The 57,671-nt window shown below is 42.8% G+C and carries 37 protein-coding genes (1 of these 37 cut by a window edge); 24 read left to right on the top strand and 13 right to left on the bottom strand.

The features are described 5' to 3' along the window. On the top strand, positions 1-28 hold the 3' end of the coding sequence (locus tag QM738_RS11050) for an N-acetyltransferase family protein (RefSeq protein WP_462276774.1). It extends 503 nt beyond the left edge of the window; only the last 28 of its 531 coding nucleotides appear in the window; its start codon lies off the left edge, out of view; it ends in the stop codon at positions 26-28. Between the two features lie 55 nt (positions 29-83). Here QM738_RS11050 and QM738_RS11055 read toward each other — a convergent pair whose 3' ends face one another. The 3 genes from QM738_RS11055 to QM738_RS11065 form a co-directional block, all read right to left on the bottom strand. Then, positions 84-722: a response regulator gene (locus tag QM738_RS11055; RefSeq protein ID WP_462276775.1), complete on the bottom strand. Its 639-nt coding sequence runs from the start codon at positions 720-722 to the stop codon at positions 84-86. A 58-nt stretch (positions 723-780) separates the two neighbouring features. Then, the gene (rsmG, locus tag QM738_RS11060; protein ID WP_462276776.1) at positions 781-1,419 is read right to left on the bottom strand and encodes a 16S rRNA (guanine(527)-N(7))-methyltransferase RsmG; all 639 of its coding nucleotides are present in this window, start codon (positions 1,417-1,419) and stop codon (positions 781-783) included. Positions 1,420-1,577: 158 nt separating this feature from the next. Further along, positions 1,578-2,696 (bottom strand): glycosyltransferase, encoded by a 1,119-nt coding sequence (locus QM738_RS11065; RefSeq protein WP_462276777.1) that lies wholly within the window; start codon positions 2,694-2,696, stop codon positions 1,578-1,580. 78 nt (positions 2,697-2,774) lie between these two features. Here QM738_RS11065 and tgt point away from each other — a divergent pair, with 78 nt between their 5' ends. Beyond that, positions 2,775-3,914, top strand: coding sequence for a tRNA guanosine(34) transglycosylase Tgt (gene tgt / locus QM738_RS11070; RefSeq protein ID WP_462276778.1), 1,140 nt, complete (start codon positions 2,775-2,777; stop codon positions 3,912-3,914). A gap of 392 nt (positions 3,915-4,306) precedes the next feature. Continuing rightward, positions 4,307-5,020, top strand: a complete 714-nt coding sequence (locus QM738_RS11075; protein ID WP_462276779.1) for an OmpA family protein — start codon at positions 4,307-4,309, stop codon at positions 5,018-5,020. 153 nt (positions 5,021-5,173) lie between these two features. On the opposite strand, the gene QM738_RS11080 is transcribed toward QM738_RS11075, so the two are convergent. The 3 genes from QM738_RS11080 to QM738_RS11090 form a co-directional block, all read right to left on the bottom strand. Then, positions 5,174-5,947 carry an SDR family NAD(P)-dependent oxidoreductase gene (locus tag QM738_RS11080; RefSeq protein ID WP_462276780.1) on the bottom strand — a complete coding sequence of 258 codons (774 nt, stop codon included), beginning with the start codon at positions 5,945-5,947 and terminating at the stop codon, positions 5,174-5,176. 98 nt (positions 5,948-6,045) lie between these two features. After that, positions 6,046-8,190 carry an alpha-glucuronidase family glycosyl hydrolase gene (locus tag QM738_RS11085; RefSeq protein ID WP_462276781.1) on the bottom strand — a complete coding sequence of 715 codons (2,145 nt, stop codon included), beginning with the start codon at positions 8,188-8,190 and terminating at the stop codon, positions 6,046-6,048. A 3-nt stretch (positions 8,191-8,193) separates the two neighbouring features. Further along, positions 8,194-9,228, bottom strand: a complete 1,035-nt coding sequence (locus QM738_RS11090; protein WP_462276782.1) for a LacI family DNA-binding transcriptional regulator — start codon at positions 9,226-9,228, stop codon at positions 8,194-8,196. A 575-nt stretch (positions 9,229-9,803) separates the two neighbouring features. Here QM738_RS11090 and QM738_RS11095 point away from each other — a divergent pair. The 15 genes from QM738_RS11095 (at position 9,804) to QM738_RS11165 (ending at position 33,850) form a co-directional block, all read left to right on the top strand. Next, entirely contained in the window at positions 9,804-12,989 is a 3,186-nt protein-coding gene (locus QM738_RS11095) for a SusC/RagA family TonB-linked outer membrane protein (RefSeq protein ID WP_462276783.1), read from the top strand. Between the two features lie 18 nt (positions 12,990-13,007). After that, a complete protein-coding gene (locus tag QM738_RS11100) occupies positions 13,008-14,825 on the top strand; it encodes a RagB/SusD family nutrient uptake outer membrane protein (protein WP_462276784.1) in 1,818 nt (605 codons plus the stop codon). 37 nt (positions 14,826-14,862) lie between these two features. After that, positions 14,863-16,455 carry an endo-1,4-beta-xylanase gene (locus QM738_RS11105; protein WP_462276785.1) on the top strand — a complete coding sequence of 531 codons (1,593 nt, stop codon included), beginning with the start codon at positions 14,863-14,865 and terminating at the stop codon, positions 16,453-16,455. Positions 16,456-16,460: 5 nt separating this feature from the next. Further along, positions 16,461-18,095 (top strand): GH35 family beta-galactosidase, encoded by a 1,635-nt coding sequence (locus tag QM738_RS11110; protein WP_462276786.1) that lies wholly within the window; start codon positions 16,461-16,463, stop codon positions 18,093-18,095. 175 nt (positions 18,096-18,270) lie between these two features. Beyond that, entirely contained in the window at positions 18,271-19,443 is a 1,173-nt protein-coding gene (uxuA, locus tag QM738_RS11115) for a mannonate dehydratase (protein WP_462276787.1), read from the top strand. Positions 19,444-19,455: 12 nt separating this feature from the next. Further along, positions 19,456-21,135 carry a glycoside hydrolase family 43 protein gene (locus QM738_RS11120; protein ID WP_462276788.1) on the top strand — a complete coding sequence of 560 codons (1,680 nt, stop codon included), beginning with the start codon at positions 19,456-19,458 and terminating at the stop codon, positions 21,133-21,135. Between the two features lie 9 nt (positions 21,136-21,144). Beyond that, a complete protein-coding gene (locus QM738_RS11125) occupies positions 21,145-22,236 on the top strand; it encodes a glycoside hydrolase family 43 protein (RefSeq protein WP_462276789.1) in 1,092 nt (363 codons plus the stop codon). 22 nt (positions 22,237-22,258) lie between these two features. Further along, positions 22,259-24,874 (top strand): glycoside hydrolase family 3 C-terminal domain-containing protein, encoded by a 2,616-nt coding sequence (locus tag QM738_RS11130; protein ID WP_462276790.1) that lies wholly within the window; start codon positions 22,259-22,261, stop codon positions 24,872-24,874. 38 nt (positions 24,875-24,912) lie between these two features. Further along, positions 24,913-25,674, top strand: a complete 762-nt coding sequence (locus tag QM738_RS11135; RefSeq protein ID WP_462276791.1) for a cupin domain-containing protein — start codon at positions 24,913-24,915, stop codon at positions 25,672-25,674. A 111-nt stretch (positions 25,675-25,785) separates the two neighbouring features. After that, positions 25,786-26,868, top strand: a complete 1,083-nt coding sequence (locus QM738_RS11140) for an alpha/beta hydrolase (protein WP_462276792.1) — start codon at positions 25,786-25,788, stop codon at positions 26,866-26,868. Position 26,869: 1 nt separating this feature from the next. Continuing rightward, on the top strand, positions 26,870-28,372 hold the full coding sequence (locus QM738_RS11145) for a TolB family protein (RefSeq protein WP_462276793.1): 1,503 nt from the start codon (positions 26,870-26,872) through the stop codon (positions 28,370-28,372). A gap of 8 nt (positions 28,373-28,380) precedes the next feature. After that, entirely contained in the window at positions 28,381-29,517 is a 1,137-nt protein-coding gene (locus tag QM738_RS11150) for a glycoside hydrolase family 88/105 protein (protein WP_462276794.1), read from the top strand. A 4-nt stretch (positions 29,518-29,521) separates the two neighbouring features. Beyond that, positions 29,522-31,444, top strand: a complete 1,923-nt coding sequence (locus QM738_RS11155) for a sialate O-acetylesterase (RefSeq protein ID WP_462276795.1) — start codon at positions 29,522-29,524, stop codon at positions 31,442-31,444. Positions 31,445-31,483: 39 nt separating this feature from the next. Continuing rightward, positions 31,484-33,028 carry an alpha/beta hydrolase family protein gene (locus QM738_RS11160; protein ID WP_462276796.1) on the top strand — a complete coding sequence of 515 codons (1,545 nt, stop codon included), beginning with the start codon at positions 31,484-31,486 and terminating at the stop codon, positions 33,026-33,028. 24 nt (positions 33,029-33,052) lie between these two features. After that, positions 33,053-33,850 carry a polysaccharide deacetylase family protein gene (locus tag QM738_RS11165; RefSeq protein WP_462276797.1) on the top strand — a complete coding sequence of 266 codons (798 nt, stop codon included), beginning with the start codon at positions 33,053-33,055 and terminating at the stop codon, positions 33,848-33,850. 99 nt (positions 33,851-33,949) lie between these two features. Here the strand turns inward: QM738_RS11165 and QM738_RS11170 are convergent, their stop codons facing one another. From QM738_RS11170 to QM738_RS11190, 5 genes are all read right to left on the bottom strand, one after another. Further along, positions 33,950-35,071, bottom strand: coding sequence for a Gfo/Idh/MocA family protein (locus QM738_RS11170; protein ID WP_462276798.1), 1,122 nt, complete (start codon positions 35,069-35,071; stop codon positions 33,950-33,952). A 201-nt stretch (positions 35,072-35,272) separates the two neighbouring features. After that, entirely contained in the window at positions 35,273-36,763 is a 1,491-nt protein-coding gene (locus QM738_RS11175) for a mandelate racemase/muconate lactonizing enzyme family protein (RefSeq protein WP_462276799.1), read from the bottom strand. Positions 36,764-36,850: 87 nt separating this feature from the next. After that, positions 36,851-37,777: an RraA family protein gene (locus QM738_RS11180; RefSeq protein WP_462276800.1), complete on the bottom strand. Its 927-nt coding sequence runs from the start codon at positions 37,775-37,777 to the stop codon at positions 36,851-36,853. 33 nt (positions 37,778-37,810) lie between these two features. After that, entirely contained in the window at positions 37,811-39,346 is a 1,536-nt protein-coding gene (locus tag QM738_RS11185) for a gluconokinase (RefSeq protein ID WP_462276801.1), read from the bottom strand. Further along, positions 39,333-40,229 (bottom strand): helix-turn-helix domain-containing protein, encoded by an 897-nt coding sequence (locus tag QM738_RS11190; RefSeq protein ID WP_462276802.1) that lies wholly within the window; start codon positions 40,227-40,229, stop codon positions 39,333-39,335. Before QM738_RS11190 ends, QM738_RS11185 begins: the two co-directional genes overlap by 14 nt. A gap of 203 nt (positions 40,230-40,432) precedes the next feature. Between QM738_RS11190 and QM738_RS11195 the strand changes: the two genes are divergently transcribed. The 6 genes from QM738_RS11195 to QM738_RS11220 all read left to right on the top strand — a co-directional run bounded on the left by QM738_RS11195 (position 40,433) and on the right by QM738_RS11220 (position 50,239). Further along, positions 40,433-43,621 (top strand): SusC/RagA family TonB-linked outer membrane protein, encoded by a 3,189-nt coding sequence (locus QM738_RS11195; protein WP_462276803.1) that lies wholly within the window; start codon positions 40,433-40,435, stop codon positions 43,619-43,621. A gap of 11 nt (positions 43,622-43,632) precedes the next feature. Further along, positions 43,633-45,171, top strand: a complete 1,539-nt coding sequence (locus QM738_RS11200; RefSeq protein WP_462276804.1) for a SusD/RagB family nutrient-binding outer membrane lipoprotein — start codon at positions 43,633-43,635, stop codon at positions 45,169-45,171. A 177-nt stretch (positions 45,172-45,348) separates the two neighbouring features. Beyond that, on the top strand, positions 45,349-47,067 hold the full coding sequence (locus QM738_RS11205) for an IlvD/Edd family dehydratase (RefSeq protein ID WP_462276805.1): 1,719 nt from the start codon (positions 45,349-45,351) through the stop codon (positions 47,065-47,067). A gap of 9 nt (positions 47,068-47,076) precedes the next feature. Next, positions 47,077-48,078, top strand: coding sequence for an SMP-30/gluconolactonase/LRE family protein (locus QM738_RS11210; protein WP_462276806.1), 1,002 nt, complete (start codon positions 47,077-47,079; stop codon positions 48,076-48,078). A gap of 12 nt (positions 48,079-48,090) precedes the next feature. Next, positions 48,091-48,921: a fumarylacetoacetate hydrolase family protein gene (locus QM738_RS11215; RefSeq protein WP_462276807.1), complete on the top strand. Its 831-nt coding sequence runs from the start codon at positions 48,091-48,093 to the stop codon at positions 48,919-48,921. 4 nt (positions 48,922-48,925) lie between these two features. Next, a complete protein-coding gene (locus tag QM738_RS11220; RefSeq protein ID WP_462276808.1) occupies positions 48,926-50,239 on the top strand; it encodes a gluconate:H+ symporter in 1,314 nt (437 codons plus the stop codon). Between the two features lie 101 nt (positions 50,240-50,340). On the opposite strand, the gene rpsA is transcribed toward QM738_RS11220, so the two are convergent. Continuing rightward, entirely contained in the window at positions 50,341-52,275 is a 1,935-nt protein-coding gene (rpsA, locus tag QM738_RS11225; RefSeq protein WP_462276809.1) for a 30S ribosomal protein S1, read from the bottom strand. Between the two features lie 201 nt (positions 52,276-52,476). Continuing rightward, the gene (locus tag QM738_RS11230; protein ID WP_462276810.1) at positions 52,477-57,624 is read right to left on the bottom strand and encodes a choice-of-anchor J domain-containing protein; all 5,148 of its coding nucleotides are present in this window, start codon (positions 57,622-57,624) and stop codon (positions 52,477-52,479) included. Positions 57,625-57,671: the final 47 nt, after the last annotated feature.

Genomic DNA, 57,671 nt, shown 5'->3' on the forward strand with positions numbered 1-57,671 from the left:
GTTCTGGAAATTCCTGCAAAAACAATAAACCCCGGTATTACCAGGGCTTACTGTCTGTGCTTGATCCGGGCAGCACCATAGTGCTACCGTCCAAAATATTTATTCACCGCTTCAATACGGTTGGTAACGTGCAGTTTTTCGTAAATATGGTACACATGTTTGCGAACAGTTTCGGTACTGATGAAAACAGCATCCGAAATTTCTTTATACAGCATACCTTTCGACAGCATTTCCAGGATCTCTTTTTCCCTTTTAGATAAAATATCCAGCGCTGATTCGGCTGGGTGTTTATCCGATTTTTTATTTTGAAAAGCGGCCACTACTTTTCTTGCTATCTGGCTGCTCATAGGCGAACCACCTTCCATTAACTCCTGTATGCCTTCCAGTAATTTACCGGGAGGGGTCTTCTTTAAAATATAACCACTGGCGCCTGCACTCAGGGCTTCAAATATCTGCTCATCATCTTCATAGATCGTACACATCATAAATAAGATCTCGGGATGGGTGGCTTTTAATTCCCTTACCACTTCAATGCCGCTGATGCCGCCAAGGCCAATATCAGTCAACACAACTTTGGGGTTTAAAAGGGGGATGCGGGAAATGGCTTCTTCGCCGCTTACACAGGAGCCTGCTAATTCGCAGTACTCAGACATTTCGATGATCTGCTCCAGGGCAAACCTGATGTCGTTATTATCTTCCACTATTGCAACTGGTATCTTCATATTAATTACAAAGTTGAAGCAATAATAAGTGTAAAACAATACCACAAAGTGGTAATTATTAAGGTAATTTTACATATAATAGGTACTTTTCTTTGAAAAAATCCCGTGGAAAGATCTTTTCAATTTCCCATACCATTGGTTTACAGCCGCTTTCAAAAATTTCCTGGGTAAGGTCGCCGCCTTTAAGGCATATCAGCCCGTTGGGCGTATTAACACCATATTGGGTATTTTTATTCTTTTGCAGCAGGGGTTTGCTCCAGCGCCACAGGTCTTTTAAAGGAGCCACAGCACGGCTGATGACCACATCAAATTTCCTGTTCTTGATATCTTCTGCCCGTGTATGCTGTACTGTTATGTTCTTTAAACCGATAGCAGCAGCAATTTCAGCCACTACTTTTAATTTTTTATTGATACTGTCCACCAGGTGAAAATGCGTACCGGGAAAGAATATGGCCATCGGTATACCGGGAAAGCCACCGCCACAACCGAGGTCCATTACCTGCATGCCCTCAGTAAATTCAAACTGTGTGGCTATAGTGAGCGAATGCAAAACATGGTGCTCATAAAAATTATCCATGTCCTTGCGGCTGATCACGTTGATCTTTTCATTCCATTCTATATACAGGTCTTTCAATGCCGCCAGTTGCTGCAGCTGTGTTGCACTAAAATCATTAAAATATTCCTGTATCAATTCCATAAAACAAAATTCCGGGTAATTTTTGATACCCAACGTTAAGTTTGAAGAAAATACTCAATGATCAATTTTCAATGTTCAATGCTCAAGTGGAAAAAACAAGGTATTTTAGTTGAACATTGTGTGTTGAGCATTGAATATTGAAAATTCTGCTTCCCCACTTACCAGGCTCTCTTCGGCTTTCTCACCAACGCCATCGAAAAAATCAAATAATAAAAGAACATCCAGATATCAAAAAACAAGAACCATGGATAAAGATTCTTTTTATTCAATTTTTTCATGCACACATAAAAAACGATGGCCTGCATTATAAAACGAACACCAAATACGATCAACGCAAACTGCCATCCATAAAACAAAATACTTGCCACCAATAGAGGATAAAACAAGAACTGGGAAAAGGAATATAAGCCCAATAAGAACTTATGTATGCCCTTATAATATTTGGCCGTACTGTAATGCCGTTTTTTTTGCTTCATCCACTGGCCAAAAGTTTTAGCCGGTTCGCTTAATGTAAATGTATCCGCATCAATATTGATCTTGGTATTGGCAGGCGTGGCAGCCGTGGTAATAAAAAGATCATCATCGCCGCTGGCAACATTATTATGCGCACTAAAGCCTTTGTGCCTGAAAAACACCGTTTTCTTATAACTCAGGTTCCTGCCCACGCCCATATAGGGTTTGCCGGCCAATGCGTAAGAAAGGTATTGTAAAGCCGTATGAAATGTTTCCCAGCGCACCAGTTTATTCAGTAAGCCTGTTTTTTTATGGTATGCACCATAACCTAACACGATCTCCGTATCCTCGTCATACGATGCCTGCATTTTATCGATCCAGAATTCGCTGGCGGGTACACAATCTGCATCCGTTAAAAGCACCACTTCGTATTTGGCAGTCTTAATGCCTACGCTCAATGGAAATTTTTTACCGGGAATGAATTTGGCTTCCTGTTTCAGCTCCACCACATGCAATTGCTTGAATGTTTTTTGAAATTCTTCCAGCAGGTATTTACTATCGTCGTAAGAGTTGTCGTTCACTACAATTACCTCGTGCGTGGTGCGGTATTGCTGCACTAAGGAACCCGGCAGATTTTTCGCTAAATTTGCCGCTTCATCCCTTGAACAGATGATAACAGAGACCGGGTGTGTTTGCGAAGTGGTTTTAGGCGATGGTTTGTACATTACCAGCCGCATAAAAAAGAAAGCGTAATAAAAAAGCTGTATCAGGGTGATGAGGCAAAAGCCATAAAAAAGCAATTGCCACCAATGGGTAAAATTCATGGGACAAAAATAAGCAGGGCTTTTTTATATTAATGAATTATTTATATACAAATACACATTGCCGGAGCGGCAGAAAACATGGCAGCATTACAATTTAAAACCGAACATACCGATACCGCAACCAAGGCCAGGGCAGGCACTATCAGCACCGATCATGGCGAGATATTGACGCCCATTTTTATGCCGGTGGGCACCGTGGGCAGTGTAAAGGCGGTGACACAGCAGCAACTGCATACCGATGTAAAAGCGCAGATCATTTTAGGCAATACCTATCACCTGTATCTAAGGCCGGGCCTCGAAACCCTGGAAGCTGCAGGTGGCCTGCACCAATTTAATGGATGGAACAAACCCATCCTTACCGACAGCGGCGGTTACCAGGTATTTTCGCTGGCCAATAACCGCAAGCTTACAGAAGAAGGCGCTTTGTTCCAGAGCCATATTGACGGCAGCAAACATTTATTTACGCCGGAAAATATCATGGATACGCAGCGCATCATTGGTGGCGATATCATTATGGCTTTTGATGAATGCCCGCCTTATCCCAGCGATTATAAATATGCTAAAGATTCAATGGAACTGACCCATCGCTGGTTGCAGCGCTGTTTTAAACGCTTCAATGAAACGCCGGATAAATATGGTTATACGCAGAATTTATTTCCGATAGTGCAGGGCAGTACTTATAAAGATCTCAGAACAGCATCGGCAGCGTTTGTGGCATCGCAGAACGCTACCGGTAATGCCATTGGTGGATTAAGCGTAGGCGAACCTACTGAAATGATGTATGAATACACCGAATTGTGCTGCGATATTTTGCCCAAAGACAAACCACGTTATTTAATGGGCGTGGGCACACCTTGGAATATTTTAGAAGGCATTGCCCTGGGTGTGGATATGTTTGATTGCGTGATGCCTACCAGGAACGGCCGTAATGCCATGCTGTTCACTTCGAATGGCATTATAAATATCGATAACAAAAAATGGGAAAGGGATTTTTCTGTTATTGATGATGGCATTGATTGCGCTGTAAGTAATTTTTACAGCAAAGCCTACCTGCGGCATTTAATGAAGGCTAAAGAATTTTTAGGACTTACCATTGCGAGTATACATAACCTTGCTTTTTATTTATGGCTGGTGACCGAAGCCCGCAAACATATTATTGCCGGCGATTTTAAAAGCTGGAAAGATGAAATGGTTGTCAGGTTGCAAACAAGGCTGTAGTGTACCGAAATTTCATTTCGGTTTGATCGAAATAGAATTTCGATGCACTTGCCGAAATGATCTTAAAGGCTGGAAGGAAGAGAGTGTGGTATGTTTGCAAACGAGGTGGTAGTGTACCGAAATTTCATTTCGGTTTGATCGAAATAAAATTTCGATACACTTACTGAAACGATTTTAAACCGCCAACCTGCCTGCCCGGCCATATCCGGCTGCCCAATACCGGTTGCATTACAGTATTTTATATGGGATAGATTATATTTTACAATATGGCAGCCGAAAGTACGCTGTATTTGTTAATGACTTTTTAAGCTACCAAATTTCGTACCCCTTGGCACAATAATTGAAAACTTACAGAAGTTATTTATCTTTAAATACCCGATCAAACAAAAAACATGATGAAAAATTACTTTTTTTATTTACTGCTTACACTCACCCTTCCCTTTGCAGCCACCAGCCAAAATGGTTCCAATGTGCAAAATGCAGCCATCCCAAAAGATGCAGCGGTGAATGTTACCATGACGGATTTTAAGAACAATGTACTGAACAACGAAATTGTTGTTTTTAAAAGTAAGCTGAATGGTAAGGAATACCAGGGGCTTACAGATGATAAAGGAAAATTCACCGTGCGTCTTCCATCAGGTGATACCTATGAGATCTTTATCCTGGGATTCAAGGATTCTTCCAGCTATAATTTTTTAGAGATACCTGCATTAAAAGGCAATGCTTATTATAAAGAACCTTTTGTGGTGGACATTCAGCACATGCCCGCCAAAAGCTTTGTACTGGAAGATTGTAATTTTGAAACCGGCAAAGCCACACTCGAAGAAAGTTCTTATGCAGTACTGGACGAACTGGTGGCCTACCTGGTAAGAAAAGACGATGAAAAAATTGAAGTGGGCGGGCATACTGATAATGTAGGCACTGCCGCAAAAAACCTGGTATTATCGCAGGACAGGGCTAATACCGTAAGAGCCTACCTGCTTACAAAAGGCATTGATCCTGCAAGGGTAACTGCCAAAGGATATGGTATGACAAAACCGGTTGCCTCCAACGGTACTGCTGAGGGCAGGGCGCAAAACAGGAGAACGGAGGTGACGATACTGTAATATAGATTTCTTAGTGTTCGATAAAATACTGAAGCCGGCGATCATTGCCGGCTTTTTTACTTGAGCATTGAAAATTGAGCATTGCGCATTGAACATTTTTTTCGCCGCAAAGAAATGCTCAATTTTCAACGCTCAATTTTCAATGCTCAAGTATCAGAACCCAATACTATTGCCGCCATCTACAGGCAGCACCACACCGGTAATATATTTTGCTCCGTCACCTGCAAGAAATAAGGCTGCTTCGCCGATATCTGCCGGCTGGCCCATGTGGCCCATAGGTGTTCTTCCAAAAACTTTTGCCTTACGTTCCGGGTCGCTGTTCAAAGCTTTATCCGTCATAGCGCTGTAGATAAAGCCCGGCGCAATAGCATTTACGCGTATACCCATGGGCGATAGTTCCACTGCCATTGCCCTCGTCATGCCGTCGATGGCAGTTTTGCTGGCGCTGTAAGCAATTACTTTTGGCAGACCATATTGTGCCGCCATAGAGCTGATATTGATGATACAGCCTGATTTTTTTTGCAGCATGTTCTTTACCACTTCGCGGCTGATGGAAAATACCGAACTGACATTGGTACTGATAACGCTTTGAAATTCCTCATCTGTAACTTCCGTGAATTCTTTTTTCATATTGATGCCGGCATTGTTCACCAGTATATCTACCTGCCCGAATTCGGCGATGATATTTTCTATCAAAGCGGGAATGGTGGAGAGGGCGGAAAGATCGCAGCTTTTATAAAAACAATTTTCGCCCAGTTGTTCTTTTGCGGTCTTTAATTTTTGTTCATCTCTTCCCACAATTATTGTGGTAATACCGTTCTGTACAAATTTTTCTGCAATGGCAAATCCCAACCCGGAACCGCCACCAGTTACTATTGCTACTTTATTTCTATCTCCACTATCTGCCGGTGTATTTTTAGAACTCATAATTTGATTTTTTATAGATGAAAATAGGGGTTTATTATTTATGACTTTAAAAATATTTAATAACGCAACGATCTAAGTTCCCCTTTAGGGGACAGGGGTTAATTTCCCGGCGCATAAGGAAAACGTAAGGATTGGTAATACTCCAGTGTTTTATCAGGCTGCTCATAATTTGCCGGGATGGGCAATTTACTGAATGTTTGAAAATACAGCAGGCATGCGTTGCGCCACCAGGTGGCTTCTTTTACCTGTATGTTCAGCAATTGTTTTACTTCGGTAAAACGTTCTGCATCCACGTATTTTTGCAACCCGTTCCATTGTTGCTGCATGTATTTTACTGTATCAACACCGGCATTGTATTTATAACAAAGCTCATTCCATAAGCTTCTTCCTGAATGCATGGTATGATTCCATGAAACATGGTGAAACCATAATAAATATTTATCGGCGCAGGTGTTGCTGTCGCTCCACAAACTGCTTACATCTTGTTTATATTCCGATAAAGCATCGGTGCCGGTTGCTGTTCTGTTGAAACCAATTCCTGCAGCATCTGCTTTATGATAATATACTGGGTTCCAGTCGGGCCGGGGTAAGGTATTGCCCCAGGGCATGGGCCCGTAGTGATGACCATTGTACATGATATGTGCAAGACCAACCGGTGTCATATAATTCACCATTGCTTCGTGCGATTGCAGCATGATCTTTTGTGCAATATTTACAAATGCAGGATCGTTGCTGAAAGTTTGCTGCAACCATTCTTTGGCGATCTGTTCGCTGCTTAATGTATGATCCCATGCCAACCTGCCCAGCGCATACCAGTTGGCCTGCGCAAAGGGATGACTGCACCAGTTGATGTCGCTGCCGATATTACTAACACCTGCAATAGCTGTTAAAGAAAAATTGTTGATGCTGCCATCAATTACTTTAGCTACAGTGGAACCTTTGCCTTTTTCGTACGTATCTGATTCCAATGTTTCTTTGAACATCGGCGCTTCATATACCAGGTGTGTGCCCTGGCCTAAATATTCCTGTGTTAACTGGAACTCCATCGCAAGCGGTGTATGTGGCATAGCGCCAAATAAGGGAGAAAATGGTTCCCTTGGTTGAAAATCTATCGGGCCATTCTTTACCTGTAATATCACGTTGCTTTTAAACTGTCCGTCCAGCGGTTTAAATTCTTCATAAGCCTGTTTAAAACGATCGTTGGATAATTGACTGTACACAAAGGCCCGCCACATTACAATGCCTTTAAAAGGCTGCAGTGCGTCTGCAAACATATTGGCGCCATCGGCATGGGTACGGTGATAATCCTGCGGCCCCGGTTGTCCCTCACTGTTAGCTTTCACTAAAAAACCACCGAAGTCGGGTATAAGCTTATAGATCTCTTTTACTTTATCTTTCCACCATTGCCTTACGGTATCATTTAAAGGGTCTGCAGTTTTCAACCCACCGATCTCGATGGGTGCGCTGAAACGGGCCGTTAAAAATACTTTTATGCCATAGGGCCTGAATACATTGGCGAGTGCCGCCACCTTATCAAGATATTGTGGTGTAAGAATGGTGGCATTGGCATTTACATTGGTCAGCACAGTGCCATTGATACCTACAGAAGCATTGGCCCTTGCATAGTCAATGTATCTTTTATCAATATAGTCGGGCAGTTTATGCCAGTCCCAGATAGAAGCGCCGGCATAACCTCTTTCCACTGTTCTGTTTAAATTATCCCAATGATTGAGCAGGCGGTATTTTATTTTAGGCGAAGTGGAAATGTGTAAGGCGGTAATATCCTGCTGTGTTTGCAGTAAGCGTAAAAAATGAAATATGCCGTACAGCACCCCTATATCGGTATTGGCAATAATAAATATCTTTTGATCTTTAGTAGTAATGGTAAAACCTTCATCGCCCAGGCCGAGCAGTGCATTTTTTTCAACCGGCAATTTATATTGATTACTGATAGTTGCTAAAGTACCTGCTATGAATGTTGCTTTAGATGTATAACTGTTAAGTATACCCGAATTTATATTCAGCAAGCCGGTGATGCCATTTTTTAATTCATCCTTTGCAGCAGTAATGGTAGCTGAATTGCCTGTTATGACCGGTACGGCCAGTTGCTGCCTGTATTTGCCCAGGAGCGATGCGTTACTGATCTTATCATACCGCAGCCAAAGCCTGTAGCCATCTTCTGCCAGTGCAAATTGGCTTATAAGCAGGATGCATAGTACAAGCAATGATTTCCTGTGGAGCATGAGTTATTTTTTAGCCTTGTCTTTTTTCAGCGAAGATTCTCTTATGATCAGTTCAGACTTTAATACAATGGAACTGGTATTGTTGGTACCATTACTGCCCTGCAGTTGTTTTACCAGGTGCGTGGCGGCCATTTCGCCAATATCCATACCAGGGTAATTAATAGTGGTGAGTTTTGGTTCGATGATGATACTGATGGTATCATTATTAAAACCCACTACGGCAATATCTTCCGGCACCCGTATGCCTCTTTCCTTGAGCACCTGTATAGAAAGAGCGGCTGTAAGATCGTTGGTAGTGAAAATGCCGTCGGGCAGCGGCTTCATACTCGCTATTTCGTGGGCACTGGCGATACAGGTTTCTTTTTTAAGATCGTTTACTATTAAAAGACTTTCATCAAAAGGGATATTATTTTCTTTTAATGCAGCGAGATAACCTTTGTAACGCTGGGCATACACATTCCTTTTAAGGTTGGAGGTGATGTGCATGATCCTTTTACAGCCCTGGTCGATCAAATGCTGTGTGGCCTGGAAACCGGCCTTATAATTATCTATGATCACTTTGGTGCCTTTGCTGCCTTCTTCCACACGGTCAAAAAATACCACGGGAATATTCCTTTCAAAAAACGGCTCGTAATGATCCATATTATCAGTATCAAAAGCCAATGCGGCGATCAGCCCATCCACTCTTTTATGAAAAAGGTTATTGGCGTTGGCAATTTCTTTGCTGGCCAATTCGGAGGAGTGACCAATGATAAGATCGTAATTAGCGATGGTGGTTATTTTTTCGATGCCTGCCAATACAGAAGTAATGAAGTTACTATTCAGCTCGTGTACAATAACACCAATGGTATGGCTTTTTTGTTTGCGGAGGTTACTGGCAAAATTATTGGAGCGGTAGCCCATTTCCTCAGCTTTTTCAACAATACGCTTTTTAGTATTTTTGTTGATAGCCGGGTGGTCTTTCAGTGCCCTGCTTACAGTAGCTGCAGACAGGTCCAGTTCCCTTGCCAGGTCGTAAATGGTAATATCTTTATGCATATAGCAGCGAATTGCAACAAATAACTGTCTTCTTTTTAAAATATTTTTTTTGCAATCGATTGCAATTTAAAATAAAATATTTACATTAGCATTTTAAAAGTAAGAAATCCTTGAAAAGATTTTAAATTTTTTTGGATGGATTGCTTTGAAACGCTTGCTGACAAACACTTTTAGGACGATTTGCTGATTTACAGATTGCTTGGCAACGGATTTATTTTAAGAAGAACTTTATTTTTTTTGAGCATAGCATTGATGGGTAAGTGCTATTTTTTTGCAACTTTTATGCAATCGATTGCATAAAGATTTGCAGGTCAAAAAAACGCTTGTTGTATATAAAATTGGAGGCTGCTGTTATGAAAAAGAATTATGCTGAACTGCACTGCATAAAACTGCTTGCTGTGCTGTTACATTACTGCTTTGCAGATGCATTGTTGCTGTGTGCCGGTAAAAGATACCGCTTCCCTCTATTTTATTATACTGCTTCTATTATCACCTGTCCTTTCTATTGTATTGCTTGTAATTATTCAACCAATAAGGCCGCTATATCAATTTATTAATACGCCAAAACAACAATTATGAAAAAAGAGAATCACAAAAAAAACAAAATGATCCTGCCTGCTGCGATAACACGTGCAGTTCGATCGTTTTCGGGAGGGGTTTTAATGCTGCTGCTTTTAACAGGCGTTCCGGCCTTTGTTTTTGCACAGCAAAAAACAATTACCGGGCATGTTACCAATGAAAGCGGGGCGCCGGTTTCAGCTTCGGTAACGGTAAAGGGTACCAGCACCGGTACTACTGCTGATGCCAATGGTAATTTTTCGATCAGTGCAGCTCCCGGTGCAAAACTGGTGATTTCTGCTGCAGAATATGTGTCGCAGGAATTTACTGTGGGCAGGGGGAATATCATCAACGCTACATTGGTGAGGGCGGATAAAGCCCTTTCGGAAGTAGTGGTGGTGGGATACGGTACACAAAAGAAGAAAGACGTAACGGGTTCGGTTGTTACGGTAGGTGAAAAAGCGCTGCGTGAAGTACCGGCTGCCAACCTGCAGGGCGCTTTACAGGGCCGTGCGGCGGGGCTTGAGGTACAGCGTGTAGGCACCAGGCCGGGCGCAGGAGCGGTTATCCGTATCCGTGGTGAAAGATCTATCAATGGTTCTAACGACCCGCTGATCATCCTGGATGGTATCCCGTTTGAAGGCGGTAACTTAAATGATATCAACCCTGACGAAGTAGCTTCGGTGGATGTGTTGAAAGACGCGTCTGCAACTGCTATTTATGGTTCCAGGGGTTCTAATGGTGTGATACTGATCACTACCAAAAAAGGAAAAACCGGAGAAGCAAGGCTCGCTTATAATGGTTATGTGGGCAGTGTATCCGTAAGGAACAAGTATAATGTACAGAATGCACAGGAATATGTTGCCATGAGAGACCTGGGTAATAATGCCAGTGCACCTTATATGGCGGAAGAATTGACCAACAGAACAAAAGGTGTTTCTACTGACTGGCAGGACCTGATGTATAAAAATGGTTATGTAACCGATCAGAACCTTTCTGTATCGGGTGGTAGTACAGGTGGTAGTACATATTCTTTGGGTGGTGGTTATTATAAAGAGACCACGGTATTACCCGGACAGGATTTCAGCCGTTATTCATTAAGGGCTACTATTGATAGCAAAGTGGGAAAGAGATTAAAGTTTGGTTTGAATACCATGAATACACTGGCATTTACCTACGGTTCGCAATTTGTGAACCCTATGTTCCCGATCCTTACTTTAAGCCCGCTGATGACACCTTACGATTCTGCAGGAAATATTGTAAAATCACCTACCGGTAATACTACCGACAGGGTAAGCCAGTACAGCCCGCTTTATTTAAAGAGCAATGAAGGCAGTTGGGTGGATAAGATCCGCCGCCTGCGTACTTTCAATAGTTTGTATGGTGAGTACCAGATTATCACAGGACTGAAATACCGTTTGAATGTTGGTCTGGATTACCGCCAGCAGGAAAACGACCAGTTCCAGAAATCTGATAAGGCTTTATCGCCCAGTTATTTCAGACCGGGTAAAGGCAATACTGCCAGCGTGAACAATGCTGAAGGTTATGGCTACACGCTGGAAAATATATTGACCTATGATAAAACTATCGGCAAACATAAATTTACTGTAACAGGTTTGTACAGCTACCAGGAAGATCATAGCCACAATACTTCTGTAAGTAAAGATTCTATTGACGAAGACTTTATACAGTTTTATAACTTAGGCCAGGCAAATGCTTCTAACAACGTAAAACCTGTGGTGAGTGGTTCCGAAACTTCTTATGCACTGGAATCTTATATGATCAGGTTGAACTATGGTTATGATGACAGGTACTTATTGACTCTTACTGAACGTGTGGATGGTTCTTCCCGCCTTGCTCCGGGTAATAAGTATAAAAATTATCCTGCAGCTTCAGCTGGCTGGAATATCAGCAATGAAAATTTCATGAAGGATTTTAAATTCCTGGATAATCTTAAATTAAGGGTTGGTGTAGGACAAACTTCTAACCAGTCTATCAATCCTTATGCTTCTTTAGGTCTTGTATCTCCATACAACTATAATGGATATTCTTCTCCGGCAGTTCCCGGTGGTACTATCCGTTATAACTACGGACCAACTACAATTGTTACAGGTTATAACCTGGTTACATTACCTAATCCAAACTTAGATTGGGAATATACCAAAACTATCAACGCCGGTTTGGATTTCAGTTTCTTAAAAGGCCGCATTGCAGGTTCGATTGAATGGTATAAATCCAATACCAACAAAATCCTGTATGGTATTGCATTGCCTGCTACATCTGGTGTTAATGGCAGCTTTACTACCAATATTGGTGAAATGGAAAATAAAGGGGTGGAATTTACAGTGAGCACCATTAATGTAAGATTGAATAATGGTTTTACATGGTCAACTGATCTGAACCTTTTTGCCAACAGGAACAAATTATTAAAATTAGATAACGGCTTTAAGAATGATATCGCCAACCAGCTGTTCATTGGTCAGCCATTAAGCGCTATCTATGATTATAATAAAATCGGTATCTGGCAGATTAGCGAAGCTGCCGAAGCTGCAAAATATGGCAACCAACCTGGTGATATCAAATTGCAGGACCTGAATGGTGATGGAAAGATCGATCCTAACAATGACCGTAAGATCATTGGAAGCGGCCAGGCAAAATTACAGGGCGGTATGACCAACCGTTTTGCGTATAAGAATTTTGATTTCTCTTTTGTGACTTATGCACGCTTTGGCGGTATACTGGTAAGCCAGTTGCACCAGCCATTTGCAGCTTATACCAACCTGACCGATGGTGTTAGAAATGCCATTAAAACTGATTACTGGACACCTACCAATCCAACCAATGCTTTCCCGATCGCGAACTTCACATCACGTGCAAGGCCTATTACTACCGACTGGACAACATTGGGATATTATGATGCCAGCTTTATAAAAATACGCAGTATCAACCTGGGCTATACTTTCCCTTCAAAACTGGTAAGCAGGATGAAGATACAGTCTTTCAGGGGCTATGTGTCAGTACAAAATCCATTTGTGTTGTACTCTCCTTATATGCGTGAAGCAGGTGGTGTGGATCCTGAAGCAACGGGTACCGGTAACCAGGGTGTACAGAACCCGGGTAACTTATCCAGCAGGGCATTGACCATTGGCCTGAATACGCCGCCAACAATGACGGTTAACTTAGGTTTTAATGTAACATTCTAACAAATAAAAATTATTGATATGAAAAGACTATTTTATAAATCAACGATCGCAGTTATAGCTGGTAGCTTACTGCTTTTGGGCAGCGGGTGTCAAAAAAAGCTGATCGAAAAACCTTATACGGTATTTACCACTGAGTATCTTAAAACAGCAGCAGGTCTGCAGAGTGGGGTGGTAGCCCTGTATTCGGGTATGCGTTATATTTATGGCCCTAATGGCGGCCTGAATGTTATGAACTCCGGTACGGATGAATGGGGCCTGGGCGACCAGGGCGCCAGCAGTGGTCTTGATTGCGGCGCTTATAACTTAAATGCCAGCAATGGCGATATCCTGACACCGTGGAACAGGAGTTATAATAATATCAACCTGGCCAACGGTATCATTACTTTTGCGCCGGATGTATCGATGGATGGTACTGCCAAAGCAAAATTGGTAGCAGAAGCACACTTCTTCAGGGGCTTGTATTATCTCACCCTTGTAGAGCAATTCGGTGCTGTGCCTTTAGACCTTGGCAGTGGCGACCTGGCGTTTAACCAGCAACCCTTCCAGGGATTTAACAGGCTGGTGGCTGACCTGTTGAAAAAAGATTACCAGGTGATCATTGATGATTTTACTTATGCATCGCAAAATCTGCCTACTCAAAGGCCGGTTAATGGCGGCTTTTACATTTACAAAGCTGCGGCTTATCACTTTTTAGCAAAAGCCTATTTGTTCAGGGGATACAGCAGTGTAAAACAGAGCACCGATTTTAAAAGCTCATGGGATGCTTCCAAATACGTGATCGATAATCAAACTGCATTGGGTACAGCGCTTTTGACTGACTATGGCGATATTCATAAAGAAGGTAATGATTACAATGCGGAAATTTTATATTCTGTAGAAAGGATACAGGCCGATCCATTTGATAATGAAGTGAACGATGTGGCCAATGAATTTTCCGGTAAAGCCAATATGTCGTGTAACTGGTACAATGCCAATTACCAGAACAATGTAACCATCAATGGTGCATTTCCTTGCGACAGGGTATTGCAATATATGAGGCCATTACGCCAGCTTTGCCCTAACCAATGGTTGTACGACTCTGCATTTGCAGATAAGAAAAATGACAGCAGGTATGATAACTCATTCAGAACTGTGTGGCTGGCTACCAATAATAACGCAGCAAGCTCTGGTGTAAGCACCGGCGATACGGCGTATTTCCTGGCACCCAGCAAAGTGTATGGTGATTCTTTAAGAGCATTGGGTACTAAAAAGTATGTGATCCTGGATCCTACACAGTTTTACCTGGTATCACGTCCTGCTTACCAGTTATATCCTTCGCTTAAAAAATTCGATGACAATAAAAGAGCAGGTATCAATGATGCTTCCGGAAGGCCTTATGTAGTGGCTAAATTATCAGAAGTATATTTGGAAGCTGCAGAAGCTGCTATACTGGATGGAAGACCGGGAGATGCGTTACCATTGATACAGACATTAAGACAAAGGGCTGCTTATCGTGCTGGCCTGAGTGCAGCTGTATTAGCTCAACGCCAGGCGATAATGACCAACAAAAATACCGGCACGCCTAATATTCCTGTATTAACACCTTATACAGCTGCTGATATGACCGTGGATTTCATTATGACAGAAAGATCACGTGAATTGTGCGGTGAAAGTTTACGCTGGACAGATCTTGCCTGCAGGAACTTACTGGTGGAATATGTAAAGACCAGGAACCGTAACCTGATAGCGGCACCAAAAGTACAGGCATTCCACGTGTTGAGGCCGATACCACAAAGCCAGCTGGATAAATCAGTTGCTATCACAAACCCTGCCCAGTATCAAAACCCGGGCTATTAAAATAAAATTCTAAATTGTAAACTTAAAAATGAGTACAATGAAAAATATATCAAACCGAATCATATTGCCTGCCGCATTGCTGGTAATGGCTGTAAGCAGCTGTACCAAAATGAAGGATACAGGTACACTTAACACCGGTGGTTATACTGATACTACTGTTGCTTTAAAAGATGTGGGTAAGGGTGGTTATATAGGTGTTGCCATTGATTATCCTGCCATGATCACCAACTCTGCTTATGCGGGCGTAGTTAAAAGAGATTTCAGCCAGGTTACTTTCGGCAACCTGATGAAACATTCTTCGATCGTGGATAATAACGGTAACCTGGTATTTACCAATACGGATGCACTGGTTGCTTCTGTTGGTTCTATGGATATTTTCGGACACACGTTGGGGTGGCATTCGCAGCAAAATACTACTTACCTGAAAAATTATTCAGGCTTAGTGGTGCCTGCGGCTACAGAACTGGCTACCAACCCGGGTTTTGAGTCGGGTATGACAGGCTGGTCGATCTTTAACACCAATGGCGCCACCATTGCAGCCAGTACTGCAGCCGGCGATGCCAGGACCGGTACAGGTTGTATGAAAGTGATCAACCCTACTGCGCAAACCGGTAACCAATGGAAAGTGCAGGTATCAAGCTCTGCATTTGCCACTACTCCCGGTAAGCAATACACGATATCTTATTACGTAAAGGCTGCGTCTCCAAACGGCTCTATCCGTTTGTCTACCGGCCCTACTGCTGCACAATACCAGGGCGATCAAACCATTGGTACCACTTACCAGTTGGTATCATGGACCATTACTGCAACATTAGCTTCCACTACTTTCTTATTTGATATGGGCCAGGTAGCCAATACTTACTATATTGATGATGCCAGTGTAAAGGAAGTAATACCTGTTCCCGGTGGTGCACAAATTGCTGCCAAACTGGATACCGCATTGGGCCAGTTCGTTACAGGAATGGTGAACCATTATAAAGGCAAAGTAAAAGCATGGGATGTGGTGAATGAACTGGTGGATGATAATGGTAACCTGCGTAACAACAGCAATACCAATATCACACCATCTGATGTGCTGGTATGGTCTAACTATTTAGGAAGGGATTATGCGCTGAAAGCATTCAACTATGCAAGTGCTGCAGATCCAACAGCATTATTGTTTATCAATGATTATAACCTGGAATCAAGAGCGGTGAAACTCGATTCACTGATCGCTATGGTAAAAGAACTGAAAGGCAGGGGTGCAAAAATTGATGGTATCGGTACACAGATGCACATTTCAAGAACCACCAGCTATGATGGTATTGACCAGATGTTCAAGAAACTGGCTGCAACGGGTTTAAAGATACATGTATCGGAACTGGATGTTAAGATCAATCCAAACGTTGTTCCTGGTTATATACTTACACCAATGGAAGAAAATTACCAGGCACAGATGTATAATTACGTGGTAGCGTCTTACCTGAAGTATGTGCCGGCCGCCCAGCAATATGGTATCACTGTGTGGGGTGTATCGGATAACACCAGTTGGTTGTACAATAGCGGTAAAGAATTCCCATTGATGTACCATGCTGATTTTTCAAAGAAAATAGCTTACTCTGGCGTGCTGAATGCGTTAAGAGGAAATTGATATTAATGCGATCTAAAAATCTCCTTACAGTATTATTGTTATTCTGTGTATGCACAATGCATGCACAGAATAATAATGCTGGTATCACGATAAAAAAAACAGCCGGCTTTCCGCAGTTCCTTATTAATGGAAAACCATTTTTAATGCTGGGCGGCGAGCTGGGTAATTCAAGTACATCGAATATTGATTATTTAAAACCCAGCTGGAAGTATTTGCAGCAAATGCACCTGAATACCGTACTGGTACCTGTGTACTGGGAATTGCTGGAACCGGAAGAAAATAAATTTGATTTTACATTGGTGGACGGCATGATTGCCGATGCCCGGCAGCATAATATGAAAATTGTTTTTCTGTGGTTTGGTACCTGGAAGAACAGCATGAGTTGTTATGCACCGCTCTGGATGAAAAAAGATCCCAAACGTTTTCCGCGAACACTGGATACTGCCAGCCGCAGCCAGGAAATATTTTCTGCTTTTGGCAAACAAACCCTTGAAGCGGATAAAAAAGCCTTCGCTGCTTTAATGCGCCACACAAAGGAATTTGACGGAACAGACAAGACCGTTATCATGGTGCAGGTGGAAAACGAGATCGGGATGCTACCCACATCAAGAGAATTTTCTGCAACAGCAGATAGTTATTTCAATACCAAGTTGCCCGCTGATCTGATGTCCTGGCTTCAAAAAAATAAAAATAACCTGGTACCCGAACTGAAGGAAAAATGGGAGAAGCAAAATTTTAAAACCAACGAAAACTGGAAGAATACATTTGGCGAAGGTGTATGGACCGATGAAATATTCCAGGCATGGTACTATGCCCGTTACACCAACGAAGTAGCACTTGCCGGAAAAAAAGAATACGACCTGCCGATGTATGTGAATGCTGCATTACCAAGGCCGGGTAAACTGCCGGGACAATATCCCAGTGCGGGACCATTGCCTCAGGTAATGGATATCTGGCAGGCTGGCGCTCCGGCACTTGATATGTTGTCGCCGGATTTTTATAATCCCAGCACAAAATACTGGTGCGACCTGTATGTAAGGAATAACAATGTATTGTTTGTACCCGAAATGCAGTTTGATAAAACCTGTGCGGCCAAAGCATTTTTTATCATCGGTCATTATAAAGCTTTAGGATTTTCACCTTTTTCTATTGAGTCGGAAAATAATGCTTCCGTACCGCTTGCAAAAAGCTATGATGTATTACAGCAGTTAACACCATTCATTGTAAATAAGCAATGGATGGATATGGATGGTTTTTTACTGGATAAACAGAACAAAAGTATTTCGGTAAAAATGGACCAATACAATTTGACGGTATCACACGAAGCAACTTTATCCTGGTCATCTGAAGCAAAAGATTCAGTATGGAGTACAACCGGTGGCATGATATTGCAGACCGCTCCCGGCGAATTCTTAGTAGCAGGCACCGGCATAGTGGTTACGTTTGAAAATACAGATAAAAACCTGGTCACCAATATAGCAGCAGTGGATGAAGTGCGCTATGAGAATGGCAAAGAAATAAAAGGCCGCAGAATGAACGGCGACCAGGATCACCAGGGAAGGCATGTACGTTTCTCTGTAGGCGAATGGGGAATTCAAAAAGTACAATTGTATAACTCCCCCGCAAAAATTGATAATTGACCGTAAAGGGTATACTTTGACGGGACACTGATAAAAACCTTTTCTCGTTTTAGCAGTTGGTAGGAGGGATGTTCTGCATCCTTCCTTTTTAATTTTTTATGTAGATTATGTTTATTGATTACCTATATTTTTGTGTTTGATAATTTATTGAACAGAAAAGAATAAAGATCAAACCATGGAAAAAATATTAATGCACCAGACCATGCGCTGGTATGGACCCAATGACCCGGTATCGCTTGCAGATATTGCACAGGCAGGCTGCAAAGGCGTGGTAACGGCATTGCACCAGGTACCCGTAGGAGATGTATGGACAGTGGCAGCAATTGAACAACGCAAAAAAATGATCGAAGAAGCAGGGATGACCTGGACGGTGATTGAAAGCCTGCCGGTGAGCGATGATATTAAAAAACAACGCGGCGATTATTTACAACATATAGAAAACTACAAGATCAGCCTGCGCAATGTGGCTGCCTGTGGTTTAAAAGTAGTGACCTATAATTTTATGCCGGTGTTGGACTGGTTGCGTACCGATGTAAATTATGCATTGCCCAATGGTGCCACAGCGCTTTATTTTGAAAGGTTATCATTTGTGGCTTTCGATCTTTTTATGCTGCAGCGCCCTAATGCGGAGCAGGATTATAGTGCTGAAGAAATTGAAAAAGCAAAACAGCATTTTGCTTCCATGACCGAAGAAAAAAAGAAAAAAGTATTTCATAACGCCATGCTTGGTTTACCCGGCAGCGATGATGCTTTTACTCCCGAACAGGTATTGACCGCTTTAAGATCCTACGATGGTATTGATGCTAAAAAACTAAAAGAACATTTATTTTATTTTCTGCAGCAGGTAGTGCCTGTTGCAGAAGCATGCGGCTTAACGATGGCTATACATCCCGATGATCCGCCGTATCCTGTACTGGGTTTACCCAGGATAATGAGTACGGAGCAGGATGCTGCAGATCTTATTGCTGCTGTACCTTCCAAAGCCAATGGTCTTTGTTTTTGCACCGGTTCGTTCGGTGCAAGGGCGGATAATGATTTGGTAAAAATGATCCGCCGCTTTGGCGATCATGTACATTTTTTGCATTTAAGAAATACCAAAAGAGATGGTGATGGTAATTTTTTTGAAGCCAATCATTTGGAAGGCGATGCAGATATGTATGCGATAGTAAAAGAAATACTGGAGTTAATGCAACGCAGGAATATTTCGTTGCCTATGCGCCCCGATCATGGTCACCAGATGCTGGACGACCTGCAAAAGAAAACCTATCCCGGTTATTCTGCCATAGGAAGATTAAAAGCGCTGGCAGAATTGCGTGGGGTGGAATATGCTTTAAGCAGAACGCTATAAAATAAAAATATCATGAAGCTATTGCGGCTGATCATTGTTACAACTTCAATGTTGCTCTTCAGCAAAGTGCAGGCGCAATATTTTACTAATCCAATACTGGCAGGTTTTTATCCTGATCCCAGTATCTGCAAGGCTGGCAATGATTATTATATTGTCAATTCTTCTTTTGCCTATTATCCGGGGCTTCCCATATTTCACAGCAAAGACCTGCTGAACTGGCAACAACTTGGTTATGCACTCAACAGGCCGGAACAATTGAACCTGGATGGTGCAGGTGTTTCAAGAGGATTGTTTGCACCAACGATGCGTTACCACGATGGTGTTTTTTATATTCTTTGTACGTTAATAGATAAGGGCGGCAATTTTATTATCACCGCAAAAGATCCTGCAGGGCCATGGAGTGATCCCACCTGGCTGCCGCAGGTAAAAGGCATTGACCCTTCTATTGATTTTATTGATGATAAAGCGTACATCGTTTACAACAGTGATCCACCGGATAATAAATCATTGTATGACGGACACCGCACCATAAGAATGTATGCATTTGATTACCGGAATTTAAAAGTAACCGGCGAAGAAAAATTGCTGGTGAATGGCGGAACGGATATCACGAAGAAGCCTATCTGGATAGAAGGGCCGCATTTATATAAAGTGGGTGCTTATTATTATTTGATGTGCGCAGAAGGGGGAACGGGTTATAATCACAGCGAAGTGATTTTCAGAACTAAAAGCCTGGATGAGCCATTTGTATCTTACCAAGGTAATCCCATCCTTACACAACGAACTTTAGACCCCACAAGAAAATATCCTGTAACAACCACGGGGCACGCCGACCTGGTACAGGCAACGGATGGCAAATGGTGGGCAGTGTTTTTAGGCTGTCGCCCTTACGAAGGTGATTTTTATAATACCGGTCGTGAAACTTTTATGGCGCCTGTAGAATGGAAAGACGAATGGCCTGTGATAAACCCTGCAAATGCGTCTGTCCAATACCATTATACTATTGATTCAAGATGGAGAAAAACTGGTGAACGGTTTTCGGGTAATTATTATTTCAGGGATGATTTTAATAAAACTGCTTTAAATAACCGCTATAGTTTTTTACGTACTGTTAGAAACCAATGGTATAGCCTGGATGCAAAGAAGGGCATGCTTACAGTGGATCTGCAGCAGCAAACCTGTTCAGGAAAAGAGAATCCTTCCATGGTTTGCTTCCGGCAACCGCATTTAAAAGGAACTGCAGCCACCGAAATGAATTTTACCGCAGCAAATGAAAAGGAACAAGCCGGTCTAATGATCTTTCAAAGTGAAAATTATTTCTATTTTTTGTGCCGCTCTGTACAGGAGGGCAAACCTGTGATACAATTGCTGAAAGGTAAAGGCGCTGATAAAACAGCAACACAACCGGAAGTGCTGGCATCAAAATCGATAGACGTGAAAAATACCACGGTGTTTTTCAAAATAGCTGCCAATGGAGATCAATATGATTTTTATTTTGCCACTCAAAAAAATAAATGGCAGTTATTAAAAGATCATGTGGATGGAAAATTCCTGAGTACAAAAGTTGCAGGAGGATTTGTGGGTAGTATGTATGCAATGTACGCCACCTCCAACGGAATAGCTTCTACAAATAAAGCGCAGTTCAATTGGTTTGAATGCAAGAATGACGATACAATTTATAAGGAAAAATAAAGGGTGATAATGTATACCATAAAATTTCGATTGACTTTATTAACGTTGAATTGTGTAACAATTATCAGTTGCAATAACAACAGCGACGCTAAAGAAAGCAGGAACGACACCACTGTAAAAGCAACGCAGGCAAAGGAATATTTTTCACAACCACTCGTATCAGATATTTATACTGCCGATCCCTCTGCACATGTTTTTAATGGAAAGATCTATATCTATCCTTCCCACGATACTGCTACCGGTGTGCCGCAGGATGAACAGGGTAGTCATTTTGATATGATGGATTATCATATTCTCTCTATGGATGCTGTTGGAGATAAAGTAACCGATAATGGTATTGCATTGCACATAAAAGATATTCCCTGGGCTGCAAAGCAGCTGTGGGCGCCCGATGCAGCTTTTGCCAATAATAAATACTATTTGTATTTTCCTGCAAAGAATAAACAAGGCTTTTTCCAGGTGGGCGTTGCTACCAGTGACAAACCTGAAGGGCCATTCGTTGCAGAAAAAGAACCCATCAAAGGAAGTTACAGCATCGATCCATGCGTATTTAAAGATGATGACGGTAAATTTTATATGTACTTCGGCGGCATCCGGGGCGGGCAATTACAAAGATGGAATAACAATAAATACGACAGCACAGCGAAGAACCGTAAGCCGGAAGAACCGGCTATTCAACCAAGAATGGCAAAGCTTACTGCGGATATGAAAGAATTTGCCGAGCCTGTAAAAGAAATACAGCTATTGGATAAAAACGGAAAACCATTTATGGAAAAAGATAATGACAAACGCTTTTTTGAAGCATCGTGGATGTTTAAAAAAGACAGTAAGTATTATTTTACCTATTCAACGGGAGATACACATTTTATTTGCTATGCAACAGGCAGCAGTCCTTATGGTCCATTTACTTACCAGGGTGTGATCTTAAACCCTGTTGATGGCTGGACCAATCACCAGTCTATAGTTGAAATTGGTGGTAAATGGTATTTGTTTTATCACGATGTACAGTTAAGTGGTAAAACGCATTTGCGTAATGTAAAAGTTACAGAGATGAAATTCAACAGCGATGGCAGTATTCAAACGCTGAATTCATTTAAATGATCACGGATATAAAATAAGCCGGATGAAAAAGATATTTTCGATCGCACTATTATTTTTTGCAGTTAAAGGCAACGCACAGGATTATAAATCATTTCCTATGTGGAATTATAACCTGCCCATTGAGCAGCGGGTAAATGATGTGGTAAGCCGTTTAACACTGGAAGAAAAAGTGCACCAGATGCTGAATGCCACACCGGCCATACCCAGGCTGGGTATTTTGGCCTACGAATGGTGGAACGAAACATTGCATGGCGTTGCAAGAACACCTTTCCGTGTAACTTCCTATCCGCAAGCCATTGCAATGGCGGCAACCTGGGACAGTAACTCACTGTACCGCATGGCCGATTATTCTGCAATGGAAGGAAGGGCGATCTACAATATTGCGATCGAACAGGGCAGAACAAAGGACCGTTATTTAGGTTTGACCTATTGGACACCCAATATCAATATATTCCGTGACCCACGCTGGGGCCGCGGACAGGAAACCTACGGTGAAGATCCTTTTTTAACTGCGATGATGGCAAGGGCTTTTGTAAGAGGCTTACAAGGCGAGGATCTAAAATATTTAAAGGCTGCGGCCTGCGCCAAACATTTTGCAGTGCACAGCGGACCTGAACCCAGCAGGCATGTTGATAATTTTAATCCTTCCACTTACGATCTGTGGGATACGTATTTACCTGCCTTCAGGGAACTGATCACCAAGGCAAATGTAGCCGGAGTGATGTGTGCATACAATGCAGTGAATACACAACCCTGTTGCGCCAATGATCTTTTAATGAATGATATTTTACGCAATCAATGGAAATTTAACGGGTATGTTACAAGTGATTGCTGGGCCATTGATGATTTTTTCAAGTACCATAAAACGCATAAGGATTCCATTACTTCTGCAGTGGATGGTGTAATGCACGGAACAGATATTGAGTGCGGTACTTCAGTATATTATACTTTGGTGAATGCAGTAAAGCAGGGCCTGATCACTGAAGCGCAGATAGATGTTTCGCTGCGCCGTTTATTTACTATCCGTTATCGCCTCGGTATGTTCGATCCGCCATCGATGGTGAAATATACCAATGCGCCGCCATCAACACTGGAAGCGCCGGAACATAAAGCGCTGGCATTAAAAATGGCACAGCAAAGTATTGTACTGCTAAAGAATGCGAACAATACTTTACCATTGAAAAAAACGATCAAAAAAATTGCAGTGATCGGTCCTGATGCCGATAACCGTGTGGCCGTATTGGGAAATTACAATGGTATTCCATCGGAAATTGTTACCGTGCTGGATGGTATAAAAGCAAAGCTGGGCAACAATGCAGAAGTGGTGTATGAAAGAGGAACAACATTTGTAAATGATACATTACTGGTATATGCAGATGTAAGCAAACAATTTTCGTGGGAAGGGAAACAGGGTTTTAAGGCGGAGTATTTCAATAATAAAGAACTGAATGGAGCTGCAGTTGCCGTAACAACAGAAAGCAATGTCGATCATTTTTGGCAGGAAGGAGAAACGGTTACAGGAAATATTATGGCAACAAATTTTTCTGCACGATATACCAGTAACTATACTGCTGCAACCGATGGCAGTATAACATTTGAAGTGGATGGAGATGATGGGTATAAATTAATGATCAATGGAAAAGATGTGATCAATACCTGGACACGCAACCGTAATGGTGCAAGAACCTATTTGTTAAAAACACAAAAAGATACGGTATACAAAATGGTGCTCGAGTACTGGCAGGGTTCAGGCAAAGCAAATATAAAATTAAGGGCAGGCAATTTTGAGCGCTCTGATTTTACAACAGTTGCAAATGCTGTTAAAGATGCGGATGCAATTGTGTATGTGGGTGGCATTTCACCACAACTGGAAGGTGAAGAAATGCAGGTGAATGCACCGGGCTTTAATGGCGGCGACCGAACAACTATTGCATTACCCGCTGTGCAGACAAAAATGATGCAGGCATTGCATGCAACGGGCAAACCGGTTGTGTTTGTAATGATGACCGGCAGCGCTATTGCAGCCACCTGGGAAGAGGAGAATATTCCGGCCATTGTAAATGCATGGTATGGCGGGCAAAGTGCAGGTACAGCAGTAGCCGATGTATTGTTTGGCGATTATAATCCTGCAGGAAGATTGCCGGTTACATTTTATAAAACAGAAAAAGACCTGCCCGGCTTCAGCGATTATTCTATGAAAGGAAGAACCTATCGCTATTTTACGGGTGAAGCATTGTATCCCTTTGGTTATGGGTTGAGTTATACAACTTTTAAATACAGCAATTTAAAATTGCCCGCAACTGTTGCAAAAGGAAAAAATACAACGGTGAGCGTACAGGTTACCAATACAGGCAAAATAGACGGAGAGGAAGTAGTGCAGTTATATGTTGCCAATCAAAATAAAGCGCTGCATGCGCCTGTAAGAGCATTAAAAGGCTTTCAACGCATTGCTTTAAAAGCGGGGGAGAGCAAAACAATAACATTCACTTTGAAGCCTGCAGATATTTCGCTGGTGAGTGAAGAAGGAAAATTGTACCAGCCGACAGGACAGATGGAAGTAAGTGTGGGAGGAGGACAACCAGCTGTAAAAAATAAAACAACCAGCAATGTACTGTCCAAAATGATAAAAGTGTTATAAGCATAAAGCCTACTGATGCAATATTAAATGGATCGAAAATGAAAAAAATACTTATCCTGCTATTCCTGTTTCCGCTTGCGGTTTTTGCACAACAGGATTCCATTGTTTCCGGGGCGTATGAATGGCAGCAGCCGGTGATGCAGAAAAATAAGATCGCGTCAACTATCCTGGTGCAGGGCAAAGCGCACGATTTTGAATGGATGCAATTAAATTCCAATGCTATTTATGGAACAAAGCCGGTAAAGCTGAAAGTGCCTGTGGACTTGGAGGAAGTGATCATCGTAAGATTGGGAGCTATACGTATTCACTTAGGTGATTCTGTTTTTGTATTAACGCCCAATAGTGTAGCAGTGTTGATGCCGGGACAAAAATATGTACTGCAAAATGCAATAAATGAGCCTACTCAATTTTATACCATGCAGTACCGTAAAAAGAATTACAGTGAAGAAAGGAAGACGCCGGTGACCAGGTCGTTTGTAAAGATGGATAAAGACATACCTTTTAAACCCAATACAATTGGCGGCGGCAGAAGAGATTTTTTTGAATGCGCTACAGTAATGCAAAAACGTTTTGAGATACACCTGAGTACTTTAAAAGAAGGCATCCGCAGTCACGATCCTCATACGCACAAGGCAGAAGAGATCGTGCTGATGATCAGCGGGGACACGGAAATGCAGGTAGGCGATCAGTTTAAAAAAGTGAACCCGGGTGGGTTTTATTATTTGGGGAGTAATGTATTGCATGCCATTAAGAATACCGGAACAACACTAGCCACTTATTTCGCAATCCAGTTTGAATAGGGGTTCAAAATTCTACGGTGCGGAATTATGTAAATTTTTTCAGGGATGAGATGTTAAATTGCCTGTACGATCGCAACGCAACATCAATACTCCACCAATAAAAATTTGCTAATGAAAAAAATGATTGTAACGCTGTTTGTATTACACTGTTTTGCAGTAAACGCACAGCAATATCCCCGTGTAGATATTCCCGGTTCTGAAGTAAGAACCATTACATCGAATATTGTTGCAGGGCAACAATATGAACTACACATTTTATTGCCGGGCGGTTATGCCAACAGCACCAAAAAATATCCCGTTGTTTATTTAATGGACTCGCAGTGGGATTTCCCGGTTGTGAAATCGATCTACGGGCAACAATATTTTGATGGCTTTATCCCGGAACTGATCGTGGTAGGTGTAACATGGGGTGGTGTAAAACCCAACCCTGACAGCCTGCGTGCAAGAGATTATACACCTACTAATGAAGCAAGATTACCCCAAAGCGGCGCAGCGGATAAGTTCCTTGATTTTATGAAAAAGGAATTGTTCCCCTTCATGAATACCAATTATAAAGTGGATGAAAGTAACCGGACACTGATGGGTTGCTCGCTGGGCGGATTATTTACGCTGTACACCTTATTCACACATACCGATATGTTTACCGGTTATGCAGCAGCAAGCCCTGCAGTAGGTTGGGATAATGAAGTGTTGTATAAATATGAAAAGATATTTACAGCAAAAAAACAGGAAAAACAATTGCGTGTATACATGACAGTTGGAGATGTAGAGCGCAGCCGGCCGGTATTCGAAAAATTTGCTGCTGCAATGCAGGCACAGCATTATAGCAATGTAAGCCTTCGTTCAAAAGTATTGGAGAACACCGGGCATTCGGGTACCAAAAGTGAAACTTACTCCAGGGGATTGCAATACGTGTTTGAAAAGAACCGGTTAAAATTCAGCAATGAAGAATTGAAAAAATACACGGGTACCTACCAGGCGGGTGATAACACAATTGAGATCAGGAATGAGAATGATCAACTGGTATGGTACAATGCTGCTGATAATAAGTTTGCGCTGTTTGCCAATACCAGTCAGCATTTCTATGCCACGCACGAATTCTTTAATGTATATTTTAAAGAGACCGATGGAAAAATAACCGGCTTCGACCTGGCAAAGTACGGATCAACACAATCATTCACTAAAACAAAGTAGTATGAAAAAGATCATCACATTGATATGCTACTCACTTTTTTTTATGAATGTTGTAATGACACAAAAAAATGCTGTCGGCGTTTTTGAAGAACACCAGGATGTGGGCAACCCCATTTTAAAGGGCAATACGGTTTATAATGCTGCTGATCAAACTTATCTGCTATCAGCAGGAGGTAAAAATATCTGGGCCAAGCAGGACCAGTTTCAATTTGCCTGGCAAAAAATAAAAGGCGATTTTATTATTAAAGCCACGGTACAGTTTATTGGCAAGGGTGTAGACGGGCACCGTAAACTGGGAGTAATGGCCAGGGATAAATTGACCACTGATTCAAAATATATTGATGGTGTTTTTCATGGCGGGCAGCCATTGAACACTTCAATGCAATACCGGCAGATAGATGGCGACACTACTGGGCAACTGATCATCTCGCCCGTTCACCCTACAGAAATTGAATTTGAACGTGATGGCAATACCTTCACTTTTTCTGCTGCTACTTTTGGTGAAAATTACAGGGTAGTGAGTAAAGAAATGAACATGAATGAAGAGCTGTATGTTGGCATTTTTTTATGCTCACATGCAGATACTGTAATGGAAAAAGCGGTCTTCAGCAATGTAAGGATCATCATCCCGCCTTTTAAGAATTACAAACCTTATAAGGATTATATCGGCAGCCACTTGGAAGTAATGGATGTGAGTACGGGGCTTAGAAAAATTTTATACAGTGCACCCAATTCGTTGCAGGCGCCTAACTGGACACCCGATAACAAAAGCCTGTTGTATAGTTCAGAAGGATTGCTGTATAAATATGATCTGAAAACGGGCGCAGTGAGCAAAATAAATACCGGTACAGCCGATGATCTTAACAACGATCATGTATTATCCATGGATGGGAAAATGCTGGGTATCAGTAATCATTTGGGCGGTAAGTCCACCATATTTATTTTACCAACAACAGGCTCGGATAAGCCGGAGCAGATCACATCCGATACGCTCATCCCTTCTTACCTGCATGGCTGGAGCCCAGATAAAAAAAGATTGATCTTTACCGGCCTTCGCAATAAGCAATGGGATATCTGGGCCATTGATATCGCTACCAAAAAAGAAACCGTATTGACCAATGATATCACGCTGGATGATGGTTCGGAATATACACCGGATGGTAAGTGGATCTATTTTAATTCTGTAAGAACGGGCGCTATGAAGATATGGCGCATGCGGCCCGATGGCAGTAATCCCGAGCAGGTAACCTTTGATGAGTACAATGATTGGTTCCCGCATATTTCTCCCGATGGTAAATGGATCGTTTATATTTCTTTCTCCAAAGAGATCGATCCCACTACACATCCTTTTTACCAGAAGACTTATATCCGTTTAATGCCATTAAGCGGAGGTGTTCCGAAGAATATTGCTTATGTATATGGCGGACAGGGAACGATCAATGTGCCATCCTGGTCGCCGGATAGTAAACAGATCGCATTCATCAGCAATTCGCAAATAAAATAAAAGAGTAAATGAATAAACGGTTGCTGATATTATGGTTGTTTTATTTGCAGTTGCACAACAGCCCGTTTGCACAAGGGCTCTTTAAAAAATTTCCACAAGGAAGATCACCGCAGGAGATTGGGATGAAATTAGCACAAACATTCATCAACGCCCCGCATGGCGTGTACAATGCGCCGGGCACTAAGCCGCATATTCCTTATTTTGAAGTATGTAACTGGTATGGTGCGCTAACTTTCGCTGCGCTTACTAATAATAAAGCGCTAAGAAAAAAATTAGTGGAAAGATATCTTCCTTTAATGGATAAAGACTCTGCTTTGTTACCGGTGCCGGATCATGTGGACTATACTGTATTTGGCGCTTTGCCGTTGGAGCTTTTTTTACAAACGAAGGATAGCACTTATTTTGTAACAGGAAGATATTACGCAGATAAGCAGTGGCAGGCGCCTGAAGGGCCACGGGTAATTCCTGCTTCTTTCGATTATTACAAGGATGGTTTTACGTGGCAAACGAGGCTGTGGATAGATGATATGTATATGATCACTTTACTGCAGGCGCAGGCTTACCGGGCCACCGGCGATATCAAGTATATTGAAAGAGCAGCTAAGGAAATGGTATTGTATTTAGATAAACTGCAGCAACCCAACGGGCTTTTCTATCATGCTGCAGACGTACCGTTTTACTGGGGCCGTGGCAATGGCTGGATGGCTGCAGGTATGACGGAACTACTGCGGGTATTGCCGGAAAAAAATATAAATTATAAAAGAATTTTGAGTGGGTATCAATTAATGATGTCAACTTTACTGCAATGCCAGGCTGCAGATGGCATGTGGCGGCAATTGGTGAATGATACAGCTTCATGGAAAGAAACTTCCTGCACCGGAATGTTTAGTTTTGCAATGATAACGGGAGTAAAGAATGGCTGGCTAAGTGTAAAGGATTATGGAAATGCTGCTTTAAAAGGATGGCTGGCATTGACCACTTACATTAATGAGGAGGGGCTGATAACAGATGTTTGTGAAGGAACAGGTGCAAAGAACGACCGGCAATATTATCTTGACAGAAAAAAAATAACAGGAGATTTTCATGGACAGGCACCGGTACTTTGGTGCGCCAGCGCATTGTTAAGAACAAAAGAAAAAAAATAACAGGATGAAGAAAATTGTATTGGTAGTAGGCATGTTTTTGTTACTGTGCAATGTGTTTGCACAGGTAAAATTACCCGCATTGATCAGGGACAGTATGATACTGCAGCGGGATGCAAAATTAAAAATATGGGGATGGGCTTCGGCCAAAGAAAAAGTTGCAGTAACATTTAATAACAAAACTTATAAAACAGTTACCGGTAACGAAGGCAAATGGGCATTAACGCTTCCTCCTCAAAAATCAGGCGGCCCTTATCAAATGAAAATAAAAGGTACTAATGAAATAACACTGAAAGAAATTCTGATCGGTGATGTTTGGTTTTGCTCTGGTCAATCGAATATGGTGCACCAGATGAATATACATGATGTTACCTATGCTAATGATATCGCTACCGCCAATTACCCGGCCATCAGGCAATTTTTAATTCCCACCATCACTAACATGAACGGGCCACAGGATAATTTGCCTGGAGGTTCGTGGAAAGCTGCAATAGGCGAAGAAGTAAGACCGTTTTCTGCCGTGGCTTTTTTCTTTGCCAGGAAATTATATGAAACATACCATATCCCCATCGGCATCATTAATGCAAGCTGGGGAGGTACACCTATTGAAGCATGGACAAGTGAAGAAGGATTGAAGGATTTTGCAGCAATGAACAGTACACTTCAAAAAAATAAAGACACGGCTTATATAAATGATCTTGCAAGAAAAGCAGCAGCTTACAATGCAAAAATGGTAAGACCTGTACAAGATAAAGGCGTAACCGGGCCGAAACCCTGGTATGATATTACTTATGAACCAAAGGAATGGAAGACCATTGCTGTGCCGGGCTATTGGGAAGACCAGGGCATAAAGAACCTGGACGGGATAGTATGGTACAGGAAAGAAATTGAAGTACCTGCAAGCATGCCGGGCAAACCTGCAAGAGTTTTTCTCGGAAGAATTGTTGATGCTGATGCAGTTTATATGAATGGAAAAATGATCGGTACTACCGGTTACCAATACCCGCAAAGAAGATATGCAATACCCGCAGGCATTTTACAGGCGGGGAAAAATATTATCGTGGTAAAAGTTACCAATAATGCCGGCAAAGGTGGATTTGTTCCTGATAAGCCTTATTGTTTATTTGCAGGTAATGATACCATAGATCTGAAAGGTTACTGGCAATATAAAGTAGGAGAAGTGTTTACTCCCGCACCTGCAGCGCCAATGGCCATTGCTGCACAAAATCAGCCTGCAGCTTTATACAATGCAATGGTGGCACCGGCCATCAATTACACTATCAAAGGATTTGTATGGTACCAAGGTGAGGCTAACAGCAGCAGGGGTGCAGAGTATGCAAAGCTGCAACCTGCACAGATCGCAGACTGGCGCAATAAATGGGGAGAAGGTGATATTCCATTTTTATATGTGCAGCTGCCCAATTTTATGGATGCCAATTACCTGCCATCCGAAAGCCAGTGGGCTGAGTTAAGAGAAGCGCAGTTAAAGTCATTATCTGTCAATAATACCGGGATGGCTGTTGCTATTGACCTGGGTGAATGGAATGATATTCATCCCGATAATAAAAAAGCAGTGGGAGACAGGTTGGCATTGATAGCCGATAAGATAGCTTATGGAAAAGACATTCTTTATTCGGGACCACTCTTTCAATCAGCAACTGTTGAAGGTAATAAGATAACTATCTCGTTTACGAACACGGGCAGCGGACTTATTGCCAACGATAATGAAGCGTTGAGAGAATTTGCCATTGCAGGAGCGGATAAAAAATTTGTTTGGGCCAAGGCAATCATTGAAGGAGATAAGATCATTGTTTCCAGCGACGTGGTAACTAACCCGCTGTATGTGCGGTATGCCTGGGCAGATAACCCGGATGTAAATTTGTATAATAAAGAAGGCTTGCCTGCATCACCTTTCCGGACAGACAACTGATGTGTTCAATTATATGATCGCTTTAAATATTCAAACAGGATGAAACAATATAGCTTTTTGTTATTGCTGCTATTGGGTATCAATGCTGCATCCAAAGCGCAGGTTACAACCATCGACAGCAGCAAATATCCAAAACTGCAAACATTCACAGCGCAGGAAGATCATGATAATATGATGCAGCAGCTGGGTATCAAAAAATTAAGGCCTGGCCCGAGCGGTAATGAATCGGCACCTAATCATGCCAATTATGATGAAGCTGCAGCGAATCCCTGCCCGCAGTTGCCGGATATACTTACACTGAATAACGGTAAAAAAGTTACCACAACTGAAGCCTGGTGGCAGCAACGCCGCCCCGAAATTGCTGCAGCTGTAGAAAAGGAATTGTATGGCCGTATTCCCGCTAACGTACCTGCAGTTAGCTGGACTGTTAAAATAACCGATCGTGAATTCATTGGCCGTACACCTGCAATAGTAAAACAGTTAGTAGGTCATGCTAACAATGATGCATACCCGCTGATAAATGTGGACATCAATATGATGGTGGTATTGCCTACCAATGTAAAAGGGCCTGTTCCTGTACTGATGATGTTTGGGGTACCGTCTTTTCCGGCACCGGCGCAGCCATCGCCTGCCGAAATGGAAAAACTGAATGCAGTGTTTAAACAGATGATGCTGCAATACGACCCTTCGCTGAAAGCTATTTTTGATAAATATCCTGCATATAATCCTGTAACAAGATTACCAGGCCCCAACTTTTTTGCATTACCTGCGGTAGAAAATTTATCTTCAACAGAGCAATTACTTGCTGCGGGTTGGGGTTATGCCACGATCGATCCTAACAGCATACAGGCCGATAACGGCGCCGGGCTTACAAGAGGGATTATTGGATTGGTGAATAAAGGGCAACCGCGTAAACCTGATGATTGGGGATCATTGCGTGCATGGGCCTGGGGTGCTGCACGTGGCCTGGATTATCTTGAAACAGATACAATGGTGGATGCCAAAAAAGTGGGCATTGAAGGCGTATCACGCTATGGCAAAGCAGCATTGGTCACACTGGCATTTGAACCACGTTTTGCGGTTGGTCTCATCGGCTCATCCGGTAAAGGCGGCGCCACACTGGAGCGTCGTGTGTTTGGCGAAGCCGTGGAAAGTTTGACCAGTTCCGGCGAATATCACTGGATGGCTGGCAATTATTTAAAATACGGAACGGAAGAATCTTCATTCGGAAGAAAAACGGGTTGTGATCTTACTGTAGATTCGCATGAACTGATTGCATTGTGTGCACCAAGATTGACCTTTATCAGTTATGGAATTCCTGAAAAGGGTGATGCCAAATGGCTGGATCAAACGGGTAGTTATATGGCCACTGTAGCGGCAGGCGTGGTATTTAAATTATTAGGAGCAAAAGATATTGGCGTAAGTAATGATTATATGAAAGAGAAAATGCCCCCGATGCTTACGGATATGCTGGACGGCGAACTGGCCTGGCGGCAACATGATGGCGGACATACCGATGCGTCCAACTTTAAATATTTTATTCCATGGGCGAGTAAATTTTTGCACTATAACAGAACACAATAAACAACAGTAAACGAATAACAGATCATGATGAAATTTCTTTTAGTGATAATGACAACCTGCATTATGCTGCAGGCACAGGCGCAGACAGGTAAAGTATGGAATGGAAAAAAATGCGCCGTAGTATTGACCTATGATGATGCGATCGATCAGCACCTGGATAATGCGCTGCCCGTACTGGATTCGCTGAAACTGAAAGCAACATTTTATCTCACTGCTTTTTCTGCTTCTATGCAAAAGCGTTTGCCCGAATGGAAGGCACTTGCTGCGAAGGGTTATGAACTGGGTAACCATACCTTATACCATCCCTGCGATGCATCAATGCCCGGAAGAACCTGGGTGCAACCTGAAAATGACCTGAGCAAGTACACCGTAAAGAGAATGGAAAATGAAGTGCGCATGACCAATCTTTTTTTGTATTCGCTGGATGGCAAAACAAAAAGAACATTTGCTTATACCTGCGGTGATATGAAAATAGGCGATTCCTTATTTATGAATGGTATGAAAAAAGATTTTGTAGCGGCAAGAGGTGTAAGAGGCGATATGCATACGATCGATAAAGTAGACCTGTACAATACCGATTGCTATGTGGTAAATAATAACAGCTTTGCAGATATGAAGCAATGGGTGGATAAAGCGATGGCCACTAATTCGCTACTCATCATTCTTTTTCATGGTGTTGGTGGTGGCAATGGCCTGGATGTTACACTGGATAATCATCGTAAAATATTAAGCTATATCAAGCAAAACGAAAAAGATATCTACATAGCACCTATGCTTGAAATGGCAGAATACATTACAACCTGGCAAGCCAATAAACACTAATTTTTGGCCACGAATTACACGGATTTTCACTGATCATTTCTCTTATCCGTGTTAATTAGTGTAATCCGTGGCAAACTTCATTCGTGTAATTCGTCGTAATTAGTGTAATAAATCAATTTTCTTTCCCGATTTAACAGCAGCATAAATAGCATCAATAATTTTCAGGTCTCTCAAGCCTTCTTCACCATCAATGGGCACAACGGGTTGCTTTCCTTCTAAAATAATTGCCGCCATTTCATCCATCTGCACAGTTTGGTGTGTCTTATGTTCCTGCATCAGTTCGCCTTTATTGGTTTTGCCTTTAATAGGGCCATAACCGGTAGAAGGCTGCATTTCTGCAAAACCTTTTTCTGCATTCAAATAAAAACGATCTAATCCATTCATCATGTAAGTAGATAAACAGGAAGCCACCGCACCGCTGGGAAAGCCGAGTTGAAATTGTATCGTTTCATCCACACCTTCTTTGAATTTTTCAGCATCTGTTTTTGTTTCCTGCGCTGTTACCCAAACCGGTTCTTCGCCTATCATATAACGGGAACCATTAACCGCATATATTCCAATATCCATCATAGAACCACCGCCGGCCAATGCTTTATTCAACCGCCACTGCGTGGGATCGCCGATGCGGAAACCACATAAGCCCTGGAAGAAAAGTACTTTTCCCATTTCACCTTCTTTCCGCATGCGGATCACTTCCAAAGTTTTTGGTTCAAAGTGCATGCGATAACCCACCAGTAATTTTACGTTGGCCTTTTTACAGGTATCGATCATTGCTTTACCTTCTTTTGCATTCAATGCCATGGGCTTTTCGCAAATAACATGCTTGCCCGCTTTGGCAACACGTATAGCCTGGTCTTTATGAAGTGCATTGGGAGTAATGATGTACACGGCATCAATATCAGGATTGTCTTTAATGGCGTCAAAGTTTTCATAGTTATAACAGTTCTTTCCAGGAATATTATATTTAGTTTGCCAGGCTGTTATTTTAGCAGGCGTACCGCTGATAACACCCACCAGTTTTACTTTAGTGCAGGATTGAATTGCTTCTGCCACACGGCTGCCGTAACTACCCAGGCCCATAATGGCCACACGCAATACAGGTCCATCATAAAAACTATCACGGATGTGTTTTTCCATATTGGCAAAACCATCTTTTGATAAGAGCGGTAAGGCAATAAGCGTACCGGTAAGTTTCTGTAAAAAATTACGGCGTGTGTTCATGGTTGACAATTTTTAATGTTGAGAAGTTTTAAAATTTGCGGCGATATTTTACCGCTCCGAAGGAGTCCTTTGGACAGAGAAAAAGAGAGGCAGAGTTCACGCAGAGCATCTCTGCGAAGACTCCTTTTCTCTCGTTCTCTGCGGTGAGTGATCGCAACCTCACTCACAATAAGCCTTTTAAGAATCGATAACTACAGTTACTTAACTGAATATCCTGTCATGCGAACGCTTCTCATCCCACTGCGGTGTTGGCGCAAAATAAGTTTTATCAGATGCATGTAGGTGTTGCTTTACCACTTCATCATTCAACTCAATACCTAAACCAGGCGCTGTTAATGGAAGATTGGCAAAACCTTTTGTGATCAGTTGACGACCATCAGTTGTCTTCACCAGGCTTTCCCACCAGGGCAAGTCAATGGAATGATGTTCTAATGCTAAAAAATTTTGTGTGGCTGCAGCACAATGTACATTCGCCATGAATGAGACCGGCGTGCCAGCCTGGTGCATCGCCATCGCAATGCCATGTTCTTCTGCATAATCACCGATGCGTTTTGTTTCCAGTAAGCCGCCCGATGTAGCAAGATCGGGATGCACAATATCCACCGCATGGATATCGATGAGCGGCTTAAAATTTTTCAACAGGTAAATATCTTCTCCTGTCAGCAACGGTGTTTCCAACGCATCCGACATCATTTTCCATTGATCTGTCAATTCCCACGATACTACATCTTCCAGCCAGGCCAAACGATATTTTTCAACCGCACGTCCCAGGCGAATACCATTATTAAAATCAAAATGTCCATAATGATCGGTGGAGAGCGGGATATCATAACCCAGCATGCCTCTTACAGTGTCCACTAACTTTGCCAGTTCATCCAAACCTTTATCGGTGATCTGTATCTGTGTAAATGGATGTTGTGTATTACCATACGACATGTAATTACTCTGATCGCCCCATTGCGCTAAATTACCCTGGTCATTTTGCCAGAATTTATCATTCACTAATGCACCGGGAATACCTTTTAATTCACCAATACCGAGATCCATCTTTAACCACGTGTACCCCTGCTCGTTAATACGGTAGTTCATTAATTTTTTTTGTTCTTCAGGAGAACCGGCTTCAGGTGTATCTGCATACAATCTTATTTTATCACGGTAACGGCCGCCCAATAATTGCCAGCAGGGCACATTATAGGCTTTACCAACAATGTCCCATAAGGCCATTTCCACACCACATACACCACCGGCCTGTCGGCTTTGCCCACCAAACTGTTTTATCGATTTAAACAATTGTTCTACGTTACAGGGATTTTTCCCCAGCAAACGGCTCTTCAACATCAATGCATAACGTTCATCAGCGCCATCCCTTACTTCGCCCAAACCATAAATGCCCTGGTTGGTATCAATGCGGATAATGGAAGTGCGGCCAAGTACTGTAGTGGTGGCATACCGCATATCCGTTATTTTTAATTCTGACGGGCTGGAATAACGGCTCACCTTTTGTGTGCTCTGTGCGATCAATTCTTCAATCGGCGCAAATGCAAAAGCGCCACCCAACGTGATACCGCCCAGCATCGATTTTTTTAAAAAAGAACGACGCTGATTTTCGGGTTCAGCCGGTATATTATTTTCTTCAGTTACATCCTGGTCTTTTAAACCTAATTTTTGTAAATATTTTTGTGATGCTGTCATAATAGTAATTTTTTATTTAGTACAATGAATACTTTTAAAATTTTAAACTCTTCACCAATTGAATATTGAACATTCTGCACCCAATATCTACCAGGTTCGGTCCTTCATAAACTGGTCCAGCTCCTGTCTTGTCATCGGTAATTTATCCGGGTTATCATCGAGCCATTTTAAAAAATCTTTTTTGATCTCCTCTGTCCATTGTGTATCGATCTGGCCGGGTGTATATTTCTGTTCACGCAAACGCTGATGACCAAACGCATCCCGCAATGCAATGAACTCTGCATTCAGCACCACTTCTTCCACTAAGTAAGCAGGAATAAAAACAACGCCTCCTTTTTTTGCGAGTGCAACATCACCGGGCAATACGGTAGCACGGCCAATACGTATCGGCACATTAATGCCACCCAACATCATCTGTTGTATATAGGAAGGATCATATCCTTTTGTCCACGCATTAAAACCTTTGATCTCATCCAGTCCTTCAATATCCCTTACCGAACCATAAAAGATAACGCCCCGTAATGATTTGGCATAAATGGAATTGCCCAAGTTATCGCCGATCAAAGTGCCATCAATAATTTTTCCATAACTGTCAGCTACATAAATGTCCCCATTCTTCAAAACATCAATGGGCCACGAATTGGTGGCACCGATGCGCCCCTCTGCTTTACCTTTTTCTTTGATGATCTTATCTACATCAGGTCTAAGCGGCAGGTATTGCGCTGTAACCACTCTTCCCGTCATCACCGAATCGGGATGTTCCACCATCCAGTCGCCTTCAAACTGGTTTTGAAAACCTTTGTTACGGAGAATGCCCCAGGCTTCTTCCAGGTGTACTTTCTTCAATCGCTCCAGCCACTTGTCAGCGACCTTGGGCCTGCCATCTGCAAAACGTTCACCCTTCCAGTCAGGCGTATACGCTTTTATTTGCTCGGGAGTTAAAGTGACCTGTTGTGCAGTTGTTGTTAAAAAGCAACTTAACAGTAAATAAAAAACAAGACTGATCTTTTTCATACATGCAATGATTTAGTGAACAGGAATAATGCGTTATTGAAGGTTGGCGATCGCTTCAAACTCAGCATTGAATTTTTTGCTTAACCTTTCAAATATGCCGGTGTAATTTTTATAGATGGCATTGTGTTGTTTATTGGGTTTAAAAGTTTCGCTGAATTCCACGCTTTTGGCCGCAGCGTCCAAATTTTTATAAATACCCATGGCGGTAGCGCTTAATAAAAAAGTACCGAGACCAACACTACTGGTATTTTTGCTCACGCTTACAGGCTTATTAAAGATATCGGCGATCAGCTGGCTGCAGAATGGAATGGTACCAAAGCTACCGTTCACCGAAAGGCTTTTAATACTGCGGTGTTCTTCCAGTGTTTTTCCAATACTGTACATTTCATATAGAATGCCTTCAATGGTAGCACGTACAAAATGTTTTTGTTCATGGTTAATGTTCAAACCAAAATAAACACCTCTTGCATTGGCATTCCATATCGGCGCTCTTTCGCCGAGTAGATAAGGGAGAAATAATAGGCCATCTGATCCTGCTGCCACCAGCGAAGCATCGTTGATCAGTTCCATCATGCTGCTTTCTATATCATAAGCATTCTTAAAATCACCGAATTGCTTGGTAAACCATTCAAAGATGATCCCTCCGTTGTTAGTAGGTCCGCCGCTCACGTAATAGCCTTCAGTCAATACGTAATTAAAAAAACGTTGTTGCTCATCTTTTAAAATTTCTTTGCCTACCACTCTCATGGCGCCGCTGTCTTCAATAGTTATAGTGGCTTTACCTTCTTCCCATACGCCTGCGCCCAAAGTGGCCATGCAACCATCGCTGCTGCCGGTAATGATCTTCGTGTCAGCCGAAAGCCCCAATGAAGTTTGATACTCCTTGCGCAGTTTGCCTTCAGCATGAAAAACGGGCACCAGTGCCGGCAATTTATTTACGGCAATACCGGCATGGTCCAGCGCATCAGCATCCCATTTTAATTTGTGAATATTGAATAATCCGGTTGCAGAAGCAAGGCTATAGTCAATGATATACTCTCCTGTTAACTGCTGAATGATATAGGACTTAATGGAAAGGAATTTATTCGTTTTTTTAAAGCGTTCCTTGTCCTTATTTTTCATCCAGGTAATCTTTACCAGTGGCGACATTGGATGAATAGGCGTGCCGGTTGCTTTATAAATATTTTTTCCCAGCGTGCTTTCTTTTAATTTTTTTGCTTCGTCTTTTCCACGATTATCAGCCCAGGTAATTACATTGCCCAAAGGCACGCCATTCTTATCAATAGGCAATACACTATGCATGGCAGCGCTGAAACAGATGGTCAGCACTTTATATTTTTTAGCATGCACGGTTTCTGTCAAAAAATTCTTGAGCACATACAGCATGGTAATAAACAATTGTTCAGGATCCTGTTCGCTGTAATCGGGCTCCGGATGAAAAGTAGGATAGATGCCTTTTGCAGAACCAATAACATTTCCTGCAATGTCAAAAGCAAAAACCCTTACTGCACTCGTACCGAGCTCAATGGTAATAATGCATTCCTTCTGCGTGGTATTAGTCTTGCCCATATGAAATATTTTTTTTCCTGAAATCACTGGGCGTATAGCCCGTGAGTTTTTTGAATGTTGTTGCAAAATGCTGTGATGAATAAAAACCTGTATCCAAAGCGATATCTGTTACACTCAGGTTATTTTGTTTTAATAACTTGGTAGCTTCCGAAATACGGATAGTAATGAGGTAATTCAAAGGAGAAAAACCGGAATAGCTTTTTACTTTTTCTGTGAACGTGGTGGTACCTAATCCCACCATGGCAGCCATTTCCTCCACCGTCCAGTTATGCGATAAATTTTTACGCAATGCCTGCTCCAGGTTCATGAATGATTGCGGGAAATCGCGATGCGTATTGTTTTGTAACGTAAGCTTGCGTGCGATCAAAATAAATAATTCATCTATCAACTGGTTCACCCTTGTGCTGTAACCGATCTGTTGATTGAATAATTCCTGCTGCAGTTCGTTTAATATCCTGCCTGCTTCTTTTATTTTAGAAAGTATCGGCGTATCACAGAGCTTGAATATTTTTCCAATTGCCAGTAATTCATTTTTTGGGATATTGCTCCACTTACCGAGCATCATCCTGTCGGCAGGCTCGGGTTTATTCACTTCAATACATAACCAACAGATCTTACCAATATCCAGCACGCCTTTTTGTCCGCCCAATTTATGACCTGGCTGTATCAATGCCAGATCACCTGGGTATAGAATATGATGATGATCATTGATCGTCCATTCAAATTTTCCTTCCAGCACATAAAATATCCTGATGCTGTTGGTGGCATCTTCCGTAAATGAATTGAGGTGAACAGCAGTGTTGCGCTTGATCGCAAATTCAAGGATATGCGAAAACGAATCCAGTTCTTTTGAATGGCCCTGTTGAAAAAGGAACTGGTTCATGCAATCGTTATTAAGTGTTCTAAAATACTGCAATTCTGTTTAAAACCTATCCTGAATTTTATGCAATATCAACTTTCCTTTCACAAAACATGTTCAAAATTCAACGTAGTTTTTTATTGGAAGTTTTTCGGAATTTTTTACTTCTATTTTGTAAGCTGTAAAACGGATTGCTACAAAATTCATTAACCAAATAACTTGCTATCATGAAGAAAAAACTGCAGCGGGCAGCCATGCCGGCCATGCGTGAAATGTTCTTTACATTCCTCCTTCTTGTATTTTTCTCCTTTAGTGCTGTTGCTCAAACGGTTACCGGTAAAGTAACAGACGCCGCCGGAAAAGAGCTGCCCAATATCTCCGTATTGGTAAAAGGCAGCAATACCGGTACCAGTACCAATGCTGCCGGTCAATACAATATCACCGCAGCATCCAACGCTGTACTCATATTCAGTTCTGTTGGCTTTGCCAGCCAGGAAGTAAAAGTGGCTGGCCGTACCGTGGTAAATGTGGTACTGACAGCAGACAGCCGCAATATGAATGAAGTGGTGGTGACTGCACTGGGTATCAGCAAACAATCAAGAGGCCTTGGTTACGCTGCCTCGAGTGTAAAACCCGAAGAACTTTCTGTCAACAGAACACCCAATCCCATCAATGCCCTGCAGGGAAAAGTAGCCGGCGTTAATATTTCCGGCATGGGTACCGGCCCGGGAGGGTCTTCCAAAATACGCATCCGTGGACAATCTTCTATCTCGGGACAGAACAGCCCGCTGATCGTTATCAACGGCGTACCCATCGATAATTCCAACTCCAACAGCAATGCTGAACCCGGCGGTAATGTTAACGGAAGTACTGTGGGCGTAAAAGGCGGCGGTGTGTATTCTGATGGAGGTGATGGTTTATCCAGCATCAACCCCGATGATATTGAGAATATGACCGTGCTGAAAGGCGCCGCAGCTGCAGCTTTGTACGGATCAAGAGCAAAGGATGGTGTAATAATGATCACCACCAAAACAAAAGGCAAGGGAAAAGGTATTGGTGTAAGCTATAACATCAATTACACCAACGAAACGCCTTTGGACTATACGGATTATCAAAAAGAGTATGGGCAGGGTGAAAATGGTGTAAGGCCAACAACCGTAAATCCAACATCTGGCCAATGGTCTTTCGGCGAAAAGATACAGCCCGGTATGACGCAAACATTATTCAACACCTCCAATATTCCATACGAAGCGCAGGGCAGCCGTATAAAAGAATTTTACAGGCACGGACAAAACTTAACGAATACGGTTACACTAAGTACAGGCGGTGATAAAGGCGGCTTATATCTTTCGCTGGTGAATACCGACAACAAAGGCATTGTTCCCAATAATACTTTTAACCGTAAAGGCATGAACCTTGGCTTTAGTTATAACTTAACGGATAAGTTCAGCTTTATGGGTAATGTGAATTATACCAATGAAAAAAACACCAATCCACCTAATATCGCCAACCAGGATAATTCCATCCCTACCACATTAATGGCCATGGCCAATACCATGCCTTTGAGTGTGCTGAATGATAATAAATACAATGCACAAGGGAATGAATATGTTTATTCCCGCTTTACCAACCGTACCAATCCTTACTGGGTAATGGTAGAACAATTCCACAATATCAAACGCGACAGGATATTCGGCAATATCTCTGCTAAATACAATTTGCTTCCCTGGTTATTTGTACAGGGAAGATTTGGGCAGGATTATTTCAGTCGTGATGAAGACGTAAATAATTTTCCCACCGGGCAGGCATCACGCCCACTCGTTACAGGCTTTGCCAATGGTATCTATACACAGGAATCACGCCGTTTCAGGGAAACCAACCTGGATTTCTTACTATCTGCCAATAAAAAATTCAAAGATTTTGAAGCCACGCTAACAGCAGGGGGTAATAAAATGAAAAGGCTGCTGGATATAAACAACGTACAGGTAACCGACTTTTTTGTAAGGGGATTGTACTCCGTTCAGAACGGTCGCTCAAAGGATCCTGTATACACGCTGACAGAGCAGGGTGTAAATTCATTGTATGCTTCGGGTGAAGTATCCTGGAAAAGAACCCTGTACCTGAATGGTACAGTAAGAAATGATTGGTTCTCTACACTGTCACCCGAAAACAGGAGCATCGCTTATCCTTCCGTTTCAGGCTCCTATGTTTTTTCCGAAAGTCTGCCCAAACAAACCTGGCTTGACTTTGGAAAAATAAGAGTGGGTTATGCGCAAGTGGGCAGTGATGGTGATGTAGCGCCTTATTCAGGCCAGCTTTTTTACGCGGTAAATGCCAACCTGATCAATAACAGTTCTGGTGTACCCGTTCCCGTTAGTACAAGTGGCAACTCTATACCCAATCCTAATTTAAGACCAAGCCGTGTTACGGAAACAGAACTGGGTATGGAATTAAAAATGTTCAAAAGCAGGGTAAACCTGGATGTGGCAGTATATAAAAAAACAACCCGTGACCAGATCGTACAGGTACAGGTGTCCGATGCTTCCGGCTTTGTAAATACCCGTATAAACAGCGGCGCCAGCAGCAATAAAGGATTTGAAGCAATGTTGACGCTGGGTATTGTGCAGCACAAAAATTTTACCTGGAATTTTACCGCCAATACTTCTTATAATAAAACAAAAGTGCTGAGCATCATCACCAATACACCCGGTGAAAGGATAACCATCGGCACGCATACATTCAATGGCGAAGTAAGGCATGTGGTGGGCCAGGAAATGGGGCAGATAGCCGGTTATGGATATGCCACAGATGCAACAAAAGGAAATCAAAGGATCTTCCAGGCAAATGGCTTACCGCTGCGTACTTCCGACCTGGTTTTATTCGGAAGCGCTTTGCCTAAATGGACCGGCGGGTTTTTAAATTCATTCAATTATAAAGGCATTACGCTTGCTGTTTTCATTGATTATAAACTGGGCAATAAAATGTTGTCGGGCACCAATTTCAATGCTATAAGGGAAGGCCTGCATAAAATGACACTCGAAGGAAGAACATCCGGCGTGGTAGGACAAGGGGTGAACCAGAGTGGTGGTGTAAATACAGTTGTAGTACCGGTGCAAACCTATTGGGAACACCTGCGTTCGCAACAGATCATTGAGCCGGTTATTTATAATGGCGGTTACTGGAAACTGCGCCAGCTGAGCATTGGATATGATCTCACCAAATACGTTCCTGTTAAATGGCCTTTCAAAGGGGTAAGACTTGACCTCGTGGCCAATAATGTTTTGATCATTAAAAAATGGGTGGACAATATCGATCCTGAAACCTTTGGCTTTAGTTCGGATAACCAGGTAGGGCTGGAGTCGCCCGGCCTGCCAACAACAAGAGGTATCGGTTTGAACCTGAACATTAAATTTTAAAACTCAAGATCATGAAAAAAATATTGCATTATAGTTTCCTGCTCACCATATTGATGATAAGTTCCTGCGATAAAGGCCTGGACGACCTGAATAAGAACAAGACCAGTCCCACTTCAGTAGATCCTGTTTTTTTGCTGAACAATGCGATCATCAATTCTTCCTTTCCTGTAAAAACACTGGTGTTCGATATGGGTATCGTACAGCAAATGGTTACACCCAATGGCGGTGTATTGGCCGGCGCCAATTTTAACCAGGACAGTCGCGACATTACCCAATTGCCTATATGGGCTGTGTATTACCAGAATGTGATCAAATACAATTACGATGTGATACAGAATACAAAGAGTAACACTGCCAGGAGCAACCTGTATAATATGGCGAGGATATACCAGGCCTATGCCTTTATGATATTGACCGATGAATATGGCGATATACCTTTTACCGAAGCGGGTACGGGATATAGTAACCAGTTGCTGCTGCCAAAATATGATGGCCAGCAGGGGATCTATACCAAGATCATACAGGAGCTGACAGAAGCATCGGCTGCATTGAGTGCCACCGGCACCATCGAAACTTCGGATGTATTGTACAGCGGCGATATTGCCAAATGGAAAAAATTCGGGTATTCGTTACTGTTACGTGCAGGCATGCGGCTAAGTAAGGCCGATCCTGCCAAAGCGCAAACAACAGTGGCAGCAGCATTTGCAGGTGGGGTGATATTGACCAATGCAGACAATGCCTATATCCGCCACGATGCTAATTACAATCAACCCATTGGTGGCATATTGAATGGTAGTGAAGCTGCTAACTTCTACCTGACCAAGCCATTTGTAGACCAGTTAAAAAACACCAACGACCCACGCCTCTCCGCTATAGCCGTCCGTTATGTAGGCGCCACATCCGGTAATGGGCAAACTGCAGCAGCCGGCTCCACCAATGCCGCACAGCAGATAGGAATGCCTATGGGAAAAGATAATGGCACCATTGTAGCGCAGGCTACAACAGACGGACTGGCTTCTTTTTACGATTACAGCCAGGCCGACCGCAGGAGAATTGTAAAAACAACTTCCCCGGTATTTTTAGTAAGTGCGGCACAAACCAATTTGTTGCTGGCCGAAGCAAGGTTCAGGGGCTGGGTAACAACCGGCACCGCAGCACAATATTTCAGCGATGGCATAAGGGCGCACATGGACCAGATGGCCACCTACGATGCCAATACGGCTGTTGCAGCAGGTGCAAGAGATACTTATGTTACTGCCAATCCATTGGTGGTAGGTACCGAACTGCAGCAGATCAATACACAATACTGGATCGCATCTTTTTTGAACGGGCCCGAAGCATTTGCAAATTTCAGGAGAAGCGGTTTCCCTGCATTAACCCCCAATCCTTACGGACAGCCCAATAATCCCGATGTACCCAATGGAACTTTTATCAGGAGGCTTACTTATCCCACTTCAGAACTATCTGTAAATACAACCAATGTAAATGCAGCGATCGCGGCGCAGGGAGCAGATAAACTAAGTACCAAAATATGGTGGGACAAGCCATAAAAAACGCACAGCAGTTGATTCATATACGCGGCAAAAAAGGCCTTTTGTTTCTACATAAGGTCTTATTTTTTCTCTTCTTAAATTTTAAAAACTCTTACCCGATAAATTGACCATATACGATCATTGCATTAACTTTCCTGTTGATAATGTTAATGCAGGTGTTACAAATCATCAGTCATGAAAAAAAAATTGCGCAGCCACGATTGGTTTGGAAGAAAAGATAAAGACGGGATCATTTACCGCAGCTGGATGAAGAACCAGGGTATGCCGCCCGACCTGTTTGATGGCAGGCCGGTAATTGGTATCTGCAATACCTGGAGCGAATTGACGCCCTGCAATGCACATTTACGCGACCTTGCCGAAATGGTGAAAAGAGGCGTGTATGAAGCAGGCGGATTTCCGGTAGAATTTCCTATCATGTCGTTAGGAGAAACATTACTGAAACCAACCGCCATGCTGTTCAGGAACCTCGCCAGTATGGATGCAGAAGAATCCATCCGGGGTAATCCTATTGATGGTGTGGTGCTGTTGACCGGTTGTGATAAAACAACACCTTCTACTGTAATGGGTGCATCGAGTGTGAACCTGCCTACAATTGTTGTACCGGGTGGACCGATGCTGAATGGAAAATATAAAGGCACAGATATCGGTTCGGGTACGCATGTATGGAAGTTTGATGAAGATATGAAGACCGGTAAGATGACGCAGGAAGAATGCACCATTGCCGAAAGTTGCATGAGCCGCAGCGTGGGCCATTGCATGACGATGGGCACGGCCTCTACAATGGCCTGTATGGTGGAATCATTGGGATTAACATTGCCCGGCGCCGCAGCTATACCTGCAGCCGACTCCAGGAAAAAAGTAATGGCACAGTTAAGTGGCAGGAGGATAGTGGAGATGGTAAAAGAAGATCTTACCATATCAAAGATACTCACCCGCGAAGCATTTGAAAATGCCATCAAAGTAAATGCAGCAGTAGGAGGTTCTTCTAATTTTATTATTCATTTAACGGCTATTGCAGGAAGGATAGGAGTAGAACTGAACCTGGAAGATTTTGATACATTGGGAAGTAAAATTCCGCTCTTATTGAACCTGATGCCATCCGGAAAATATTTGATGGAAGATTTTTATTATGCAGGAGGATTACCGGTTATATTAAATGAACTGAAAGACCATTTACATAAAAATGTGATCACAGTTACAGGAAAAGGTCACGAAGCAAATATTAAAGGACTCACGGAATGTTATAATGAAAATGTAATTGCTACTTACGATAAACCTTTAATTGCAGAAGCCGGATGCGTGGTGCTGAAAGGAAACCTGGCAACAAATGGCGCAGTGATGAAACCTTCTGCCGCAACGCCCGCTTTAATGAAGCACAAAGGCCGTGCAGTAGTGTTTGAAAGTATTGAAGACTATCATAAACGCATAGACGATCCTGATCTGGATATTGATGAGACCTGCGTGATGGTATTGAAATATGTGGGCCCTGTGGGTTATCCCGGTATGCCCGAAGTGGGGAATATGGCATTGCCCAAAAAATTACTGCAGAAAGGCATTACCGATATGGTACGTATCTCCGATGGACGAATGAGCGGCACCGCTTATGGAACGGTGGTATTGCATGTGTCTCCCGAATCTGCTATTGGCGGGACGTTGGCGCTGGTGAAAAATGGTGATATCATTGAACTGGATGTATCAGCAAGAAAAATTAATTTAGCTGTAACAGACGAGGAGCTGGAAAAACGAAGAGCCGCATGGGCCGCACCAAAGCCTGCAGCTGAAAGAGGTTATGTGAATTTATATGTAAAACATGTGATGCAGGCCGATAAAGGAGCCGACCTTGATTTTTTACAAGGCAATTCCGGATCAGAAGTTACCAGGGATTCTCACTAAATTGTTGATATGAAAAAATTGCTTGCATTCCATCTTCTTTTAATTACGATGCATTGTTCCTTGCATGCGCAGAACAAAATGATCGGCACTGTAGAACGGATCGATCCTGCACTGGATGCTATCATCAAACCCGGGGCACAGGCCGAAATAATTGCAGAAGGGTTCAACTGGTGCGAAGGCCCGCTGTGGCTGGAAAAAATAAATGCGCTCATCTTTTCTGATGTTCCCGAAAATAAAATTTATAAATGGACCGCTGCTAAAGGAACGGAATTGTATTTGATGCCTTCGGGTTATACAGATACCGTAATAAAACGCAAAGGCGAAATGGGCAGCAATGGTTTAACGTTGGATAATAAAGGCCGCCTGGTATTATGCCAGGATGGCGACCGGCAGATGGCATGGATGAATGCACCGCTTGCAAAACCAGCCCCCAATTTTGTGCACATTGCATCAAAGTATAAAGGCCTGCGTTTCAGCAGCCCGAATGATGCGGTGTACAATCACAATGGCGAATTGTTTTTTACCGATCCTCCGTATGGGCTGGAAACACAACGGGATGATGATCCAAAAAAAGAAATAAAATTCAACGGCGTATATAAAGTAAAAAAAGACGGCACAGTTATTTTACTCATCGATACTTTGCCAAGGCCCAACGGCATTGCATTTTTACCGGGCGATAAAAAACTCATCGTCGCCTGTTCTGATGGACGCAAACCCAATTGGTATGTATATGATGTAAAAGGGGATTCGCTCACCAACGGAAAAATATTTTACAGTACCGTGGGCGCACCCAAAGGCGTAAAAGGTGCACCGGATGGTTTGAAAGTAGATACAAAAGGCAATGTGTTTGCCTCCGGCCCTGGTGGAATATGGATTTTTAATAAAGATGCGAAATTGCTGGGCAAATTACATTTGACAGAACAGGCATCTAATTGCGCCCTAAGCAGCGACGAAAAAACTTTGTATATTACCAATGATATGTACGTATTGAGATTTAAAATGAGGGATTAAAATAAATTACGCATGAAATTATACAGAACAAAGACAGGCATTGTAATAGAAAAAGAAAATAAATTTTACCCGGTCAAAGAAGAGAACTGGGAGTTGTTTGTGAATAATGACGACCTGTATGTAAAGCTCGAAAATCTTACACAGTCATTATCACCCGCAGGCAAAGAATTGATCAATGAAATAACAGCACCCATGGGCAGCGGGCAGGAACTATGGGCCTGTGGTGTAACTTATTTAAGAAGTAAAGTGGGCAGGCAGGAAGAATCAAAAGCAAGTGGCGGTGCCGATTTTTATGCAAAAGTGTATGAAGCAGAAAGACCGGAAGTATTTTTTAAATCAACAGCGCACCGGGTGGTGGGCGAGGGGGCAAAAGTAAATATCCGCAAAGATTCCACCTGGGATGTACCGGAGCCGGAATTGACTTTAGTGGTAACATCATCCGGCAAGATCATCGGCTATACTATTGGCAACGATATGAGCAGCAGGAGTATTGAAGGAGAAAATCCATTGTACCTGCCGCAGGCAAAAACCTATGATGCCTGTGCAGCAATAGGTCCCTGTATTTATGTAACAGAACAACCGCTTGACAGCAGTACGATGATAACACTGGAGATATCAAGAGAAGACGCGGTAGTGTTCAGCGATACCATTGCTATCAGCCAGATGAAAAGAACGCCGGAAGAACTGGTGGGCTTTGTATTCAGGGAATGCAGTTTTCCGTATGGCTGTTTGATCATGACCGGAACAGGTATTGTACCGGGCAGTGATTTTACTTTACGAAGTGGTGATATCATTAAGATCAGCATCGATCATATCGGAACATTAACCAATACCGTGCGTTAACAGCATGACTTTTCTCATCATCATTTTTGCGATTGCCCTGCAGGTTTTTCTAACCATAAAAAAGGTGAGCCCTTTTTTATCCCTGATAATTGTTTCCATCACAGCCGGTTTATTATTAGGATTAAAACCGGAAGAAATACTCAAGTCAATAGAAAAAGGTGTTGGCAGCACATTGGGTGGTTTGGCACTCGTGATCTGCCTGGGTGCTATACTGGGAAAGATACTGGAACAGAATGGCGCTACAGAAAAAATATCCACCACATTGATCAATGCATTCGGTACAAAAAATATCCAGTGGGCAGTAATGGTCACCGGATTTTTAATAGGCATACCATTGTATTATAATGCAGGTTTCGTGATACTCGTGCCATTGGTATTTACACTGGCACGCAAAACAGGTTTACCATTATTATACATCGCCGTACCAATGGCCGCAGCACTATCCACTACGCATTGTTTTTTACCGCCTCATCCCGGCCCCGTTGTGTTAGTAAATGCTTTTAAAGCCAACATGGGCAAAGTATTATTGTATGGAATACTAATGGCAATACCTGCTGTAATAATTGCAGGCCCGTTGTTGGGAAGATTTCTGCAAAAAATAAAAGTAGATACCACGGCCTCATTTGCAGGCGAAGAAATAAATGCAAACAAAACATTACCCGCAGCATTCCCCAGTTTTATCATCGCATTGCTGCCGGTGATACTGATAACACTCGCAGTAATAGCCGCTAATTTTTTACCGGCCAACACAGTCCTGCAAAAAATATTATTGTTCACCGGCGATTCCACTATCGCATTACTGATAGCAGTATTGCTGGCCATTTATTATTTTGGTATACGGGCAGGCAAACCAATGGAAACCATGATGCGGTCACTAAGTGATGCAGTCTCCGGCATCGCCATGATATTACTGATCATAACAGCAGGCGGTATTTTTAAACAGGTGTTGATCGATAGCGGCACCGGTGATTATATCGCCTCCTTCAGCAGCAAATGGCAAATGCCGCCTTTATTATTCGGGTGGCTCATCACAGCCTTGCTGCGGGTAATGATCGGCTCGGCAACCGTAGCAGGTATTACAGCAGCAGGAGTGGTATCACCATTAGTAGTAAGTGGTGCAGCATCGCCGGAACTGATGGTGCTGGCAGTAGGAGCGGGCAGTGTATTCGGTTCGCATATCAACGATTCAGGTTTCTGGATGTATAAAGAATTCTTCAAACTCTCCTTAAAGCAAACCTTCCTTTCGTGGACGGTAATGGAAACCATTATCTCGCTCGTGGGCCTGGCAGGGGTGTTATTGCTGGATATGATCGTTTAATCATTCTATAAAATAATAGAAAGCTGTAGCCTTAGCTTGGTTGCATAAAAAAAGATCCCACTGCAATTGCAATGGGATCTTTTATTTAAAGCGCTTATAAATTATTCGCCTTTAGGTTCTTCTTTACCTTCAGATGCAGCTGCATCATTTTCCATCTTAGCTTTTAAGTTAGCTAAAACGCCCAGGTCGCCTAAAGTTGATTTTTCTACTTTGCTTTGCAGGTTCTTCACTGCTTTTTTAGTGATCTCAGCATCTGCTCTTTTTTCTTTTGCAATTGCTTGTTTTTCTTCTTCGATCACCTGTTCCCAGATACGGGTATGGCTTAACACGATACGTTTGTCGTTACGGTCAAACTCAATTACCATGAACTGTGCAGTTTCATCAGCACCAACAGTTTTACCATCTTCCTTAGCTAAGTGACGGCTTGGAGCAAATCCTTCAAGGCCATATGGCAATTGTACTACAGCACCTTTATCGTCTTTTTTAACAACGGTACCTTCGTGGATGCTGCCAACAGGGAAGGTAGATTCCAGGGTGTTCCATGGATCTTCTTCGATCTGTTTGTGACCTAACTGCAGTTTGCGTCCTTCTTTATCAATGTTCATGATAACCACATCGATAGTTTCGCCTACTTTAGTGTATTCGTTCGGGTTATTGAAACGTTTTAACCAGCTCAGGTCGCTGATGTGGATCATACCACCAATACCGGTAGCCAGTTCCACAAACACACCATAAGGAGTGATGTTCTTAACAACACCTTTATGTTTACTGCCTTCAGGGAAAACAGTTTCAATATTGCTCCATGGATCTTCAGTCATTTGTTTGATAGAAAGACTCATTTTGCGGGTATCTTTATCCAGGGTAACTACTTTAGCTTCGTATTCGTCGCCCAGTTTAAAGAATTCTTTTGCATTGATAGGAGTGTTGGCCCATGTAATTTCACTTACGTGTACCAAACCTTCCACGCCCGGCATGATTTCCAGGAATGCGCCGTAGTCTTCAATGTTCACCACTTTACCTTTTACAATTTCACCTTCTTTCAGGCCTTCAGATAAAGTATCCCAAGGATGAGGAGTCAATTGTTTCAGGCCAAGGCTGATACGTTTTTTATCATCATCAAAATCCAGTACCACCACGTTCAGTTTCTGATCCATTTTCAATACTTCGCTTGGGTGGTTGATACGTCCCCATGAAATATCAGTGATGTACAGTAAACCATCTAAGCCGCCCAGGTCAAGAAATGCACCGAAGTCAGTGATGTTCTTGATAGTACCTTCCAGTACCTGGCCTTTTTCCAGTTTACCCATGATCTCGGCACGTTGTGCTTCGATATCACTTTCAATAAGCGCTTTATGAGAAACAACAGCATTCTTAATGGCTTCGTTGATCTTAACCACTTTAAATTCCATTGTTTTGTTTACGAACTGGTCGTAATCAGTAACAGGTTTAACGTCGATCTGAGAACCTGGTAAGAAGGTTTCCATACCAAATACATCAACGATCAAACCACCTTTAGTTTTGCTGGTAACCAAACCGGTAACAATTTCACCAGTACGGTGTACTTCCATGATCCTTTCCCAAGCCCTTGTAGTGCGTGCGTTCTTGCGGCTCAGGTGCAGGTTTCCTTCCCTGTCTTCTTTTTCCACCACCATTACTTCAATCACATCACCTACTTTAACGCCACCGGGAATATCCCTGAATTCGTTCAGAGAGATCAAACCATCGCTTTTAAAACCAATGTTCACCACAGCATCAGTTTTGGTTAATGATTCTACAGTTGCCTGTATCATTTCACCATCATTGATCTGTTTGAAAGTGTTGTCGTAAACAGTATCATACTTTGCTTTTTCAGCAGCAGAATAGCTGGTTACATTTCTTTTGTCAACGCTCCAGTCAAAATCGTCGTGAGCGGTAGCCACAGTTTCAGCAACCGGGGCCTGTACAGGCACGTTTGTTGTCGCAGCAGTTTCAGCAGCCGGAGCTGATGACCCTTCCTGTGCATCTGCGTTTAATTGTTTAAAAATATTGAAAGACATAAATTAACCCCGTGGTTTTTTGAACGGGACGGCAAAGTTACTAAAATATACCCGTTTTTGTCAAGATAATATCAGCCTTTTTTATAATGAAATTCAGCCTGGTTGCAGTAAACTGGCAACTTGTATAACAGGTTGTAAAACAGCAGGGTATAAAAAAGGCCCCCCGGTATCGGGGGGCCTTATATTAGATCAACGAATTGTTTATCTTAAGACTTCGGCTCTGCCTACGGCCAGCCTGTTGCCATTAATATCAACAACTTCTACCCAGTAAACACCAGTACCAAGGTTCCTGATATCTACATCCATTCTTCCGTAAGGAGCAGCAATAGAGTATGTTTTAGCAAATACTCGTTTGCCTCTTGCGTCATAAACGTTCAGACCACGTGGCAGGTTAACGTTGTTTGCCACGCTGTGGTACCTAACCTGGAATACACCATTGTTAGGGTTAGGATAAACGAATACTCTGCCGCTTACTGAGTCAGTAATGGTGATAGAGTTAACTGAATTGTTCGTACAACCGTTTACGTCCGTTACTCTCAGGGTGTATGTACCTATACCGCTTACATCCACCAGGATAGAACTTGCAGCCTGGTTAGGAACTGCAACGCCATCCTTGAACCATGTATAAGTAGAAGCTGCCGGCGTAACTGTTGAGAATACAGTGGTCCTTAAACCAGGGAACAGTTTCGTGAACGGTGAAGCATTCAGAATAATGGTTGGTAATGGGTTAACGGTCAGTTTAACGATCCTGGAGATAGAATCACGGCAACCTGCGGTATGAATAGAATCCTTGTACAGGTATCCGTTCATTGAAACAGGAGGAGCAGAGATGGTTAATGTACCGGTTTGAGCACCAGCATATACACCACCGTTACTTACATTACCCCATGTGTTACCGTTATCAGTACTTACTTTCCAGTTGTGAGCAATAACAGATCCGGCTGCTACAGTAGTAAAGCTGGTTACCTTATCTGTACAAACCGCCGCATCCACAGGTTGAGTTGGGAATGTGATCGGAGTGTTAACAGTAACAGGTACCTGTGTTGCATTAGATACACAACCAACAGTTGGGTATTTGAAACTAATGCTGTAACCACCGGCTAAGTTACCGGTATCACCACCAAAGTCATCCACGATGAACAACTTCCAGGTTCCGTTAAAGTTACCTGTAAACATTGCTAAAGCAGGGTTTGGCTGTACAACAGTACCAGGACCAGGAGCAGGCCAGTTATCAGGTTCAACACCAAAGTTAGGATCAACCAGGTTAGTTGGGTGATAAGTACCTGAAGGAGTAGCACCAGTAGTTAACAATGGACCTGCATCGTTAAATACAAAGGTGTTATTGTTCAAAGCATTACCAAATCCGATATCAGACATCAGGATCACATTCTGACCAGAAGGAGATTGTAACAGGATGTCTATATCATCAGACCAGGTATGGCTCAAACCATTCAGCGTTACTGAAGTTACAGATGCACCGGTAGTTGGTAATCCTGTAACACTGATGTTAGAAGGATATGGGCTACCTGGTGAACCGTCACCAGTAGAAACTGAAGCTGTGTTAGAGAATGTAGGAGTTGCATCAGGTCCAACACTTGTAACAGTTACACTGTAAGTAGTGCTGGTAGCTGGCTGTGCATATACTGTATTAACAGCAGTACCTGCAACATACGGCGTACCTGTAGCATTCAGATATAATCCTGTAGCAGGAGTCCAAACACCAGAAGCTGGAACACCATACAGGTAGTCAAATGAAATTGACCATGATGTAAGTGTACCCACATCACCACCACCACCATCGGCCATAGCTAATGTCCATACGCCGTTTGGTGTGCTGTATAACTGGTTCCATGCAGTAGCTGCAGAAACATATCCGTTAGGATTGTTAACAGTAGCGATAGCTGCATTGATCATATCAGCTTTAAATGTACCGGTGATTGGCTGAGAAGCTGCACTGCTGAATGCTGCAGTACCTGCTGAGCTTACAACAGTATTTACAAAACCAGTGTTAGGATAAGTACCCGCCTGGTTACCTGTACCTGTCAGGTATTTATCCAGTGCAAGGATCTGTCCGTTTGGAGCTTTAAGGTTAAAGATCATATCACCGCAATAAGTGTGCGGCATGTTGATAGTAACCCTTACGTTCGTAATAGCAGCTGTTGCAGGCAATGGCACAGTAATATCACTGTGTGCACCTACAGCACTGTTATCCGGAACCGGAATGCTCACTGTACCAGAACTATAAGTGTCTGTGAACGCAGTTGGTGTCAGAGACGAAGTGATAGTTAATGGAACAGCAGGGAAACCTACGCAGGTTGTAACCGAAGCAGGATTAACTGTCGGAGCTGCCGGTTTGTAATTCACATCTATTTTAAGTGTACCGATACAACCTGTAGTACCGTTGGTACCAGTTATTGTATAAGTAGTATTTACTGCAGGAGCAGCGTATACAGTAGCAGTAGGAGTACCTGCAACATAAGGAGTGGTAGCTGCAGCGTTGGTGTATAAACCAGTTGCAGGAGACCATGTATATGTTGTAGCACCACTTGCAGTGATCAGGGTACCATTGGTACCTGCTATACCACCGCAGATTGGGCTTGCAGGAGATACTGTAATAACAGGCAGTGGGTTCACGGTCAGTATCGCACCAACAGAGTTAGCTGCCGGAGGACATGTGCCGCTCACTACACAACGGTAACGGTAAGTATTAAACGAAGCCGGTACGTTGGTAATGGTTAATGTATTGGTAGTAACACCACCGTAAGGGGCACCCGCAGGAATGTTGGTATAAGTAGCACCGTTATTAGTGCTTACCTGCCACTGATAACTGATACCTGCACCTGTACCTACAATGCTGAAGGTAGCAGTGCTTCCCTGGCAAACCGTTAAGTTGGTAGGCTGAGAAGTAACTGCCGGTAACTGGTTAACTACGATAGTAACCGCTCCGGTAGTCTGGCAACCATTTGGAGCCGTACCCAGTACTGTGTACGTAGTGGTTGTCATTGGAGAAGCCGCGATCGGGTTACCGGTAGAAGAGCTGATACCTGTAGTAGGAGACCATTGGAAAGTATATCCTGCCGGAGGTCCTGCAGGTACTGTCCAACCTACAGCAAGGCTCCAGCTTGTGATAGTTCCAACATCACCACCAGCATTATCCCTTGCAGCAAATGACCATGTGCCATTAAGGTTAGCGGTACCGGTATTGTATAGTGGCAAGAAGGTGGTTGCTGTTGGTATAAAACCAGTAGGAGGAGCAGCACCTAATGCACCATCCGGAGCAAACGTTCCGGTAAATGGAGCGCCTGCAGCAGGAATTACTGTAGTGGAAGTAGAATTGATAGTGGTGTTTACAAAGTTATCACCTGTACCGCCTTTTGCGTTCACCAGGTTCAGTACCTGGCCGTTAGGAGATTTCAAGAACAGCGTAAGATCACCATCCCATGTGTGGGTGATATTGAAGTTAACGCTGGCACTTGTTCCGGTAGCACCTGCAGGAACAGTTGTGATATTTAAATTAGTGCTTACACCAGTTGCACTTGCATCGGGTATTGCTACCGATATAGGGCCAGAAGCTGCAGTAGCAGTTCCGTTTGTAGGAGCACCAATAATAGTTAATAAAGTTGGGTCACCCGCACAAAGAGGAGTGCTTGGGTTAGCCGTTACTGTAATACCTGCAACAGTAGTTGGAGATACAGTAATAGTAGGTGTACCACTGTTACCTGTACCGATACAGCAAGGATTGCTGGCAACGATCACAGAAACAAGGCTGTAAGTAGTAGTTACAGCAGGAGTAACCGGTATTTGGTTACCGCTGGTATAATTAAGAACTGTAAAGTCCGGACCTACTGAAGGATGGATAGTAACGTTATAAGTGTATGACGGATCCCCACCAGTCATATCAACTTTTAAGTTAGCTGTAGAACCTGTACAGGTATTTGGATTGATGAGCGGGAATGTAGTATACACCGCGTTATCAATACCAATGAAATCAGAGTTGGCACCAGTAGGGCCACCACCTGTAACATAATACCTGAAACCTAATCTGCCCGGGATACCAGCTGCTGGTAAACCAGACATAGTAACAGTATACTGTGTCCATGAAGTTGGATAACCGGTTCCGGTCAGGTTCGGGTTGATATCAACCAGTAAGGTTGTATAATCACCTGTGCTTGATTCGGTGGTACCAACGTTGGTGCCGGTATTGGTTGTATTTAACCATAACTGCAACCTGTCAGGGAAAGTACCTGTAGTAGTACGAGTATAGAAAGAGAATTTATCCCCGTTTCTCATGGTTGCGATCGCCGGAGTAAACATCCAGTCACTGATAGTACCTGTACCTGCAGTGTTGTTGAAGTTTGCAGAAGCAAAACCAACACCACTCTGAGGAGCAAATACCAGAGAGTTGGTTTGAGACCAGTTGGTAAGACCAATTGGGTTACTCAGGTTCTGGATAGGCCATCCTGCAGGAGGAATAGTGCCATCAAAACCTTCAGCGAACAGGTTAGATGCAGGACCAGGGATCTGTACCTGGCTCAATACAGATGAAGTAGGAGCCTGGCAAGGAGGAGGAGGAGTACAGGTCAATCCTGTTACAGTCATAGTGTAAGAAGGACATTCTGTACTGGTCAAAGCAGCCATTAAAACTAATACCACAGTCTGGTTAGCAGGCAGGGTAAAAGAATAAGTAACTGTTGCACCTGGAGACAGAGAGCTTGAACCACCATCTGCGATGTAGTTAGCGCAAAGGTTGTTTGGATCAAAGCTTCCGTTGTAAGCCACACCAAATACGTCACCACCACCAGCATTTGCAATGTAACTTACGGTTACGCACTGACTGGCGCAGGTAAGATTCTGGACGGTGTATTTGTCGTAATAATAAGGGCCGGTACCTGGGTTAAAGATACCAGGACAAACACCTTTTGGAGCAGCGCAAGTAGACGGAACACCATCACGGAAGAAACGTCCGTTGGTAAGTGTAAGGTCACTTGCAGTCAAACCACCGTTGTAAGTACATACGTCTTCAACAATGTTTGATGTAGGAAGTGAATTGGAAAAAATCTTTTCGGTAGGGATACCGGGATTTTTTGCCATTTTGGTAGCAATGATTTTGTTCATTGCCGGAACATCTGTCGGGCCATTACTGATACCCAACTTACTGTTTTGTCCAGTGACACGAACAGCATTTGCCACCGGGGTGGCAGGCGCCTTGATCACTTTGCCGCTAGCAGTTTTTCTCGATTTCTGCTGCTGCGCAAAAGAGATCTGCAGCGACATGCTCAAAACGAGTACCGGGAGTACCATCCTGAGCAAAAACACCTTGAACTCTTTTCGTGTAGTTGTTTTTTGCATAAAAAATGTTTTAGTTTGTTTGTGTACTTGAGAATAACCTGGAGAGA

Origin of the sequence: Ferruginibacter sp. (assembly GCF_049840995.1) — a bacterium.
Lineage (GTDB): Bacteria > Bacteroidota > Bacteroidia > Chitinophagales > Chitinophagaceae > Ferruginibacter.

Excerpts from the sequence above, each read along its gene's own strand:
- QM738_RS11055 (WP_462276775.1), bottom strand. The coding sequence starts at position 722 with ATGAAGATACCAGTTGCAATAGTGGAAGATAATAACGACATCAGGTTT.
- rsmG (WP_462276776.1), bottom strand. The coding sequence starts at position 1,419 with ATGGAATTGATACAGGAATATTTTAATGATTTTAGTGCAACACAGCTG.
- QM738_RS11065 (WP_462276777.1), bottom strand. The coding sequence starts at position 2,696 with ATGAATTTTACCCATTGGTGGCAATTGCTTTTTTATGGCTTTTGCCTC.
- tgt (WP_462276778.1), top strand. The coding sequence starts at position 2,775 with ATGGCAGCATTACAATTTAAAACCGAACATACCGATACCGCAACCAAG.
- QM738_RS11075 (WP_462276779.1), top strand. The coding sequence starts at position 4,307 with ATGATGAAAAATTACTTTTTTTATTTACTGCTTACACTCACCCTTCCC.
- QM738_RS11080 (WP_462276780.1), bottom strand. The coding sequence starts at position 5,947 with ATGAGTTCTAAAAATACACCGGCAGATAGTGGAGATAGAAATAAAGTA.
- QM738_RS11085 (WP_462276781.1), bottom strand. The coding sequence starts at position 8,190 with ATGCTCCACAGGAAATCATTGCTTGTACTATGCATCCTGCTTATAAGC.
- QM738_RS11090 (WP_462276782.1), bottom strand. The coding sequence starts at position 9,228 with ATGCATAAAGATATTACCATTTACGACCTGGCAAGGGAACTGGACCTG.
- QM738_RS11095 (WP_462276783.1), top strand. The coding sequence starts at position 9,804 with ATGAAAAAAGAGAATCACAAAAAAAACAAAATGATCCTGCCTGCTGCG.
- QM738_RS11100 (WP_462276784.1), top strand. The coding sequence starts at position 13,008 with ATGAAAAGACTATTTTATAAATCAACGATCGCAGTTATAGCTGGTAGC.
- QM738_RS11105 (WP_462276785.1), top strand. The coding sequence starts at position 14,863 with ATGAAAAATATATCAAACCGAATCATATTGCCTGCCGCATTGCTGGTA.
- QM738_RS11110 (WP_462276786.1), top strand. The coding sequence starts at position 16,461 with ATGCGATCTAAAAATCTCCTTACAGTATTATTGTTATTCTGTGTATGC.
- uxuA (WP_462276787.1), top strand. The coding sequence starts at position 18,271 with ATGGAAAAAATATTAATGCACCAGACCATGCGCTGGTATGGACCCAAT.
- QM738_RS11120 (WP_462276788.1), top strand. The coding sequence starts at position 19,456 with ATGAAGCTATTGCGGCTGATCATTGTTACAACTTCAATGTTGCTCTTC.
- QM738_RS11125 (WP_462276789.1), top strand. The coding sequence starts at position 21,145 with ATGTATACCATAAAATTTCGATTGACTTTATTAACGTTGAATTGTGTA.
- QM738_RS11130 (WP_462276790.1), top strand. The coding sequence starts at position 22,259 with ATGAAAAAGATATTTTCGATCGCACTATTATTTTTTGCAGTTAAAGGC.
- QM738_RS11135 (WP_462276791.1), top strand. The coding sequence starts at position 24,913 with ATGAAAAAAATACTTATCCTGCTATTCCTGTTTCCGCTTGCGGTTTTT.
- QM738_RS11140 (WP_462276792.1), top strand. The coding sequence starts at position 25,786 with ATGAAAAAAATGATTGTAACGCTGTTTGTATTACACTGTTTTGCAGTA.
- QM738_RS11145 (WP_462276793.1), top strand. The coding sequence starts at position 26,870 with ATGAAAAAGATCATCACATTGATATGCTACTCACTTTTTTTTATGAAT.
- QM738_RS11150 (WP_462276794.1), top strand. The coding sequence starts at position 28,381 with ATGAATAAACGGTTGCTGATATTATGGTTGTTTTATTTGCAGTTGCAC.
- QM738_RS11155 (WP_462276795.1), top strand. The coding sequence starts at position 29,522 with ATGAAGAAAATTGTATTGGTAGTAGGCATGTTTTTGTTACTGTGCAAT.
- QM738_RS11160 (WP_462276796.1), top strand. The coding sequence starts at position 31,484 with ATGAAACAATATAGCTTTTTGTTATTGCTGCTATTGGGTATCAATGCT.
- QM738_RS11165 (WP_462276797.1), top strand. The coding sequence starts at position 33,053 with ATGATGAAATTTCTTTTAGTGATAATGACAACCTGCATTATGCTGCAG.
- QM738_RS11170 (WP_462276798.1), bottom strand. The coding sequence starts at position 35,071 with ATGAACACACGCCGTAATTTTTTACAGAAACTTACCGGTACGCTTATT.
- QM738_RS11175 (WP_462276799.1), bottom strand. The coding sequence starts at position 36,763 with ATGACAGCATCACAAAAATATTTACAAAAATTAGGTTTAAAAGACCAG.
- QM738_RS11180 (WP_462276800.1), bottom strand. The coding sequence starts at position 37,777 with ATGAAAAAGATCAGTCTTGTTTTTTATTTACTGTTAAGTTGCTTTTTA.
- QM738_RS11185 (WP_462276801.1), bottom strand. The coding sequence starts at position 39,346 with ATGGGCAAGACTAATACCACGCAGAAGGAATGCATTATTACCATTGAG.
- QM738_RS11190 (WP_462276802.1), bottom strand. The coding sequence starts at position 40,229 with ATGAACCAGTTCCTTTTTCAACAGGGCCATTCAAAAGAACTGGATTCG.
- QM738_RS11195 (WP_462276803.1), top strand. The coding sequence starts at position 40,433 with ATGAAGAAAAAACTGCAGCGGGCAGCCATGCCGGCCATGCGTGAAATG.
- QM738_RS11200 (WP_462276804.1), top strand. The coding sequence starts at position 43,633 with ATGAAAAAAATATTGCATTATAGTTTCCTGCTCACCATATTGATGATA.
- QM738_RS11205 (WP_462276805.1), top strand. The coding sequence starts at position 45,349 with ATGAAAAAAAAATTGCGCAGCCACGATTGGTTTGGAAGAAAAGATAAA.
- QM738_RS11210 (WP_462276806.1), top strand. The coding sequence starts at position 47,077 with ATGAAAAAATTGCTTGCATTCCATCTTCTTTTAATTACGATGCATTGT.
- QM738_RS11215 (WP_462276807.1), top strand. The coding sequence starts at position 48,091 with ATGAAATTATACAGAACAAAGACAGGCATTGTAATAGAAAAAGAAAAT.
- QM738_RS11220 (WP_462276808.1), top strand. The coding sequence starts at position 48,926 with ATGACTTTTCTCATCATCATTTTTGCGATTGCCCTGCAGGTTTTTCTA.
- rpsA (WP_462276809.1), bottom strand. The coding sequence starts at position 52,275 with ATGTCTTTCAATATTTTTAAACAATTAAACGCAGATGCACAGGAAGGG.
- QM738_RS11230 (WP_462276810.1), bottom strand. The coding sequence starts at position 57,624 with ATGCAAAAAACAACTACACGAAAAGAGTTCAAGGTGTTTTTGCTCAGG.